The organism is Streptomyces sp. SKN60 (assembly GCF_026236535.1).
GTDB lineage: Bacteria > Actinomycetota > Actinomycetes > Streptomycetales > Streptomycetaceae > Streptomyces.
This window is the reverse complement of sequence record NZ_JAHTMW010000021.1, coordinates 1-54,474: the sequence shown is the minus strand read 5'-3', so window position 1 is coordinate 54,474 and position 54,474 is coordinate 1. Positions and strand designations below refer to the sequence as shown.

Genomic DNA, 54,474 nt, shown 5'->3' with positions numbered 1-54,474 from the left:
TGAAGAATCATGACTTCCGCTGGGCGTTCATCGGGCGGGCACTGCTCATCCTCGGCTACTTCGCGGTGGCCGGATTCCAGCTGTACATCCTGAAGGACCACACCGTGCTGCCGGCCGGTCTCACGCCCGAGGAGGCGGTGGCCGTGCTGATGCCGCTCAACTCGGTGGCGATGGTGGTCTCGACGGTGCTCGGCGGCTGGCTCTCGGACCGTTACGACCGGCGCAAGCTGTTCGTCGGCGCCTCCGCCGCGCTCGCCGCCGTGGCGCTGCTGATACCGGCGGTCTCGTCGAGCTGGACCGCGATGCTGGCCTTCTCCGTCGTCAACGGCCTCGGTTTCGGTTGCTACATGGCGGTGGACACGGCGCTGGTGACGATGGTGCTGCCGAAGGCGGAGGACGCGGCCCGTGACATGGGTGTGCTCAACATCGCCAACGCCGGTCCGCAGATCGTGGCCCCGTTCGTGGCCTCGCTGATCGTCTCGCTCAGCGGCGGCGGCTACACGGCGCTGTTCGTGGTGGCGGCCGTGCTCTCGGTGCTCGGCGCGCTCGCGGTGCGCCCGATCCGTTCGGTGCGCTGACCCGCTCCCGTACCGCCGAGGCCAGGTGCTGACGTACCGTTCGGTCATGGACGACGACGCTTCGATGGTGGGCCTGCTCGGCCGTGTGACCGGCACGGTCGGACCCGGCCTCGTCGGTGAGGTGATCGTCCGCATCCGGGGCGGCGCCGAGCACTTCCTCGCCTACCCCGCCACGGGGAAGGAGCGGATCGAGCCCGGCACGGTCGTGATGGTCATGGAACATCTCCCTCCGCGCACCGTGTATGTCACAGCCGCGTACGACAGTTGACCGATCCATTGAGCGCAGGGCGCACCGGGCGCACACTCCCTTCACCGGAACCGCACGGCTCCGGTGAAGGGGGACCTGTCCAATGAGCCTCGGGATCCTGGCGGGTGGCGTCGTCGGCGCCCTGGCCGTTCTGATCGCTCTGTTCAAAATGATGTGGCGCGTCGCCGAGCCGAACGAGGCGCTCATCATCTCGGGTTCGAACCACAAGAACGAAGGCTTCGGCGAGGGCATGGGCTTCCGGATCGTCACCGGCCGGGGCACGCTCGTCCTGCCCGGTGTCCAGGCGGTGCGGAAGCTGTCGCTCGACCTCAACGAGACGCAGTTGTCGGTGGAGTGCGTCACGCACCAGGGCATTCCGCTGAAGGTGCGCGGCGTGGTCATCTTCAAGGTGGGCGACGACTTCGTGTCGATCGCCAACGCCGCCCGCCGTTTCCTCGACCAGCAGAAGCTGATGTCGGAGCGGGTGCACATCGTCTTCGCCGGTCATCTCCGCGCCATCGTGGGCGGGTTGACGGTGGAGGACATGATCCGTGACCGGGAGAAGCTGACCGGGCAGGCGCGTTCGGCCTGTGGCACGGAGATGGAGAAGCTGGGTCTGATCGTGGACTCGCTGCAGATCCACGAGATCGAGGACCCGACGGGTTACATCAAGAACCTGGCCGCGCCGCACGCGGCCGCCGTGCAGCGCGACGCGCGCATCGCGCAGGCGGAGGCCAACCGGCGGGCGACGGAGGCGGAGCAGCAGGCCGCCGCGCGCATGTCGGAGGCCACCAGGGACAGCGAGATCCTGCAGGCCGGCTACCAGGCCGAGCGGGACCAGGCGGGCGCGAAGGCCCGCCAGGCCGGCCCGCTGGCGGACGCGGCCGCGCGCCAGGAGGTCGTGGTCCAGGAGACCCGGGTCGCCGAGCTGGAGGCCAACAGGAAGGAGCAGCAGCTCCAGGCGGAGGTCCGCAAGCCGGCCGACGCCCTCGCGTACGAGAAGCGGACGCTGGCGGCGGCCGAGCGCGACGCCCGGATCCTGGCCGCCGAGGCGGAGGCCCGCAAGACCGAACTGGCGAGCGCGGCGACGGCGACGGCGACCCGGGTGACCGGTGAGGCGGAGGCCGCCGCGGCCCAGGCCAAGGGTCTCGCGGTGGCCGAGGCGACCCGGGCGAAGGGTCTGGCCGAGGCCGAGGCGATCAAGGCCCGGGCGGCGGCGCTCGCGGAGAACCAGGAGGCCGTGGTCGCCCAGCAACTGGCCGAGAAGTGGCCGGAGATCGTGGAGGCGGGTGCCTCGGCGTTCGGCAACGTCGACCAGATGGTGCTGCTCAACGGCGCGGACGGGATGGCGGAGATGTTCGCCAAGGCGCTCACCATGGGCGGGACGGGTCTGGGCCTGGCCCGTCAGCTGCTCTCCAACATGAGCCCGAACGGTGCGGCGCCGGCCGCACCCGCCGCACCGCCGGCGGAGGCGCTGCCCGCGCCGCGGACGGAGGAGATCACGGTCGGCGACGACTCGTAGCGGGCGCAGCACAGGAAGGGTGCGGGTGTCCGGCCGGCCGGACACCCGCACTCTGTGCCGTCGGCAGTCCCCTGCCGTCAGCAGTCCTCCGCCTTCTTCACCGCGCCGATGACCATCTCCTGTCCGGCGCTGATGGCGGCGCCGGCCGCCGGGGTCTGGGTGCAGACCTTCCACTCCTCGGCGGCGCCGCTGTCGGTGGGAACGATGCGGCCCTGCCCCGAGACGTCCTCGAAGCGCATCGACCCGGACAGCTGCCCGTAGGCGCTCATGACGGAGCCGCCGACCAGGTCAGGCATGAAGCCGTCCTCGACCCGCACCGGCGCGGTGGGGGTGGACTTGGTGGGTGCGGCCGCGCCGCCCGGGCCCGCGTCCGGGCCGGGGTCCGTCGAGCTGCAGGCGGTGAGTCCGCCGAGTGCGAAGGCGGTCAGGACGAGGACGGCTCCGAAGGCGCTGCGGCGCATGTTCCCCCCAGGGACGAGCGTGAATGGAGGTACATCATCCACGCACCGTCCCGACGGCGGTCACCCGCCTGTCAGTTGTGCCCGAACTTGCGTTCCTTGCGGTGCGACGGGACGTCGATGGCCGGCCGGGGTGCCTCGGGCATGGCCGACTGCGTGCTCGACCTGGTCTCGGCCGGCGGCGTCCGGTGTTCGTGGCCGCCCGTTCGGGCGCCCTTGTTGACCCGGGTCTGTTTCTTGCCCACGATCGTGCCTCCCGTGGTCGGGGAACTTCCTCCCAGGCTCGCACGCGGGTACGAAAGCCGCATGTCAGGAGCCTCATGTCAGGCCGGGCGTGTCGGAGCGGCCAGACGCTACGGTGCCCGGATGACGCTGCCGATGAACTCCACCAGCGAGGCCGATCCGCGGGCGATCGGCCCGGTCCGCACCTCCTACGCGCCGGACCCCGACGGGGATCCCGACCCCGGGGAGATCGTGTGGACCTGGGTGCCCTTCGAGGAGAACGACGGGCGGGGCAAGGACCGGCCGGTGCTCGTGGTGGCGCGGGAGCCGGAGGGCACGCTGCTCGCCGTACAGCTGTCGAGCAAGCGGCACGACCACGACCGCGAGTGGGTGGCGATCGGTTCGGGGCCGTGGGACGCGGAGCGGCGGGAGTCCTGGGTGGACCTGGACCGGGTGCTGCGGGTGCGCGAGTCGGGGATGCGGCGGGAGGCGTGCGCGCTCGACCGGGCGCGGTTCGACCGGGTGGTGGCCCGGCTCGTGGAGCGTTACGGCTGGTCCTGAGCCTGACCCCGAGGGTGCCGGGGCGCAACCGGCCTAGCCGTCCTCCCCCGAGTGGCCGAGCACCCGGCGGAAGGCGCCGAGGGTGACCCGGTCGCGGGTGCGGTCGAGGATGCCGAAGACGATCTCGTCGAAGTGGCGGGCGAACCGTCCGTCACCGGTGAGGAGGTCCTTGAACGCGCCCGCGACCTCGGCGGGGTCGTTCTGGAAGACGCCGCAGCCCCAGGCGCCGAGAACCAGCCGGCGGTAGCCGTGCGCGGCGGCGGTCTCCAGGACGCGTTCGGCCCGGGAGGCGAGGGCGGCGGGGACGCGGTGGGCGAGCTCGGGGGTGCGGCGGCGGATCACTCCCGCGTTGGGCGCGGGTGAGGTGAGGAAGCCGACGGCGAAGGGCTCGTCCAGGAGCGCACCGCCGTCGTTGCGGAAGACGGGGACGGCCGGCGAGTGGATGACCCGGTCGGTGTAGAAGGCGTCTCTTTCCGCACGGTGGTGGGCATAGTAGTCGGGCGCGCGCAGCAGCGTGGCGTAGAGGGCGGAGGAGCGGCAGAGGGCCTCTTCCTGGGCCTGGGCGCCGTTGAGGTAGCCGCCGCCGGGGTTGCGGGCGGAGGCGAAGTTGAGGACGGCTACCGGTGCGTCCGGGTTCTCGCGCAGCATCCGGCGGGCGGCGGCGAGGCTGCTCTCGCCGGTGACGGCGAGGGCGGGCGTACGGTCGGTGCCGGGGGTGACGGGGACGGACTCGGGGCCGTACAGACGGGTTCCGGCCAGGGCCGCGGCCAGCGGCTCGGCGAGGGGGACGATCCGCCCGCCGGGCCCGGTGTACCGGCCTTCGGCGAGGATCCGCTCGTTGTCTCGGGCGAGGGCCCGCAGTCGTGCGCTCATGTCCCGGAAGCATGATCGACGCCGGTGACGGGCGGCAACGGAATTTGCGCCGTGAGTACGCCCGGGGTGCCCGCGGGGCGCGTGAGGCGCCCTTGCACGCCCGTGCCGGGTGGCTTTAGGTGGAAGCAGCGCTTTCCCAGGAGGTGGAGCGATGACGACACCGTCGTCGAGCGGCATACCCCGGGGCGGTCCTCCGCTGACCGAGGAGGAAGCCGAGGGCCTGCTGCGATGTATCTGTTTCAAGACGGGGCCGCCGCGCGCGGTCGGGGCGGAGCTGGAATGGCTCGTCCACGAACTGCGTGACCCCCGTCGTCCGGTGCCGCCGCGCCGGCTCGCCGCGGCGATCGACACCGTACGGGCCGTGCCGCTGGTGGCGGCCCTCACCTTCGAACCCGGCGGGCAGCTGGAGCTCAGCTCGCCGCCCGCCGCCTCCCTCATGGAGTGCCTCGACTCGCTCGCCGCGGATCTGCGGGCGGTCCGGGAGGCGCTCGCCCCGCTCGGACTCGGGCTCAGCGGTTACGGGGTGGACCCGTGGCACGCGCCGCGCGAGCGGGTGCTGCACGAGCCGCGCTACGACGCCATGGAGCTCGTCCTCGGCCGGACCGGTCCGTCCGGGCGGGCCATGATGTGCGAGTCGGCGTCCGTGCAGGTCTGTCTGGACGCCGGTCTCGACGACGACGGGCCGCTGGGCTATCGCAGCCGCTGGCGGCTCGCCCATCTGCTCGGCGCCGTCCTGGTGGCCGCGTTCGCCAACTCGCCCGTGCACGGCGGGCGCCGGACCGGCTGGCGGTCGACCCGGCAGGCGCTGTGGACGGATCTGGATCCGACCCGGGCGCTCGCCCCGTCGCCGGACGGCGAGCCGCGCGCCGAGTGGGCGGCGCACGTCCTGGACACGCCGGTGATGTGCGTGCGCACGCCGAGCGGCCCGTGGGCGGTGCCGGAGGGACTGACCTTCCGGGACTGGCTGCGCACGGGCGTGCCGCGCCGGGCGGACGCGGACGATCTGCACTACCACCTGACGACCCTGTTCCCGCCGGTCCGGCCCCGCGGGCATCTGGAGCTGCGGATGATCGACGCACAGCCCGGCCCCGACGGCTGGATGGTGCCGGTGGCGGTCACCACCGCCCTCTTCGAGGATCCCCGGGCCGCCGCGGCCGCCCATCTGGCGGTGGAGCCGCTGGCGGCGCTCGCCGGGGACGGCCCCGCGCCGCGCAACGCGCTGTGGCGGACCGCCGCCCGGGACGGGCTCACCGACCCGGCGCTGCACAAGGCGGCGCTGACCGTGTTCGAGGCGGCCCTGGACGCGCTGCCCCGGCTCGGCGCGAGCCCCGACGTGCTGGGCGCGGTGGCCGCGTTCCACGCACGGTACGTGGTGCCGGGCGGCTGCCCGGCCGACGAGCAGCTGGAGGTGGCCTCATGACCGCGCCCACCGAGCAGGACCTGAAGCAGCGGACTGTGGTGGCGCTGACCCGGGCCCGCGAGCGCACCGCGCTGCTCACCTCCTGCGTCGAGGACTCCGAACTGACCGCGCAGCACTCGCCGTTGATGTCGCCGCTGGTGTGGGACCTGGCACACATCGGCAACCAGGAGGAGCAGTGGCTGTGGCGGGCGGTCGGCGGCCGCGAGGCGCTGCGGCCCGAGATCGACTCGATGTACGACGCCTTCGAGCACCCGCGGGCCACCCGGCCGTCGCTGCCGCTGCTCGCCCCCGCCGAGGCGCGGGCGTACGCGGCGGACGTACGCGACCGGATCCTGCACGTGCTCGACGGCACCCGTCTGGAGGGCCGGCCGCTGGTGGACGCGGCCTTCGCCTTCGGGATGATCGCGCAGCACGAACAGCAGCACGACGAGACCATGCTGATCACCCATCAGCTCCGCAAGGGCCCGGCGGCCCTCACCGCCCCTCCCCCGCCGGCGACCGTGGACGGAGCTCCGGAGCAGCGTGAAGTCCTCGTCCCCGGCGGCCCGTTCACCATGGGCACCTCGGACGAGCCGTGGGCGCTCGACAACGAACGGCCCGCGCACACCCGGATCGTGGCCTCCTTCCACCTCGACACCGTGCCCGTCACCAACGGCGCCTACCAGGCCTTCATGGCCGACGGCGGCTACAAGGACGAACGCTGGTGGCGGGCCGAGGGCTGGGACCAGATCCGCCGGCACGACATCGAGGCCCCGCTGTTCTGGCGCCGGGAGGGCGGGCAGTGGCTGCGCCGCCGCTTCGGGGTGACCGAGCCGGTCGCCGAGGACGAGCCGGTGCTGCACGTCAGCTGGTACGAGGCCGACGCCTACGCGCGCTGGGCCGGGCGCCGGCTGCCCACCGAGGCCGAGTGGGAGAAGGCCGCCCGCCACGACCCGGCGACCGGCCGGTCCCGCCGCTATCCGTGGGGCGACGCCGACCCCACGCCCGTACACGCCAATCTGGCGCAGCGGCACCTGGGGCCCGCGCCCGCCGGGAGCTATCCGGAGGGGGCCTCGCCGCTCGGGGTGCGCCAGCTGATCGGCGACGTGTGGGAGTGGACGGCGAGCGACTTCCTGCCGTACCCGGGCTTCACGGCCTTCCCGTACAAGGAGTACTCGGAGGTCTTCTTCGGCCCGGAGCACAAGGTGCTGCGCGGCGGCTCGTTCGCCGTGGACCCGGTCGCCTGCCGGGGCACCTTCCGCAACTGGGACCTTCCGGTGCGGCGGCAGATCTTCGCCGGCTTCCGCACCGCCCGCGACGCGGAGCCCGCCTGATGTGCCGTCATCTCGCGTTCGTCGGGGCGCCGGTGGCGCTCGGCGAGCTGCTGCTGAGGCAGCCGCACTCCCTGGAGCACCAGTCCTGGGCGCCGCGCACCCAGGCCAGCGGGACGGTGAACGCGGACGGCTTCGGGGTCGGCTGGTACGCGGACGGCGATCCGGTGCCCGCCCGCTACCGGCGGGCGGCGCCGATCTGGGGCGATCCCGGCTTCGCGGACCTCGCCCGGGTGGTGCGCACCCGGGCGCTGCTCGCCGCCGTACGGGGCGCGACCCTGCCCGGGGCGGACGGCGAGGCGGCGGCCGCTCCGTTCGCCGCCGACCGCTGGCTGTTCAGCCACAACGGGGCGGTGCCGGGCTGGCCCGGTTCGCTGGTGCCGGTCGCGGCGACCCTGCCGGCGGCGGCGCTCCTCGACCTCGCGGCCCGTACCGACTCGGCCCTGGTGTGGGCGCTCGTGCTGCACCGGCTGCGCTCCGGGGCGGCGCCGGGCGCCGCACTCGCCGCGACCGTACGGGAGGTGGCCGGGGCGGCGCCCGGCGCCCGGCTCAACCTGCTGCTCACCGACGGCTCGACCGTTGCGGCCACCACCTGGGGGGACTCGCTCTGGTACCTGACCGGGCCCGGCCGGACGGTCGTGGCCTCCGAACCGTACGACGACGATCCGGCCTGGACGGAGGTGCCGGACCGCACGGTCCTCACCACCCGCCCCGGCGGGGTCGTCCTCACTCCGATCGAGGAGCCCTCCCCGTGAGCCCGTTCCACCTGACCCGCACCCTCGCCGAGGACGCCACGGACGCCGCGCTGCGCGCCGACGTGCTGCACGGCCTGACCCGTATGCCCAAGGAGCTGCCGCCGAAGTGGTTCTACGACGCGCGCGGCAGCGAGCTGTTCGAGGAGATCACCCGGCTTCCCGAGTACTACCCGACCCGGGCCGAGCGGGAGGTGCTGATCGCCCGCGCGCCCGAGATCGCGGCGGCGACCGGGGCGCGCACCCTGGTCGAACTGGGCTCCGGATCCTCGGAGAAGACCCGGCACCTGCTGGACGCGCTGCTGCCCGGCCTGGAGTCGTACGTGCCGGTGGACGTCAGCGAGTCGGCGCTCAAGGGCGCGGGCGAGGCGCTGCTCGCCGAGCGGCCGGCGCTCCGGGTGCACGCCCTGGTCGCCGACTTCACCCAGGGCATCGTGCTGCCGCCGACCACCGGTCCGCGTCTGGTCGCCTTCCTCGGCGGCACCATCGGCAACCTGCTTCCGGAGGAGCGGCGGGAGTTCCTGCGAGCGGTGCGCGCGGCACTGGTGCCGGGCGACGCGCTGCTGCTCGGCACGGACCTGGTGAAGGACGAGGCGACGCTGGTCGCCGCGTACGACGACGCGGCCGGGGTGACGGCGGCGTTCAACAAGAACGTGCTCGCGGTGGTGAACCGGGAACTGGGCGCCGACGCCGACCCGGCCGACTTCGACCATGTGGCGCTGTGGGACCCGGAGCACGAGTGGATCGAGATGCGGCTGCGGGCCCGGCACGCGCTCGCCGTGAAGATCCGGGAGCTGGATCTCGTGGTGCCGTTCGAGGCCGGTGAGGAGCTGCGGACGGAGGTCTCGGCGAAGTTCCGTCAGGACGGGGTACGGGCGGAGCTGACGGCCGCCGGGTTCACACCGTCCCGCTGGTGGACGGACGAGCAGGGGCGGTTCGCGCTCTCGCTGGCCACGGTGGTCTGAGCGGGGAGCCGGACGGCGCCGGGCGCCGGGTCCGGAACGGCCGCCGGGGCCGTGGCGGGCGCCGGAGCCGGTACGGACACCGCGGTCGAAACGACCGCCTCGTCCAGGACGGGCACCTGGGCTGTGGCAGGCGACGGGGCCGCAACGGACACCGGGGCCGCGGCAGGCACCGGGGCCGCAGCCGGAGCCGCAGCCGGAGCCGGAAGCGCGACGGCCGCCTCCGCGGCGCGCGCCAGGACGCGTCGGGCGAGGTCGCGCCGGTCCCGGGACTGGGGGTCGGGGGCCTGCCTGTCCGGGGCCTGGCGGCCCGGGGACCGACGGTCCCGGGGCCCAGGGTCCGGAGCTGGCTGCCACTCCGGGGGCCGGCAGCCCGAGGACTGACCGTCCCGCCCGCGCCCCTCCGCCTCCCCCGCCGGCGAGACCGGCTCCATCAGCCGTATCTCGGCGACGAGTCCGCGCGTGGTCGCGATCCGCCAGAGCGAGGCGCCGAGGGAGTCCTCGCCGACGTAGCCGGCGGGGCCGACGGGCGTGTAGTGGAGGCGTACGGGCTGGATCGCGGCCCCGGCGTCGACGGCGGCCTGGAAGGCGGCCGGCCGGAACGGGCCGCGGGCCCGGCCGCACCAGGTGGAGCCCTCCGGGAAGACGATGACCCGGCCGCCGGAGGCGAGCGCGCCGGCCATGGTGGCGACGGTGCCGGGCAGGCTCCGCAGCCGGTCGCGGTCGATGAAGACGGTGCCGCCGAGCGCCGCGAGCGGGCCGAGCACGGGCCAGCCGCGCACCTCCCGCTTGGCGAGCATCCGGCCCGGCAGCACGGCCGCGACCAGCGGGATGTCCAGCCACGAGATGTGGTTGGCGACCACGAGCAGCGGGCCCACGCCCGGCACGGGCCGGCCGGTGACCCGGATCCGTACCCCGAAGGCCCGCAGCACTCCGCGGCACCACAGCCGGACCAGGAGGAGCCGGCCTGCGGCGGGCAGCGGGGCCGCGAGCGGAGAGAGCAGCACGCCCAGGAGCACCGCGGCGAGCCCGGTGGCCAGCCGCAGCGCGCCCGCGGCGGTGCCGCCGCGCGGGGCGGCGGCACCGGGGTGGGCGGCACACCGGCCGGGCGTGCACGGTGCCGTGGGGAGCCACGGCGAGCCGGCCGTGGTGTTCACCGGCCGGGGGCGAGCGGGGCCGGGGCGAGCGAGAGGAAGTGGCGCAGGTAGCGGGGGTTGGTGCGGCGCAGCGAGAGCAGCACGTAGAGGTCGGCGACGCCGAAGTCGGGGTCGTGCGCGGGGGCGCCGCAGACCCAGGCGCCGAGCCGCAGGTAGCCGCGGAGCAGCGGCGGCAGGTCGGCCCGGCTGCCGGCGGCGGGCGGGGCGGCGCTCTCGGGGGTCCACAGACGGTGCGGGGTGACCCAGTACTCCTCGGGGGCGAGGTGCTTGGTCCTGACGGTGTCCCAGGTGGTGGCGGCGAGCGCGCCGCCGTCGGCGAGCGGGACGGAGCAGCAGCCGGACAGCCAGTTGTGGCCGGTGCGGGTCATGTAGCGGGCGAGGCCGGCCCAGACGAGGGCGATGACGGCGCCGTTGCGGTGGGCGGGGTGGACGCAGGAGCGGCCGACCTCGACCAGGTCGTGGCGGATGGGGGCGAGCCGGCCGAGGTCGAACTCGCTCTCCGAGTAGAGCCGGCCGGCGACGGCGGCGCGCTCGGGCGGCAGGATGCGGTACGTGCCGACGACCTCGCCGGTGTCCTCCTGGCGTACGAGCAGGTGGTCGCAGTAGGCGTCGAACGCGTCGCTGTCGAGGCCGGGCTCGGGGCCGTCGAGGCGGGCGCCCATCTCGCCGGCGAACACCAGGTGGCGCAGCCGCTGGGCGGCGCGGACGTCCTCCTGGTCCCTGGCCAGGCCCACGACGTAGCGGGGCTGCGGCTCGCCGCCGGCCCGCGGCTGGGCCGGGACGGCGGCGAGGGGCGCGGCCAGGGGTTCGGCGACGGGCTGGGCGAGGGGTACGGCGGCCATGTCGGGCTCCTCCGGCGGTGCGGACGGGGACGGTGGGAGCCGGGCCGTGCGAGCGGTGGCCCGGCCCCTCGTTTCTTCCGCGACCGACTGGATTCGACGTGACCGGACGGGGGCCGGTTGGTGTGGAGGCGCTGAATGGTGGGCGGAGCGGGGGCCTGAGCCGGGGCCGTGACCGGAGCCGGGTCGACGGCCCCCTGGGGCCGGTGGTCTATTCGCCGAGGGCGTCGGTGATCTTCTCGGAGGCGTCCCTCGCGGCCTGCGCGGGGTCTTCGCCGGAGAGGACGGCGCTCATGTAGGGCTTGATCGGGTTGTCGGCCTCGACGTCGGCCCACTTCGGGGAGTTGGGGGTGGCCCGGCCGCGGGCGGCGCCGACGGCCATGGTGGCGGTGGCCTCCTGGCCGGCGACGAGGGGGGCGAGGGTCTTCTTGTTGGGCACGTAGTTCATGGCGCGGGCGAGTTCGCCCTGCCACTTCTCGCCGGCGAGCGCCTTCACGACGTCGAGGGCGGCGGCGCGGTCGGGCGCGTTCTCCGGGATGATCAGGTCGGAGCCGCCGGTGAAGACGGCGCAGGGCTGGCCGGCCTTCTTGCCCGGGATGGGGAAGAAGCCCAGCTTGTCCTTGAGTTCGGGGTTGGCCTTGGTGATGGCGGCGATGGCGCTGGGGGCGGCGATCATCTGCGCGACGTCGCCCTTGGCGAAGACCTCGGCCTGCGGCGGGGTCTGCTCGTCGGCGTTCTTGGGGCCGTCACCGAGGGCCTGGAGGCGCTTGTAGAAGTCCATGCCGCGCAGCGCGGCCGGGCTGTCGAGGGCGCCGGCCCAGGCACCGCCCTTGTCGACGGCGAGGTCGCCGCCCTCCTCCCATATGAAGCCGGAGAGGGTGTACCAGTCCTGGCCCGCCAGGTAGATGCCCTGGGTGCCGCCGTCGTTGAGCTTGGCGGTGTCGTCGAGCCATTCGTCGCGGCTCTTGGGCGGCTTGACGCCGGCGGCGGCGAACAGGTCCTTGTTGTAGATGACGATGCGGTTGGCGGCGTACCAGGGGATGCCGTACTGCGCGCCGTCGATGCTGCCGGGCTCGGCGAGACCGGGCAGCCAGTCCTCGCTGCCGAGGTCGCGGACCGACTCCAGGGTGAGGTCGTAGAGCTTGTCGGTGTCGGCGTACTGCGCGACCTGGGTGTTGCCGACCTCGATGATGTCGGGCCCGCCCTCGCCGGTGATGGCCTCGGTGACCTTCTTGCCGATGCCGGTCCACTCCTGGACGGTGACTTCCAGTTCGATGTCGTCGTGCTCGGCCTCGTAGGCCTCGGTGAAGCGCTGGAGGAAGTCGTCGCTGACGCTGTCGCGCATCAGCCAGAGGTTCACCGTGCGGGTCTGGCTGCCGCCGGGGAGCAGTCCGCAGCCCGCGAGGGTGAGGGCGGAGACGACTGCCAGCGGACAGACGAGACGTCGGTTCTTCACGTAGGTCACCTTCTGCGGTCCAGTGCGTGACACCTGGTGGGGGCCACGGCATGGGGGCTGACCCGACGTGTGGGGGGACCTGACGGGAGGTTCGCGCGGGTATGTGGCCTGGATTCTGGTCTGGACCAAAGCGGATGGTCAAGTCCTGGACCATCGCCTTCTCGGGCCGCTCCCCGCTCGCCGGACCGGACGCCGACGTGTCGCGGACCTCTCCCGTCTGGGGCACGGTGGAGGGAACCCACCGAGGTCACGAGAGGAGTCCGGCTCCCATGTCGAACCACACCTATCGCGTCACCGAGATCGTCGGCACGTCCACCGAGGGCGTCGACCAGGCCATCCGCAACGGCGTCGAACGCGCTTCCCAGACCCTGAGGGGCCTCGACTGGTTCGAGGTCACCGAGGTCCGCGGCCATCTCGTCGACGGCGCGATCGAGCACTACCAGGTGGGCCTGAAGGTCGGCTTCCGGCTGGAGGAGGAGGGCTAGTCCGCCGCCTCCGTGACGGGGGTGCGTGACGGGGGTGCATGACGTGGGGGTGCGTGACGTGGGGGCGGCCGTCAGGTGCGCCCCTCCGTCTCCTGCGCCTCCCGCAGCGCCTCCGACGGCGCCGCCCAGCGGGCCCGGACCACGGTGAAGCCGGCCGCCTCGGCGGCGTCGCAGACCAGTTCGTCGTCGTCGACGAGCATCCGCACCTCGCGGTCCCTGGACAGCCGGCGCAGCACCTCCAGCTTGGTCTGGCGGGCCGGGCGGAAGTCCCGGTCGCGGCGCATGTGGACGGGGCCCTCCGGCAGCTCCTGCGCTTCGAGCCAGGCGAGGGTGTCCCGGCGGCAGCGCTCGGGGCGCCCGGTCAGATAGACCACGTCGCACTCCTCGGCGCTCTCCCGGCACAGGGCGACGCCCTCCGGGAGCGGCGGGTCCTTGGGCGCGGCGGCGAAGAATCCGGCCCAGTCGCGCGGGCGGCCCTCCAGGAAGTGCTGCCGGTGGGCGGTCGAGGCGAGGGTGTTGTCGAGGTCGAAGACGGCCACGGGCCTGTGCTGTCGGGTCACTCCCCCAGCGTAGACAGACCCGCTGACATCGCCCGTGACCCGCCCGACGGGGGCGCGGTCGGCGCACGGTCGGCCCACGGTCCGCGCACTGTCGGCGCCCTGTCCGCGTGCCCGGCGGGAATCCCTCGCGCCGTCAGACGTTGGAACGGGGGTGAGCAGCTCGACGACGCCCTTCGAGGCACTCCGCGGCATCCGCTTCTCGGTGCTCGACCGCTCCCGTACGCGGGACGGCGAGGAACCCGGCCGGGCGCTGCGCGACACGGTGGACCTGGCCCGGGAGGTCGAGGCGCTGGGCTACCAACGGTTCTGGGTCGCGGAGCACCACAGCGTGCCGGGGGTGGCCGGGTCCGCGCCGACCGTGCTCGCTGCGGCCGTCGCCGGGGCGACCTCGCGGATCCGGGTGGGCACCGGCGGGGTGATGCTGCCGAACCACCAGCCGATGGTGGTGGCGGAGCAGTTCGGCGTCCTGGAGTCGCTGTTCCCGGGGCGGATCGACATGGGGCTCGGCCGTTCGGTCGGTTTCACCGACGGCATCCGGCGGGCGCTCGGCCGCGACAAGGAGGACGCGGACCGGTTCGCGGAGCAACTGGACGAGCTGCTCGGCTGGTTCACCGGCACCCAGAGCGCGTATCCGCAGGTGCACGCCCGGCCCGCGGAGGGCCTGCGGGTGCCGCCGTACGTGCTCGCGACCGGCGAGGGCGCGGCGATCGCGGCGGCGGCCGGGCTTCCGCTGGTGATCGGCGACCTGCGCGGCCGGGCGCGGCTGCGCGAGGCGGTGGAGACCTACCGGTCCGCGTTCGTGCCTTCGGCGTGGTCGGCCGAGCCGTATGTGACGGTCGCGGGCACGGTCGTGGTGGCCGGCAGCGAGGAGCGGGCCCGGCGGCTGCTGATGCCGGAGGCCTGGTCGCTGGCGTACGCGCGGACGGTCGGCGTCTTCCCGCCGCTGCTGCCGCCGGAGCGGATCGAGGAGCTGCCGATGTCGGAGAAGCAGCGCGGCTTCTACGAGGCGGGGCTCGGCGGGCATGTGTACGGCACCGAGGAGCAGGTCGCCGAGCAGCTGGCGCGGGCGGTCGAGGAGACGGGCGCGCAGGAGGTCCTGGTGACGACGAGCACTCACGACCGGGCCGCGTTGATCGACTCGTACCGTGCGCTGGCCCGGCTGGCGGGCCTGACCGCACCGGCCGGGCTGACCAGGGCAAACGAGGCAAGCCGGCCATAGAATCGGCGGATGCGCGACACCGAAACCGACACCGAAACCGGCACCGATCACCGCACCGACCCGTTCCCGCTCGGCCCCGCCGCCCCTCATGATCCGTTCGTACGGGTGCGGGGCGCCCGGGAGCACAATCTGCGCGGGGTCGACGTGGACATCCCGCGCGACGCGCTCACCGTGTTCACGGGGGTGTCGGGTTCGGGCAAGTCGTCGCTGGCGTTCGGCACGATCTACGCGGAGGCGCAGCGCCGCTACTTCGAGTCGGTGGCGCCGTACGCCCGGCGGCTCATCCACCAGGTCGGGGCGCCGAAGGTCGGGGAGATCACGGGGCTGCCGCCCGCGGTGTCCCTGGAGCAGCGGCGGGCGGCGCCCAACGCGCGCTCGTCGGTGGGCACGGTGACCACCCTGTCCAACTCGCTGCGGATGCTGTTCTCCCGCGCGGGCGCCTATCCGCCCGGCGCGGAGCGGCTCGACTCGGACGCCTTCTCCCCCAACACGGCGGCCGGGGCGTGCCCTTCGTGCCACGGGCTCGGCCGGGTACACGAGACGAGTGAGGAACTGCTCGTGCCGGACCCGGGGTTGTCGATCCGCGAGGGCGCGATCGCGGCCTGGCCCGGGGCCTGGCAGGGCAAGAACCTGCGGGACGTGCTCGACACCCTCGGCCACGACGTGGACCGGCCGTGGCGGGAGCTCGACCCGAAGGACCGGGAGTGGATCCTGTTCACGGACGAGCAGCCGGTGGTGACGGTCCACCCGGTGCGGGAGGCGAACCGGATCCAACGCCCCTATCAGGGCACGTACATGAGCGCCCGGCGCTATGTGCTGCACACCTTCTCCGACTCGAAGAGCGCGACGCTGCGGGCGAAGGCCGAACGGTTCCTGACCAGCGCGCCGTGCCCGGTGTGCGGGGGCAGCCGGCTGCGGCCGGAGGCCCTGGCGGTGACCTTCGCCGGCCGCACGATCGCGGAGCTCGCGGCGCTGCCGCTGACGGCCCTCGCCCGGACGCTGGCGGCGCACGAGGGCTCGGAGACGGCGCGGGTGCTCACCGAGGACCTGGTGGCGCGGATCGCGACGGTGACCGAGCTGGGCCTCGGCTATCTGAGCCTGGACCGGGCGACACCGACGCTGTCCAACGGGGAGCTGCAGCGGCTGCGGCTCGCCACCCAGCTGCGGGCCGGTCTGTTCGGGGTGGTGTACGTGCTCGACGAGCCGTCCGCCGGGCTGCACCCGGCCGACACGGAGGCGCTGCTCGTGGTCCTCGACCGGCTGAAGGCGGCGGGGAACACGGTGTTCGTGGTCGAGCACCATCTGGACGTGGTGCGGCACGCCGACTGGCTGGTGGACGTGGGGCCGCGGGCGGGCGAGCACGGCGGGCGGGTGCTGCACAGCGGGCCGCCGGCGGCGCTCGCGGAGGTGACCGGGTCGGCGACCCGCCGTTTCCTCTTCGACCCGGAGCCGGTGCCGGACCGGGCGGTGCGCACGCCGTCCGGGGAGCTGACGGTCGGGCCGGTGACCCGGCACAACCTCGACGGTCTGGAGGCCGTGTTCCCGCTGGGGGTGCTCACGGCGGTGACCGGCGTGTCCGGGTCGGGCAAGTCGACGCTGGTCGGGGCGCTCACCGAGACGGCGGAGGAAAACGGGGACGTGAGCCGGGTGGTGACGGTCGATCAGAAGCCGATCGGCCGGACCCCGCGCTCCAACCTCGCCACGTACACGGGCCTGTTCGACGTGGTGCGCAAGCTGTTCACGGAGACGGAGGAGGCACGGGAGCGCGGCTACAAGGCGGGGCGGTTCTCCTTCAATGTGCCCGGCGGGCGCTGTGAGACCTGCCAGGGCGAGGGCTTCGTCTCGGTGGAGCTGCTGTTCCTGCCGAGCACGTACGCGCCCTGCCCGGACTGCCACGGGGCCCGCTACAACCCGGAGACGCTTCAGGTGCGGCTGCGCGGGCTGACCATCGCGGAGGTGCTCGACCTGACGGTGGAGGCGGCCGGCGACTTCTTCGCCGACGTCCCGGCGGCGGCCCGCCCGCTGCGCACCCTGCTCGACGTCGGCCTCGGCTATCTGCGGCTCGGACAGCCGGCCACCGAGCTGTCCGGCGGCGAGGCCCAGCGCATCAAGCTCGCCGCCGAGCTGCAGCGGCCGCGCCGCGCGCACACCCTGTACGTCCTGGACGAGCCGACGACCGGGCTGCACCCGGCGGACGTGGAGGTGCTGATGCGGCAGCTGCACGGGCTCGCCGACGCCGGGCACACGGTGGTCGTGGTCGAGCACGACATGGACGTGGTGGCGACCGCCGACCGGGTGCTCGACCTGGGGCCGGGCGGCGGCGCGGAGGGCGGCCGGATCGTGGCCGAGGGGACCCCGGCGGAGGTGGCCTGGACGCCGGGGAGCCGGACCGCGCGGTTCCTCGCGGCCCGGCTCGGGCTCTGAAGCCCTTGAGCTCCCCGCTGGTGGTCAGCGGGGGTCGAGGAACTGCACCTCAAGGGTGACCTTGATGACGTCGCCGAGGACGCCGGGCGCGAAGTCCAGGCCGAAGTCACTGCGGCGGAACTCGCCGGTGGCGTCGAAGCCCGCGTGCTGGTGCCCGTCCACCGGGTTGTCGACGACCCCGCCGAACTCGACGTCGAAGACGATCGGCCGCGTCACGTCGCCGATGGTGAGCTCGCCCTCCAGGGTCCACTCCTCGCCGTCCCCGGCGATCCGGGTGGAGCGGAAGGTCATCGTGGGCCGCTTCTCGACGTCGAGCAGATCGGCGGCGCGGACGTGGGCGTCCCGGTCCGGGTTGCCGGTGTCGACGGAGGCGAGCGCCACGGTGGCGGTGATCGAGGAGGTCTCCAGGGTGTCGCCGACGACCAGCTCGGCCTGGAGCTCGTTGAAGCGGCCGCGCACCTTGGAGATCCCGAAGTGGCGGATGGTGAAGCCGACGGCGGAGTGCAGCGGGTCGAAGGCCCAGCTGCCCGGGGCGAGCGGCAGGACGGTGGGCGTGGTGGCGTGGGATTCGGTGGTCATGGGCCCCACGCTGCCGCGCCGCCGGGGCGGGAGGAAGGCCGTGCCGAGACGGGTAGTGCGGAGCCTGGTAGTGCGGAGCCTGGTAGTGACAGGGCCACCCTCGCCCGCGGCCGCGCCCGTACGCTGGACCGATGAGCGACAACGAGCTGGGCGCGTTCCTGCGCGCCCGTCGTGAGGCCGTGACCCCCGCCGAGGCCGGCCTCCCGGCGGGCCCGAGGCGACGCACCCCGGGGCTGCGCCGGGCGGAGCTGGCCATGCTGGCGGGGATCAGCGTGGAGTATCTGGCCCGCCTTGAGCAGGGCCGGGACCGCAATCCCTCGCCGCAGGTGCTCGGCGCCCTGAGCGAGGCCCTGCGGCTGCCGCTGGAAGCCCGGCTGCACCTGCGGAACCTGATGAAGTCCGGCTCCCACCACCACATCTGCACCCGGGCGCCCGCCCCGGCGCAGGAGGTGCGGGCCCCGGTCCGGGCGCTGCTCGACCGGCTCGGCCCGACCCCGGCGGTGGTCCTGAACATGCTGGGCGAGGTCGTGGCGCACACCGACGGCTACGCGCGCCTTGCCGGTCCGGTGGGCCTGCTCGACGGCGACCGGCCGAGCCTGCCGCGTTTCGTCTTCACCGACCCCCGGGCCCGTACGGTCTACCCCGACTGGGACCGGGTGGCGGACCAGCAGGTGGCCGGCCTTCTGCTCTCGCTCACCCGGAACGATCCGCACATGGCCGAGCTGGTCCAGGAGCTGACCGTGACCGCCGGTCCGGCCTTCTCCTCGCGGCTCGACGCGCCCGCGCCCGTACCCTCCCGCTCCGGCGTGGACCGCTTCGTCCATCCGGAGGCGGGTGAGCTGCGCCTCGCGTACGAGGTGCTCGAACCGACCGAGACGGACGCCCAGCACCTCGTGGTGTACCTGCCCGCCGACGAGGCGTCGGAGTCGGCGCTCGACGGCCTGATGGGCCGCCGCCCGGGCACCCTGCGCGCCGTCGGCGCCTGAGCCCGGACCCGTACATCCCTTCCGGGTGTAGGTAGGTACACCCCGATCCGGCACCTGGAGGCAGTGGCCGGGCCCGCTGCCGGCGGCAGAGTCGACGTCGACCGATGAGAAGCCGGACGACGGGGAGGCCGAGGGGCATGCGGGTGTGGAAGGCGGAGACGGGGGTGTTCCTCGCTGTCGCGTTCGTGGCGGCGGGGCTGCTCGGGGCGGTGCAGCCGGCGACGGGGGTGCCCGCCGAGGTGGTGCAGCTGACCCAGTTCGGGCCGGCGGCGGGCGTCCTGGTGGTGGCGCTGCTCTGGCCGGGGCGGATCCGGGAGCGGCTCGCGGGGACGCTGCCGGAGCGCGGGAGCCGCGCGCGGGGCCGGGGGCTGCTGCTCACGGCGCTGTTGATCATCGGGCTCGCGGCGGGAGCGTACGCGCTGTGGACCGGCAGTCCCGGGTTCACCGATCCCCGGACCCTCGCCCACCCCTTCGCGCTGGTCGTGGCGGCCCAACTGGTCGGCGCCTGCGGCGAGGAGATCGGCTGGCGCTGCTTCCTCCAGCCGCTGCTGAGCGCCCGGTTCGGCCCCTGGGCGGCCTCCCTCCTCGTCGGTGCGGTGTGGGGGGTGTGGCACGTGGGGGTGTTCGCCGAGACGCCGGCGTACGCGGCGGGGTTCCTGGTGGCGACGGTGGCGATGTCGGTGGTGCTCGGCCTCGGCCTGGAGCGGATCCGGGCGAACCGGCTGCTGCTCGCGGGCGGCTTCCACACGCTGGTCAACCTGGGGATGCTGCTGTTCATGGACGAGGAGTCGGGGGCGGCGGCGCCGATGGCGCTGTTCGGTCTCGCGTGCCTGGTCGCGGCGGTGCCCTGGGCGGTGGTGGCCGGGCGGCGGGCGCCGCTGGATACGATCGTGGCGGCGCGACGGGGCGCGCTCTGACATGGGGGAACGACGGGTGGGGAGAGTGCGGGGCGCCTGGACGGCGCTGGTCCGCTGCCAGCGGGTGTCGCTGCGTACGCTCGTCCTCCCTCTGTACGGGAGCGGGGTGGTGCTCGCGCTGCTCCTGCTGCCCGTCGGGCTCGGCTTCCCGCTGCTGCCGCCGGCGGCGGCCGCCCTGCGCCGCCGCTCCGACGCGCGGCGGGCCCGGCTCGCCCGCTGGTCGGGCCTGGACGTCGCCGCCCCGGGACCCCTCCCCCGTACGGCCAGGGCCGTCCTCGGCGACGAGGGCTTCTGGCGGGACCTGCGCTGGGCGTGGCTGGAGCCGCTGACCGGCGGGCTGCTGGTCGCGGTGCCGTTGTCGCTGTTCTGGTTCGGGGTGTTCGGCGCGGTGGTCCAGCCGTTCGTGTGGCGGGAGTTGGGGGACGGCAACTGGTACGCCTTCGTGCCGGTGGTCTCCCCCGCCACCGCGGTCGCCGCGGCGCTCCTCGGGCTCGGCTTCGTCGCGGGCGCGGTGGCCCTGGCGCCGTGGACGCTGGCCCGGTACGCCCGTTGGAGCCGGCGCGCGCTCTCCGTGCCGTACGAGACGGTGCTCGCCCGCCGGATCGACCAGCTGACCGGCACCCGGGCCGACGCGCTCGACTTCCAGGCGGCCGAACTGCGGCGCATCGAGCGGGACTTGCACGACGGGGCGCAGGCGCGGCTCGTGGCGCTCGGGATGACCCTGGCGGAGGCGGCCCGGCGGCTCGACGAGGATCCGGCCGCCGCGCGGGCGCTGCTCGCGGACGCGCGGGAGGTGTCCGAGCGGGCGCTCGGGGATCTGCGGGAGCTGGTGCACGGGATCCTGCCGCCGGTCCTGGCCGACCGGGGGCTGGGTGACGCGGTGCGCTCGCTGGCCCTCGACTCCTTCCTCGACGTGGCGGTGGACACCGCCGGTCTGCCGCCGGGCCGGCTGCCGGCGGCCGTGGAGTCCGCGGCCTACTTCGCGGTGGCCGAACTCCTCGCCAACGCCGCCAAGCACGCCGGCGCCCGCGAGGTCCGGATCGTCCTCGGGCACACCGGCGGCGCCGACGGTCTGTTGCGGGTGACCGTCGCCGACGACGGCCACGGCGGCGCGGCCCCCGCCCCGGCACCGGCGGCCCCGCACGGTGGCGGGCCGCACGGTGGTGGTCTGCACGGTGTGCGGCGCCGGCTGCGCGCCTTCGACGGAACCCTCGCCCTGGACAGTCCGCCGGGCGGCCCCACCCTCGCGACCCTGGAGATACCGTGCGCGTCGTCCTCGCCGAAGACCTCTTCCTCCTCCGGGACGGGCTGACCCGGACCCTGGAGGAGCACGGCTGCGAGGTGGTCGCCGCAGTCGACAACCACCCCGCCCTGGTCCGCGCGCTGCGCGAGGAGCGCCCGGACGTGGCCGTGATCGACATCCGGCTGCCGCCGCTCTTCACCGACGAGGGCCTGCGGGCCGCCCTGGACGCCCGCCGGGAGCGGCCCGGGTTCCCGGTGCTGATCCTGTCGCAGTACGTGGAGCAGTTGTACGCGCAGGAGTTGCTGGCCGGCGGGGAGGGCGCGGTCGGCTATCTCCTGAAGGACCGGGTGACGCACACGGCTCAATTCGTCGACGCGGTACGGACGGTGGCCGCGGGCGGCACGGTGCTCGACCCGCAGGTGGTGGCCCGGCTGCTGGCCCGCAGCGACGCCCGGGGGAACACGGCCGCGCTCACCCCGCGCGAGCACGAGGTGCTGCGGCTGATGGCGGAGGGCCGGTCGAACGCGGCGATCGCCACCGCGCTCCACATCAGTGAGAGCGCGGTGGCGAAGCACACGGCGGGCATCTTCGGGAAGCTGCGGATCGAGCCGTCGGCCGACGACAACCGCCGGGTCCTCGCGGTCCTCGCGTACCTGCGCCGGTGAACGCTGAAGGCTAGGAGCGGGCGGCCTTGCGGCGGGCCCGCAGCCACTCCTTGTTCATGGCGGCGATCGAGGGCAGCGGGATGCCCTTGGGGCAGGCGGTGGCACACTCGCCGGTGAGCGTGCAGCCGCCGAAGCCCTCGGCATCCATCTGGGCGACCATGTCGAGGACCCGGGTCTCCCGCTCGGGCGCGCCCTGCGGCAGCACGTTCAGGTGGTTGATCTTGGCCGAGGTGAACAGCATGGCGGAGCCGTTGGGGCAGGCCGCGACACAGGCGCCGCAGCCGATGCACTCGGCGTGCTCGAAGGCGAGGTCGGCGTCGGCCTTGGGGACCGGGGTGGCGTGCGCCTCGGGCGCGGAGCCGGTGGGGACGCTGACGTAACCGCCGGCCTGGATGATCCGGTCGAAGGCGGAGCGGTCGACGACCAGGTCCTTGACGACCGGGAAGGCGGCGGCCCGCCAGGGCTCGACGTCGATGGTGTCGCCGTCGCGGAAGGACCGCATGTGCAGCTGGCAGGCGGTGGTGCGCTCGGGGCCGTGGGCGTCGCCGTTGATGACCAGGCTGCAGGCCCCGCAGATGCCCTCGCGGCAGTCGTGGTCGAAGGCGACGGGGTCCTCGCCGCGCAGGATCAGCTCCTCGTTGAGGGTGTCCAGCATCTCCAGGAAGGACATGTCGGGCGAGATGCCGTCGACCTGGTAGGTGGCCATGGCGCCCTCGGCGTCGCCGTTCTGCTGGCGCCAGACGCGCAGGTTCAGCCTCATGCGTAGCTCCGCTGGGTGGGGTGGACGTACTCGAAGGTGAGCTCCTCCTTGTGGAGGACGGGGGCGGTGTCGCCTGTGGTGAACTCCCAGGCGGCGGCGTACGAGAACTCCTCGTCGCGGCGGGCGGCCTCGCCGTCCGGGGTCTGGGACTCCTCGCGGAAGTGGCCGCCGCAGGACTCGGCGCGGTGGAGGGCGTCGAGGCACATCAGCTCGGCGAGCTCCAGGTAGTCGACGATCCGGTTGGCCTTCTCCAGGGACTGGTTGAACTCCTCACCCGTCCCCGGGACCTTGATGCGGCGCCAGAACTCCTCGCGGATCTCGGGGATGCGGCGCAGCGCCTTGCGCAGGCCCTCCTCGGTGCGGGCCATGCCGCAGAACTCCCACATGACTTCGCCGAGTTCGCGGTGGAAGGAGTCAGGGGTGCGGTCGCCGTCGACGGCGAGGAGGAGGTTCAGCCGGTCCTCGGTCTCGGCGAGCACGTCCCGTACGGCGGGGTGGGCGTCGGTGACGGGTTCGGCGTGCGGGTGGCGGGCCAGGTAGTCGTTGATGGTGGCCGGGAGCACGAAGTAGCCGTCGGCGAGGCCCTGCATGAGGGCGGAGGCGCCGAGCCGGTTGGCGCCGTGGTCGGAGAAGTTGGCCTCGCCGATGGCGAAGAGGCCGGGGATCGTGGTCTGGAGGTCGTAGTCGACCCAGAGTCCGCCCATCGTGTAGTGCACGGCGGGGTAGATCCGCATCGGCGTCTCGTAGGGGTTCTCGGCGGTGATCCGCTCGTACATGTCGAAGAGGTTGCCGTACTTCTCCTCGACCTTGGCGCGGCCCATCCGCCGGATGGCGTCGGCGAAGTCGAGGTAGACGCCCTGGCCTCCGGGGCCGACGCCGCGGCCCTCGTCGCAGACGTTCTTGGCGGCGCGGGAGGCGATGTCGCGCGGGACGAGGTTGCCGAAGGAGGGGTAGATGCGCTCCAGGTAGTAGTCGCGCTCGTCCTCGGGGATCGCGTGCGGCGGGCGGGTGTCGCCCTGGGCCTTGGGGACCCAGATGCGTCCGTCGTTGCGCAGCGACTCGCTCATCAGGGTGAGCTTGGACTGGTGGTCGCCGGTGCGCGGGATGCAGGTGGGGTGGATCTGGGTGAAGCAGGGGTTGGCGAACCAGGCGCCGCGCCGGTGGGCCCGCCACACGGCGGTGGCGTTGGAGTTCATGGCGTTGGTGGAGAGATAGAAGACGTTGCCGTAGCCGCCGGTGGCGAGGACGACGGCGTCGGCGTAGTGGGTGGAGATCGCGCCGGTGATCAGGTCGCGGGCGACGATGCCGCGGGCCCGGCCGTCGACCACGACGAGGTCGAGCATCTCCGTACGCGGGTGCATCTCGACGTTGCCGGCGGCGATCTGCCGGGACAGCGCCTGGTAGGCGCCGAGGAGGAGTTGCTGACCGGTCTGGCCGCGGGCGTAGAAGGTGCGGGAGACCTGGACGCCGCCGAAGGAGCGGGTGTCGAGCAGGCCGCCGTACTCGCGGGCGAAGGGGACGCCCTGGGCCACACACTGGTCGATGATCTCGACGGAGATCTGGGCGAGCCGGTGCACGTTGGACTCGCGGGCGCGGAAGTCTCCGCCCTTGACGGTGTCGTAGAAGAGGCGGTGCACGGAGTCGCCGTCGTTGCGGTAGTTCTTGGCGGCGTTGATGCCGCCCTGGGCGGCGATGGAGTGGGCGCGGCGCGGGGAGTCCTGGTAGCAGAACTGGACGACGTGGTAGCCCTGTTCGGCGAGGGTGGCGCCGGCGGAGCCGCCGGCCAGGCCGGTGCCGACGACGATGATCCGGTGGCCGCGGCGGTTGGCGGGGTTGACGAGCTTCGCCTGGAAGCGGCGGGTGTCCCAGCGGTCGGCGATGGGTCCGGTGGGGGCGGCGGTGTCGGCGATGGGCTCGCCGACGGTGAAGGCGGGGTTGATCGAGGGGTTGCTCATGGTCAGTTCACCACTCCGGTCATGACGCCGACGGGGACGGCGACGAAGCCCGCGGTCAGCACGAGGGCGAGGGCGTTCGCCAGGAACTTCAGAGCTCGTTCGCGGCGGGCGTTGCCGACGCCGAGGGTCTGGGCGGCGCTCCAGAAGCCGTGCCGGACGTGGAGGCCCACGGCGAGCATGGCGACGATGTAGATGATGTTGCCGTACCAGGTGGAGAAGGTGTCGATCACGTTCTGGTAGGGCTTGCCGTCCTCGAAGCCGCCGGTGTGGACGGTGCCGGCGGTGAGGTCGAGGACGTGCCAGACGATGAAGAGGCCGAGGATGACGCCGCCCCAGCGCATGGTGCGGGTGGCGTACGAGGAGCCCTTGCGCCGGTGCGCGTAGCGGGTGGGGCGGGCCCTGAGGTCGCGGCGGCTGAGCTGGTACGCGGAGACGGCGTGCGCGACGACGGCGGTGAGCAGCGTGATCCGGGCGATCCACAGGCCCCACTGGTGGTGCAGGACGGGGGCGCCCATCACGCGCAGCCAGTGGCCGTAGCCGTTGAACTCCTCGGGGCCGAAGAAGATCTTCAGGTTGCCCGCGACGTGCGCGACGAGGTAGGCGAGCATGATCAGGCCGCTCACGGCCATCACGGTCTTCTTGCCGAGGGTCGACGCCCAGAAGCCGCGGGTGGGGGCGGCGGGCGGTCGTGGTGGTGCGGTCTGCCGTGCGGACTTCGTTGCCAGAGCCATGGAAAAGACGCTAGGGCCGAAGGGCCTGAGAGGTCCAAGACATGGTTCGGCTCATCTCGATAGGCGGCCCCTATGAATGCGGGTAGGCTTGAGGCATGCAGTTCCAGCAGCTCCTCTACTTCGTCGCCGTCGCCGAGACCCGCCACTTCACCCGGGCCGCGGAGCGGGTGCATGTCTCGCAGCCCTCGCTGTCGCAGCAGATCAAGGCGCTGGAGCAGGAGCTGGGCGCGGAGCTGTTCAGCCGGGCCCGCGGGAACATCGCGCTCACCGACGCGGGCGAGGCGCTGCTGCCGCTGGCCCGCCGGATCCTCGCCGACACGGACACCGCGCGGCACGAGGTGCAGGAGCTGGTGCAGCTGAAGCGGGGCCGGGTGCGGCTCGGCGCGACGCCCAGCCTGTGCACCGGGCTGCTGCCGGACGTGCTGCGCGACTTCCACGACCTGCACCCGGGGATCCGTCTCCTCATCGAGGAGGGCGGCTCGCACGACCTGGTACGGGAGCTGGCGCGCGGCGCGCTGGACCTGGCGCTCGTGGTGTTGCCGCTGCCGACGCCGTCGCCCGCGCTGACCACGGTGGAGCTGCTGACGGAGGACCTGGTGGTGGTGTCGTCGGCCGCCGCGCCGGCGCCGCGGCGGCCGGTGCGGATCGCGGAGCTGCGGGAGCAGCCGCTGGTGATGTTCCGGCACGGGTACGACCTGCGGGAGCTGACCGTCGCCGCCTGCCGCGCGGAGGGCTTCGAGCCCTCCTTCACGGTCGAGGGCGGCGAGCTGGACGCCGTCCTCGGCTTCGTCCGGGCCGGGCTCGGCCTCGCCGTCGTCCCGGCCATGGTCGCCGCCCGCGCCGGCCGCGACCTCCGCGTCACCGCCCTGGCCCGCCCGGGCCTCCGCCGCACCATCGCCCTGGCCCACCGCAGCGACGTGGCGCCGCCGCGGGCCGCGCGGGAGCTCCAGAAGCTGCTGACGGCCTCGCGCCGGGGCGCGCCGCGGGCCTGAGGCCGTTGGGGGCGGCGCCCGACCGGCGCGCGGGCGCCGCCCGGAAGCGCTCCCCTACACGGCGTCCACCAGCGCCAGCGACCGGATCCGGTCCGGGGCGCCCGGGCGGGCGTAGTACCAGCCCTGGGCCGTGTCGCAGCCGAGGTCGCGGAGTTGCTGGGCCTGGGCGCCGGTTTCGACGCCCTCGACGGTGACCGCGAGTTCGAGGCTGTGGGCGAGCTGGACGATGCCCTCGACGATCTTGATGTCGACCGGGTCCGCCGGGTGCTGCTGCATGCCCTGGGTGAAGGAGCGGTCCAGTTTGAGGACGCTCACCGGGAGGCGGCGCAGGTTGGCCAGGTTGGAGTAGCCGGTGCCGAAGTCGTCGAGCGCGATGTCCACGCCCATCTCGGCGAGCTGCCGCAGCGGCTTCAGGAGGTCGTCGTCGGCGCCGATGAGCGCGGATTCGGTGACCTCCAGGCACAGCGCGCCCGGTTCGAGGCCGGAGCGCTCCAGGACGTCGACGGTCTCGGCGACCAGGCCGGGGTGGTGGAGCTGGGTCGGCGAGAGGTTGACGTTGATCCGCAGCGGCCCGGTCGCGGGGTGCCCGCCGGGCGCCTCGTCCTGCCAGAACCGGGCCTGGCGCACCGCCTCCTGGAGCACCCAGCGGCCCAGCGGCACGATGAGCCCGGTGTTCTCGGCGAGCGGGATGAAGCGGTCCGGGCCGAGCACCCCGTGCTGCGGGTGGCACCACCGTACGAGCGCCTCCGCGCCGTGCACGCTGCCGTCCCCGAGGTGCACCAGCGGCTGGTACTCGATGAAGAACTCGCCGCGCTCCAGGGCGGCGGGCAGCGCGGTGGTCAGCCCGTGCCGGGTGATGGCCCGCGCGTCGGCCTCCTCGTCGGCGTACTCGAAGCGGTTGCCGCCCGCCGACTTGGCCCGGTACATGGTGATGTCGGCGCTGCGCAGCACCTCGGCCGCGGTCCGCTCCCTCGCCGGCCCCTCGACCACGCCGACGCTGCCGCGCACGGTGAGCTCGCGCCCGTCGATGCTGATCGGGGTGGCGAGCGAAGCCAGCATCCGGTCGGCGAGCTCGCCGACCTTGCGCTCGCTGCCGGCCCCGGTGGTGAGCGCGACGAACTCGTCGCCGCCGAGCCGGGCGACCATCTCGCCGGGCGCGGCGACACAGCTCTGCAGCCGGTCGGCGACCTCGACGAGCAGCCGGTCGCCGGTGGAGTGCCCGAGGCTGTCGTTGATCACCTTGAAGCCGTCGAGGTCGAGGTAGGCCAGACCGAAGCCGGCGTCGCCGCCGGGGCCGAGGGTCTTCTCCAGGCGTTCGAAGAACAGCGTGCGGTTGGGCAGCCCGGTGAGCGCGTCATGGGTGGCCTCGTAGCGCAGCCGGAGGTTGAGCAGCCGCCGCTCGGTGGTGTCCTCCATCAGCGCGAGCTGGTACTGCGGCCGGCCGGCCGCGTCGCGCAGCAGCGAGACGGTGAGGTTGGTCCACAGGACGGTGCCGTCGCCGCGGTAGTACGGCTTCTCGACGCGGTACGACTCGCGCTCGCCGCGCACCAGTTCGTCGTAGAGCCGCCAGACGTGCGGGCCGTCCTCGGGGTGCACCCATTCGACGATGTTCTTACTGGTGACGGTGGTCTCCAGACCGCCGAACATGCGGGTGAGGGCCTCGTTCACCTCCAGGATGTTGCCGTTGAGGTCGGCGATGCCGATGCCGACGGCGGCGCCGTCGAAGACCGCGCGGAAGCGGCTCTCGGTGGCGTGCAGGGCGAGTTCGGCGGCGCTGCGCGCGGAGAGCGCGGAGTGCGCGATGGACTCCTGCTCGGCGAGGGTGCGTTCGCGCAGGGCCTGGGCGAAGCCGGCCGCCATGGCGTGCTGGAGCCGGGAGCAGCGGGCGCGCAACTCCTCGGCGCCGACGCCCTGTTCGTCGCCGCAGTACAGCACCAGGTAGGCGTCGACCACACCGAGGCTACGGGCGAGCGCGTCCGGGTCGGTGCAGTGGGCGGCCACCAGGGCCTGCCCGACCCGGTGCGCGGGCGCCGTGTCGAAGGGCCGGGCGTGCAGCGCGTCGCACAGCTCCTGGGCGGGCGGCAGCAGGTGCCGCTCGAACTCCTGGCGGGTCATCGAGGTGGCGGTGACCGGGAACACGGCGCGGCTCCAGATGGTCACGAACCGCCTGAGTCTGTCCTCCGGTCCGTCGGCCACGGAACCGGCAGGCTGGGACGGCACCTTCACGCCTTGCGCCCCACCCCTGCGAACCCGGAGAAGGCGAAGGGATCCTCCTCCTCGTCGGGACTGTCGGACCGCCACAGGGGCATGGGCACGACGCCCGGCTCGACGATCTCGGTGCCGTCGAAGAAGCGGGTGATCTCCTCGCGGGAGCGCATCACCAGCGGGTTGCGGATGTCGCGGTAGACGCCGACGGCGCCGCCGGCCCGCTCCTGCGGCACGGGGATGCCCTCGTACGAGGCGTGGGTGAGGACCAGCAGGCTGCCGGGCGCGAGCCCGTCGAGCAGTTCGGCGACGGCGGCGCCCGGCTCGTCCGAGTCCTCCAGGAAGTGCAGCACGGCGACGAGCAGCAGGGCCACCGGGCGGTCCAGGTCGAGGAGTTCGGTGACCTCGGGGCTGTGCAGGATCTCGCGCGGCTTGCGCAGGTCCGCGGCGACCACGGCGGAGCGGGGGTCGTCGCCGAGCACGGCCCTGCTGTGGGCGACGGCGACCGGGTCGTGGTCCACGTAGACGACCCGGGCGGCCTCGCTGGCGGCCTGGGCGACCTCGTGAACGTTGCCGAAGGTCGGTATCCCCGAGCCGATGTCCAGGAACTGCGTGACGTCGTTGTCAACGGCGTGCCGCACGGCCCGGCGCATGAAGGCACGGTTCGCCTGCATGATCTTGGGGAGTCCCGGCAGGAACTCCATGGCCTTGCGGGCCGCTTCCCGGTCCACTTCGAAATTGTGCGAGCCGCCCAGATAGAAGTCGTACATACGGGACACGCTCGGCACCGAAATATCGATGCCCGGCGGAGCCCAGGCGGGACGCTCCATCAAAGTCTCCAACAAGTCGCCGTGAGATGTGGCCAGGTGTTCGCGGCCTGTGTTCGAGCTGAGGCTACTGATCGCCCGCCGAGAGAGCGAGTGGAAACGGAAATTCTCGATCCGTTCTTGGTCACACGCCAATGGCACGTGCTCCGGGTAAGGAAGAGTTCACGCCTTCAGGTCGTGCAAATTCACGTGCATATGGTCGTGCGGCCCCCTGACCTGCGTTCCGTCGCAGCCCGCGGGCCGGGCGGGCGGTCACCGTGACTCAACGGGCGGCGACTACCGGCCAGTTACCGGATCCGGGCCCGTGGAACGCCGCGCGCCGCCCCCGCACCACCCTCACACGCCGCCCCCGCGGACGGGGCCGATCGGTCGGGAATCCACCGCAACGGAGGACCTGTTGGCGCGTTGGGCAGCCCGTGAGACGACAGAGTCGGCGGAAACGTCAAACCAGTGCACACCAAGATCCGCTCCATCCGGGGAATCCGGGGCGGTTCCGGCCCGTCCGGACCGTCCGCCCGCTCATGCTGCTCGGCGTGTCTCTCTTGCCTCAGTACCGGTTCTCCCGCTACGGGACGCGGCTGACGCGCCCGCTCGCGGCCGGCGCGCTGGTGTGGTTGCTCACCGCACCGGCCACGCCGGCGACCGCCGACGCGTGCGCCTGGGCCGTGACCGGGCCCGGCGGATCGAGCGGGGTGGCGATCGCGGGGGACGGGCCGTGCCATCCGACCCATCCCCCGCACCCCACGCATCCCCCGCATCCCACCCATCCGCCGCACCCGACCCACCCCCCGAAGCCGACCCACAAGCCCGCGCCGAAACCCCCACCGAAGCCCGCCCCGAAGCCGAAGCCGCCGGCCCCGCCACCGCCCCCGGTGCGCACCACGCCGCCGAGGCCCGCTCCTCCCCCGCCGCCGCGCCCCGCGCCCCCGGCGCCCGAGCCGGAGCCGGCGCCCCCGAGCCCGTCCCCGGTTCCCACGGTGCGGCCCCGGCCCACCCCGGTCGCCCTGCCGCACTACCGGCGCACCGCCCGCGTCAAGCCCAAGAGCACGCCCAATGTGATCACCACGACCCTGCTCGTCACCGCCCCCGCGGTGATCGCGACCGCGATCCTGCGGCCGCGCTCCCGCTGACCCCCCGCCCCTCAACCACCCCGCAACGGAGGAAACACCCTTGTCCGAATGGGTTGTGCTCACCATCGCGATGGCCGCCGCATGCGCCGTCGTGCTGGCCATCGTCGTCATCAACCACCGGCGGATCCCCGAGGACGACGACCCCAGCGAGACCCCCGACGTCATCGAGTACATGACGATGATGATCGGCGTGGTGTACGCGATCGTCCTCGGTCTCGCCATCGCCGGCGTCTGGGAGGCCCGCAGCGCCGCCCAGGAGACGGTGCGCCAGGAGGCCCAGGCGATGCACGAGATCTCGGAGCGGGTCGAGGTCTATCCGCTCGCCACCCGGGAGCGGATCCGCGCGGACATCGACGCGTACGTCCGGTATGTGGTGGAGGACGAGTTCCCGTACATGACCGAGCACGGCGAACTGAGCGACACCGGCACCGAACTGCTGCAGAAGGTGCGCCGCAGCGTGACGGACTACCAGCCCGCCAACGACTTCGAGGGCCAGGCCTACCAGCCGCTGGTGGACCAGGTCGCGGTCGCCGACGACGCCCGCAACGCGCGCGGCGAGAACGCGGGCGCGACGATGCCCGGGGTGGTGTGGTTCGGCCTCATCACCGGCGCCCTGGTGACCGTGGGCCTGATCTTCACCCTGCAGATCCGGCGCACCGGCCGAGAGGTGCTGCTCGCCGGTCTGTTCAGCGCCCTGATCGCCTTCCTGCTCTTCCTGATCTGGGACTTCGACGCGCCGTTCAGCCGGGGCCTGGCGGCCACGGCCGCGCCGTTCGTGGACCTCTTCCCGCAGGTCACGGGCTGACGGAAGGCGCGCGAATGGGCCGTGCGGGGGACATCGGTGCCCCATTCGCGCGTCTGGGATCGCGGCTGTGGTAGGGGGCTCCTAGCGTTTCGGGCATCGAGGTGCATGTCCCGCCTTTCTCGCGGATACCCCTTCCGCGGCTGCTCCTCGGGGACCCGGAGGATTGACCATGCGCGCGATACGTGCCGCGTCCACCGCTCTGCTGGGGGCGGCCGCCCTCGCCCTGGCCGCCCCCCTCGCCGTCGCCGCCGACGGCGCCCCGGCGCCCGCCCGTCAGGCGCCCGGAGCGAAGGCCCCGGGCGATTTCGTCGTGTCGCCCGGGGTCGTCGCGCCCGGCGGCCGGATCACGCTCAGCGCGCCCGGCTGCGCCAGTACGGCGACGGCCTCGGCCGGCATCTTCGACACCGTCACCATCGCCCCGAACTCGCTGGTCACCGCCACCGTGGACACCGACGCCAAGCGCGGCGCCGTCTACACGGTGACGTTCAACTGCACCGGCGGCATCCAGGGCACCGTCGATCTGACCATCAGCGGCGGCACGCCGGCGACGCCGACGGCCCGGTCGACCGGGCTCGTCACCCCGCGCGGGGTCGCGGGCGGTCTCGGCGGCTCGTTCGACGCCACCGACTCGTGGACCTTCGCGGCCGGCGGAGCCCTTGTGCTCGCCGCGGCGGGCGGTCTGGTCTACGTGATCCGCCGCAGGTCGTCGGCGACCGACGGCCGGCGCCACTGACGGCGCCCCGGGAGTGCCGGCGCACCCCGCCCCGTACACGCCCGTCGCCCCCGAGCCCTGGAAACAGGGACTCGGGGGCGACGGGCGTTGCGGGCCGACCGGGAGGTTCGGCCGGTCAGACCCCCGCGCCGGTCATACGGCGGCGGCGGGCGATGAACAGCCCGCCGCCCAGCGCGGCGGCGGCGACGAGGCTGCCGCCCACCGCCATCTCGGTGGAGCTCGGGGCGAGCGAGCCGCCCAGACCGCCCTGCGAACCCTGGCCGGCAAGGACGCGGAACTGCGTCGTGAGCTTCCGGCCGTTGACGCACGTGGCGGTCACGGTGTGCAGGCCGGGCGTGGCGTTGTCGAAGATGCGGACGCTGACCGTGGAGAACCCCTGGTTGGAGCCCGAGAGGGTGCCCGACGGGAAGGCCGCGGACGAGACCGTGCCCGCGGCGCAGTCCCTGGTGGTGACCAGGAGAAGCGCACCCTGGTGGACCGCGAAGGGGGAGACGGTGATGTTGGAATTGTTGTTGTCACCGCCCTTGGGGGCCTGGAAGGAGCCGACGGTCACGCTGCTGGGCCCGTTGGTGGCGGTGGCGAGGGGGGCCGCGAGCCCGAGCGCCGCGAACGCGGTCGCCGTCACCGCCAGAGTGCGTGCAGCACGCATGGTTGAACCTCCAGTGGAAGGCGCCCCAAAGCGGTGCTCCGGGCGATTCGACGAGTACGCCTTCCATGACGAACCATCACAAACCGGAAAAGCCTTCGCATGTCGGCTTTGAGCCGGTCCGGTGAGGGACGGCACCGGCCGAATGAGTGGGGAATCTGACGGATCCGCAGGTCACGCGGCGTCAGAACGATGATCTGACGATTACTCGGATGGCGGATCACCCGTTCCCCCGGGCGGGGCCGCCGGTACGGGGCGCCCCATCGGCCGACACCCGTTCGCCCCGCTCGGCAGGCCGGTTCGCGTCCGCACCCTTACCGTTCCCGTGACGCCACCAAGGGAGAACCATGAGCCCCAAGGACTTCAGCCTCTTCGACGCCGCCAGGAGACGCCAACCCTGGGGTGCGCTGGCTCTCGTCATGCTGTCCGGCCTGGCGATAATGCGCAACGGGGTCGGCTTCGAGTCCGGCCCGCCGCAGCCCACCGCGGCCGCGCGCCCGGTCGCCCGACCGGTCGCCCCCGCCCCCACGGCCGGCGCCTTCCCGGAGCTGCCGTTCGCCCCCGCCTCACGTATCAGGATCCCGGCCATCCAGGTGGCGGCCCCGCTCATGGACGTGGGACTGGACGACAACGGCTGGGTCGCCGCCCCGCCGCCCGAGGAGAAGAACCTCGCCGGCTGGTACCAGAACGGCATCGCGCCGGGCATGCGCGGCACCTCCGTCATCGTGGGGCACGTCGACAACCTGGCCGGGCCCGCGGTGTTCTACGGTCTCGGCTCCCTGCAACAGGGCCAGCACATCGAGGTCGACCGTTATGACGGCCGGGTGGCCGTGTTCGAGATCTACGGGGTCGAGGTCTTCGCGAAGAACGACTTCCCCGGAGCCCGGGTGTACGGGGACACCGGCCAGCCGGAGCTGCGGGTGATCACGTGCGGCGGCGGCTACTCGCGCGCCCACGGCTACGACGGCAACGTGGTGGTCTTCGCCCGGATGGTCGGTCTCCGCTAGGCGGTCGCGAGGCGGAGGGCCCCGGCACCCACCCAGGTGCCGGGGCCCTTCGGCGTACGCCCGCCGGCTCCGCTCAGCGGCGCGGCACGGTGATGCTGTAGCCGGCGTCGAGGAGCCGGGGCAGATAGCGCTTGAGGGCGGCGACGCTGTGCGAACGGTTGCCGCCCGCGTCGTGGTTGAGGACGACGACGCCCTCGCCCGCCCCGTCCAGGACCCGCTGGACGATGCGGTCGGTGGGCGGCTCCTGCCAGTCGAGGGTGTCCACGGTCCAGGCGAGCGGTTCCATGCCGAGCTCGGCGCCGATCTCGAACGACAGCCTGTTCCACGCCCCGTAGGGCGCCCGGTACCACAACGGCGGTGTGCCCAGGGCCCGTTCGATGACGTCGCTGGTGGAGCCGAGCTCCTGGCGGATGCGGGAGGGCCGCAGTTTGGGCACGAGGGGATGGGACCAGGAGTGGTTGCCGACCACGTGTCCGTCCTCGGCCATCCGCTTGAGCAGGTCCTGGTTGTCGACCGCCATCTCGCCGCAGACGAAGAACATCGCCCGGCAGCCGTGGCTGCGCAGCGTGTCGAGGATCTCCGGGGTGTAGCGCGGGTCGGGGCCGTCGTCGAAGGTGAGCACCATCGAGCGGCCGACGCCGGTGAGATGGAGGAAGGGCCGGGTCCGGACCGGCGGGAGGGCCCGGCGGAAGGCGGGCGGCGCGTAGCCGGTCATCGGCTGGAGCCGGTACGCGGCGGGGCGCAGCCGCGCGGCCCGCGCCTGCGCCTTGGCCTGTGCCCCGCCCCGGGCCTGGCCCTGCGGTCCGGCGGCGGGTGCCGGGCGCGCGGGGCGGGCCCCGGCCGCCGTGGTCCCCTCGTCCGTGCCTCCCAGGCGGTCGGCGGCGAAGACTCCGACGGTGGCGGTGGCGCCCAGGGCGGCGGCGAGGCGCAGCAGCGCCCGGCGCCCTGTGGTCGTCTCATCCTTTTTCATGACCAATGGTGCGAACGGTGGACGGCACCGGCCGCGCAGCGACACCGGACCCCCGTCGGAAAACACCTGATGAGCCGATAGCCTCGGAGGGTGAGCGGATTCGAACGAGGTACGGACGGCCCGAAGGTGATCGTCGCCGGGGTCGACGGTTCGGCGTCCTCGCTGCGCGCGGCGGCGTACGCGGCCGGGCTCGCCCGGCGGCAGAACGCACTGCTCGCGCTCGTGTACGTACAGCCGGTGCTCGCGGCCGGCGCGGCGATGGGGGCGCCGGTCTCCGGCGCCACCGAGGAGATCGCCGAGGGTCTGGTGGCCGAGATCCGGGAGTCCGCGGAGCGCGTGAAGGAGATCTTCCAGGTGCGCTGGGAGTTCCACACCTTCCGCGGGGACGCGTACGCGGGTCTGGTCTCGGCCGCCGACGAGCTGAAGGCGGACGCGGTGGTGGTCGGGGCCTCGGAGTCGGCCGGGCACCGTTTCGTGGGGTCGGTGGCGGTGCGCCTGGTCAAGGCGGGCCGCTGGCCGGTCACGGTGGTGCCGTAACCCGTACCCCCCGGGCTACTCCCCCATGGTCAGTCCGTCGCGGGCCGCGCCCCGGTCGAGGACGACCGAGCGGATGGCGTCGCGGGGCTCGGTGTACTGCGCCTGGCCCTTCCCGATCGCCTCGTTGAGGTTGACCACCCGGCCGCGCGCGGTGTCGAAGAACTGGGGCACGAACTCCGCCCTTGTCACCTCCCAGCGGCGGCCGGGCGCGGTGGGCGGGGCGAAGGTGAAGCGGCCCAGGGTGCCCATGTTGCCGCGACGGTCGTAGGCGCCCTCGTAGTTGATCATGTCGCCGGCGATCTGGTCGCCCATGCCGTAGACGATCCAGGTGCCGTTGACCTTCTCGTAGGCCTGCGGCACATGGGCGTGGGTGCCGATGATGAGGTCGATGTCGGGACGGTCGCCGGTGCGGGAGGCGGTGAGCGCCCGGCCGAGCGAGAGCTGCTTCTCGTCGGGCGCGGACTGCCACTCGGTGCCCCAGTGGATGGAGACGACCACGACGTCGGCGCCGGCCTTCCGGGCGTCCCGGGCGTCGGCGACGATCTTCTCCGGGTCGATCAGGTTCACCGCCCAGGGCTGCCCCTCGGGGAGCGGATAGCCGTTGGTGTCGTACGTGTAGGCGAGCTGTGCCACGGTCGCCCGGCCGGCCTTGAGCAGGGCGGGACGGGCGGCCTCGTCGGCGCTGCGGGCCGAGCCGGCGTGCCGTACGCCCGCCTTGTCCAGGGCGTCGAGGGTGCGGCGCAGTCCGGCGGCGCCGTCGTCCAGGGTGTGGTTGGAGGCGGTGGAGCAGGAGTCGTAGCCGGTCTCCTTGAGGGCGGCGGCGACCTCCGGCGGGGACTTGAAGGCGGGGTAGCCGGTGTAGGGGCCGCCGGGTTCGCCGTACACCGTCTCCATGTGGCAGATCGCCAGGTCGGCGCGGGAGACCACAGGCTTGACGCCGGAGAGCATGGGGCGGAAGTCGTAGCCGTCGCCGCCCGCGTCGGCGGCGGCCTGCCGGATGATCGAGTCGTGCGGGAGGACGTCGCCTGAGGCCACCAGGGTGAAGGGGGCCGGGGCGGAGCCACTCCCGGGGGCGGCGGGTCGCTGGGGCGCCCGGCTCTGCGCGGGCCCGTCGCCGGGGCGCTCGGGGGCGCGGTCGGCGACGGCGCAGCCGGCGGCCGTGGTGAGCAGGACGGCGGCGAGGACGGCCGTGCCGGGTCGGGTGCGTGGGGTCATCTGCCGGACTCCGCTGGTTCGTAGGATGAACAGCTGTTCCTATGAATTCACCGGGGGCGATAAGCCGCAGTCAAGGTTCAATGCCGCAACAGGCCATAAACCCGCTGAATCGGACGCACGCCTTCCGCCCGTCCGTTCACCGCACCATTCACCGCTCGGTGCGACCGTTCGTCGCAGATCCCGGTTCGTTCCCTGTCGTCCGGCGTCCGGATGCGTTCACATACGGCGCATGACGACGGCACTGACGCCACCGACCGCACCGGCGGCGACCACCGACGAGCGGGCCCTGAAGGAGCTCAAGGACGAGCACGGCCCGGCCCTCCTCTCCTTCCTGCTCGGACTGACCCAGGGCGACCGGCAGCGGGCCGAGGACCTGGTGCAGGAGACCCTGGTCCGCGCGTGGCTGCACCCCGAGGCCTTCGACTCCTCCTACACCTCCATGCGGCCCTGGCTGTTCACGGTCGCCCGGCGGCTCGCCATCGACGCCCGCCGCTCCCGGCTCTCCCGCCCCACCGAGATCGGCGACGAACTGCTCGCGGTCACCGCCGACCCGGCCGACGCCACCGAGTCCGCGGTCGCCGCGCTCGACGTCCGGGCGGCGGTACGCGGACTGCGCCCCGAACACCGGGCGGTCCTGGTCCGGCTCTACTTCCACGGGCTCACCGTCAACGAGGCCGCCGCCGATCTCGGCATCCCGGCCGGCACCGTCAAGTCCCGCTCCCACTACGCCCTGCGCCAGCTCGGGCACCGGCTGCCCGGCTACCGGCCGCGCCGTCGCGGACCCGTTGCCCGGTCCTCGGCCGGGGCCCCACAATGACGCCGTGACAACGACGCCCGTGCCGCTGGCCCCCGCCGCCGCCGAAAAGATCCTCGCCGACAACTTCGCCCCCTGGGTGCTCGACCTCGGACTCTCGGTCGAGTCCGTCGGCGAGCGGGAGGCCGTCCTCCGGCTCCCCTGGTCCGACCGGCTCGCCCGCGAGGGCGGCGGCCTGTCCGGCCAGGCGCTGATGGCCGCCGCCGACACGGCGACCGTGATCGCGGTGGCCGCCGCCCGCGGCGGCTTCGTCCCGATGACCACCGTGCAGCAGTCGATCAGCTTCCAGCGGCCGGTGGTCGGCGCCGACGTCCTCGTACGGGCCCGGCTCACCAAGACCGGCAGGCGGATGGCCTTCGCGGACATCACCATGACCGCCGAGGGCGGCGAGGAGACCGCCGCGCACGCGACCGCGGTCTACGCGCTGCTCGGCTGAGCCGCGTCTCCCCCGCCCCGCTCTTCACCCTCGTCACACGGCGCCCACCAGCACCGATGCGGCGGGGACGGACATCCGAATCCCCCGGTCCACTTCGCCGAACCGGCCCCGCGCGCGGCCTTCTCGGAGGAGGCTCGTCCCCGGGGCGAACAGGACCTGGGGTCCAGGAGAACCGGGAGAAGGTGGAACCGTGCTGCCCGAGAGCACGAACGGCGCCGGCGGAGGCGGCGGAGGCGGACTCGCCGTGCCGATGGACTGGCTGTGCGCCGAGTACGTCGCCGATGACGTGATGCGCGCGAGCGGGCTCGTCGCGCCCGGCTCGCTGGAGTTCCGGGCGGGGGTGCGCACCCTCGCCCTGACGGTCCTGCTCGACGGGCCGGGCGCCGGCGGGCCGGGCCTCGACGGCTGGCTGCGCCGCACCGCGCACGACCACCCGTGGGACGCCTGGGTGACCGCCCGGCTCGGGGCCCCGCCCGCCGCCACCCCGGCGCCCGATCTGGCCCTGGCCCGGGACACCTGGCGGCTGCTCCGGGACACCGAGCTGCGGGCCGCCGATCTGGCCGGGCTCGCCGGTCTCGGCGGGGTCCGCGCCCTGGACGAGGAGCGCCAGGTGTGGCTGCCCGCCTGGCAGTTGGGCGTGGCCCTGAGCCACTTGGCGCTGCACCTCTGCTGACCGGCCGGCGGACCGCCTGATCAGCCCCGGACAGCCCCGGTCAGCCCCGGGCGCGGCGCATCAGCAGGTCGCGCAGCTCCCGGGCGTGCCGGCGGGAGACGGCGAGGACGGCCTCGCCGACCCGGACCGAGGTCGCGCCGCCGTCCAGGCGCAGTTCGTCGATCCGGCCGAGCGCGACCAGATGGCTGCGGTGGATCCGTACGAAGCCGCGCGCGGCCCAGCGCTCCTCCAGGACGGACAGCGGGATGCGCACCAGATGGCTGCCCTGGTCGGTGTGGAGCCGGGCGTAGTCGCCGTGCGCCTCCACGTACGCGATGTCGTCGACGGCCACGAAGCGGGTGACGCCGCCGAGTTCGACCGGGATCTGCTCGGCCGCGGGCGCCGCCGCCGGGGCGGCCGCGGCACCGGCGTGCACCAGGTCGCGGACCCGCCGTACGGCCTCGGCGAGCCGTTCCCGGCGGACCGGCTTGAGCACGTAGTCGACGGCCTCCAGGTCGAAGGCCTGGACCGCGAAGCCCTCGTGGGCGGTGACGAAGACGATCAGCGGGGGCCGGGCGAGGCCGCCGAGCACCCGGGCCAGGTCGAGGCCGCCGAGGCCGGGCATGTGGATGTCGAGGAAGACCACGTCGATGCCCTCGGGCCCGTCGGGCCCGGACTCGACGGCCCGGCCGATCCTGCGCAGCGCCTCGGTGGCGTCGCCCGCGCCCTCGGCGGTGCGCACGCGCGGGTCGGCCCGCAGCAGATAGAGCAGTTCCTCGAGGGCCGGCGCCTCGTCGTCGACGGCCAGTACGCGCAGCATGCCCGCGAGTGTATTTCAGCGCTATTTGAGCAGCTTGGAGAGGCGCCGGTCGGCGAGCGGCCGGCCGCCGGTCTGGCAGGTGGGGCAGTACTGGAGCGAGGAGTCGCTGAAGGAGACGCTGCGAACGGTGTCGCCGCACACCGGGCAGGGCTCGCCCGCGCGGCCGTGCACCCGCAGGCCGCTCTTCTTCTCCGCCTTGAGCCTGCCGGCGGCGAGCCCGTGGGAGCGTTCGACGGCCTCGGCGAGGGTGGCGCGCATGGCCTCGTACAAGGCGGCGGTCTCCGCCGCGGTGAGGTTCTGGACGGGCTTGAACGGGGACATCTTCGCGGCGTGCAGGATCTCGTCGCTGTACGCGTTGCCGATGCCCGCGATCAGGCTCTGGTCGCGCAGCGCGCCCTTGATCTGGCGCCGTTCGCCGGCGAGCAGGGCGGTGAAGGCGGCGAGGTCGAACTCCGCGGCGAGCGGGTCGGGGCCGAGGCGGGCGACTCCGGGCACCTCGCCGGGGTCGCGGACGACGTACACGGCGAGGCGTTTGGTGGTGCCGGCCTCGGTGAGGTCGAAGCCGTCGCCGCCGGTGAGCGCGATCCGCAGCGCGAGCGGTCCCTTGCCCGGTTTCGGCGGGCCGGACGGCAGGACGTCCTTCCAGTGCAGCCAGCCGGCCCGGGCGAGATGGGTGACCAGATGCAGTTCACCCCCGGCGCCCCCAGCGCCCGCGACGCCCTCCGCGCCCTCGGTGGCGAGGTCCAGGAACTTGCCGTGCCGGGCGACGCCGGTGACCCGGGCGCCGTCGAGGGCGGTGACCGGCGGGTCGTAGGTCTTGAGCACGCTGATCGCGACGGGCAGCACGCGGGCGATCTCCTTGCCCACGAGGTGCTCGTCGAGGAACGCGCGGAGGGCTTCGACCTCGGGCAGCTCGGGCATGCCCCCCACCCTGCCGTACGCGCGGGGCGCGCGCCCGTCGGACGCGCGCCCCGCCCCGTACCGCCGGGTCAGGACCCTTCGGCCCACTCCCCCGGCTGCTCGGTGGCGAACTCGCACCACACGCACTTGCCGCCGCCGCGCGGTTCGACGCCCCACGCGTCGGAGAGGCGTTCGACGAGGAGCAGTCCGCGGCCGGAGACCCCGGACTCGCCGGCCTCGCGGCGGCGCGGCAGGGCGCTGGAGCGGTCCTCGACCTCGACCCGGAGGCGGCGTTCGGGGCCGGCCAGCATCCGCAGGGTGACGATGGCGCCGCCGTCGGTGTGCATCAGGGCGTTGGTCGTCAGCTCGTCGGCGACCAGCTCGATCTCGTCGGAGCGGCTGCCGGCGCCCCAGGCGCGCACGGCGGCGCGGATCATGTGGCGGGCGGAGCTGAGGGCTTCGGGGTCGTTCTGGCCGACGTGCTGCTGGAGCCGGCCGCCGGCCTGCGGCGAGCGGTCGCCCTCGCGGCGCAGCAGCAGCACGGCGACGTCGTCCTCGCCGCCGCGCTCGTCGACGACGTCGCAGAGGTGGTCGGCGAGCAGGCCGAGGTCCCGGGGGCCGCGCCGGACCAGCGAGGTGAGCCACTGCAGGCCCTCGTCGAGGTCGGCGCCCGGCTTCTCGACCAGGCCGTCGGTGTAGAGCAGCAGGGTCTGGCCGGGGTCGAGCTCGACGGCGGTGACGGGGTATTCGAGGCGCCCGAACTCGGCGGACAGGCCGAGCGGCAGTCCGCCCTCGACGGGCAGCCGGCGGGCGCTGCCGTCGCGGTCCTGGAGCATCGGGTCGACATGCCCGGCGCGGACGATCTGGACGAGTCCGGTGGCGGGGTCGGTCTCGGCGTAGGTGCAGGTGGCGAAGCGTTCGGTGTCGAGTTCGTGGAGGAAGACGGAGGCGCGGGCCATGACGGTGGCGGGGGTGTGGCCCTCGGCGGCGTAGGCGCGCAGCACGATCCGCAGCTGGCCCATGACGGCGGCGGCGTGGGTGTCGTGGCCCTGGACGTCGCCGATGACGGCGCCGACCCTGCCTCCGGGCAGCGGGATGATGTCGTACCAGTCGCCGCCGATGTCCCGGCCGAGCCGGGCGGAGCGGTAGCGGACGGCGATCTGCGCGCCGGGCACGTCGGGGATGCGGCGCGGCAGCATCGCCTGCTGCAGGCCTTCGGCGAGGTCGTGGTCCTGCTCGTAGAGCATGGCGCGCTGGAGGCTCTGGGCGATGGAGCTGCCGAGCGCGACGAGCAGGTTGCGCTCGTCGGCGCTGAAGCCGGTCCGGTCGCTGTAGAGCAGGCCGAGGGCGCCGATGGGGCGGGCCTGGGCGATCAGCGGGAGGTAGGCGGCGGAGGTGATGCCGAGGCCGCTGATGTGCGGCCACAGGATCGGGTAGGAGGCGGCGAAGTCCTCCGGGGACTCGATGAAGCGGGGGCTGAGGGTGCGGACGACCTCGCTCATCGGGTACGGCTCGTCCACCCGGGTGAACCGGGTGCCCGGCACGAAGGCACCGGCGGGCCCCTCGGCCACCAGGTGGATGCGGCCCGATTCGAGCAGGCCCATGACGAGGCTGGCGGCGCCGAACTGCTCCAGGCCCTGGGAGTCGTTCAGGAGGTCGATGATGTCCTGCACGGTGCGGGCGTGGGCGAGGGCGGCGGTCATGCCCTCGACGACGCTGGTGCGCTGCCGGCGGCCCTCGTCGAGGCCGAGCCGGGCGGCGGACTCGGTGAGCTCCTCGGAGGCGTCGCGGACGAGGCCGATGATGCGCACGGGGCGCCCGTCGGCGTCGCGGCGGACCACGCCCTGGGTGTGGGTCCAGCGCTGGACGCCGTCCCGGGTGCGGATGCGGAAGTAGGCGCCGTAGTGGGAGCTGCCGTCCTTGAGGGCCTGGGTGACCAGCGAGTCGAGCCGGCGCCCCTCGTCGGTCAGGACGCGGGAACCGAGGGTCGCCGGGTCGCCGTCGTACTCGTCGGCGGGCATGTCGAAGATGTCGAGGGCGCCCTCGTCCATGGTCATCCGGCCGGTGAGCAGGTCCCAGTCGAAGGTGCCCATCCGGAATTCCCGGCCGAAGTCGTGCAGGAAGCAGCAGGTCGTCCCCGCCGAGCCCGCCGCGTCCACCGTGCAGCGGCACGGCTCGGCCGCCGTCCCGCCCCCTCTGCCCGCAGTCATGGGGCCACGCTAGGCGTCGCGTCGGCCGCGCGCACGGCGAAGATCGGCACAGGTTCGCAACAACGTTCGCAGCGAGATGGGCACCGAGGTCGGCAACACGGTCCGTCAGCCCTCGAAGGTCTCGGGCTGATGGGGCGCGGTGTCGCCGGGGAGCAACTCCTCGAAGGAGGGCGGCGGCTCGGGCTGCGGCTGCTGCTCGCCGGGCCCGTCCGGCGCGACCGGCACCTCCGGTCCGACCGGACCGTCGGGTGCCGGCGGTACGTCGGGGGTGGGCGCGGGTCCGGTGTCGTCCGGCATCGGCGGGGCCACCGGGTCGCCCGGCCGCTCGTTCTCGCGGGGCGCGGAGGGGGTGTGGTGCGGCACGACCGGGACCGAGGGGGCGGCGGAGGGAACGTTGGTGTCGGGCACCGGCTGGGGCGGGTTGGTGACCAGGTCGCAGGAGGCCGGGTCGCAGGAGGGCAGGACGTCGGGCCTGCGGTCCTGGTCGCCGTCGGTGCCGGTGCGGCGCTCCAGCCAGGTGTTGTCGGCGGCGCTGGCGATCACCAGGCTGCCGACGGTGCCGCTGGTGGGGGTGATGACGACGACCCGTTCGGGACGGTAGCCGGGCCAGGGCTCGCCGGTGTGCACGGCGCCGTCGGCGGCGGCCGGGGAGCGCAGCGGGTTGCCGCAGGCGCAGCGGACCCGGGGGGTGCCGTACTGGTCGACGAGGACGGCGGTGCCGGCCTGGAGCACGGACTGGAAGGAGGTGGCGCGGCCGTTCTGGAAGCCGTGGCCGGTGACCCGGGTGTCGGCGCGCAGCAGGACCGGGGTGAGGCCGCGCAGCCAGTCGGCGAGATTGCTCTCGGGGATGCCCGCGGACTCGGCGAAGGCGCGGGCCTTGCCAGGTTCGGCGGTGAGGTAGGAGACCTGCTGCTCGACGTTGCAGCTGGCGACGGAGCGGGTGCCGCCGTAGAGGCCGGGGGTGGAGCCGGTGAGGGCGTGCCCGGCCGGAGCGGGGTCGGTGACGCCGGTGACGGGCGGCGCCTCCTGCTGCACGGGGGCGCCCTCCTGGGCGGTGGAGGGGGTGAAGGGGGCGGGGCCCTGGCTGCCTGCGGGCTGGAGCAGCACCTCGCGGGCGGGCCCCGTGGCGCTCTGCTCGGCCCCGGGCTCGCCGGGGTCGCCGCCGGAGCAGCCCGCGAGGAGCAGGGCAGAGGCGAGCGCGGCGAGCGTGCGCGCGGGGGTGCGCGAGGGCCCTCGGCCGTGTCCTGGTGGTGTCGAGGGCCGTGGTCTGGCTGCGTCGCGCACTGGGTCTCCCGCCTGTCGCCGCCGGTCGTTCCTTCATGTCTGCCGCAGGCCCCGGGGCCCCGCAATCCGGGCGCGGCCATCCGGCTCCGCACTGCGTCCGTCACGTCACCCGAACCGCCACTTGAACACGTTCAAGGAAGGCTCTAGGCTCACCACCGAAGGGGTTGAACATGTTCAACCGATCTCGCTCGTGGGGGTGACGGTGCCGTGTCCGTGCTCGTCGGACTGATCGTGATGCTGGGGATGCTGGTCGTCGTGCCCGTCGGGCTCCGACTGCTCGACGAACCGCAGCCGGCCACCCTGCGCCTGCTGCGCCGCGTCTGGCCGCTGCTCGCGCTGCCCGGCGCGGTCGCCCTGTGGCTGCCGCGCTCGCCGCTCGCCGTCGCCCTCGCGTCGGTCTACGCCCTGGCCACCCTGGCCCTCGCCCTGCACGCGCCGGTCCGGCTCGCGCTCACGCGGTCCCTGGCCCCCGCCGAGATCGCCGCGCTCACCGCGCTCGTCACGCCGGCCGTCGCGGGGCTCGCCCTGGTCGCCGAGCGCGGCGGGTACGAGCTGTTCGGCTTCGAGCTCGGCATCCTGGCCCTCACCGTGCCGCACTTCCACTTCGCGGGCTTCGCCGCCGCCCTGGTCGCGGGCCTCGTCTGCCGTACGGCGGAGCGCCGGGGCACCCGGTTCGCCGCGCTCAGCGTCCCGCTCGGCACCCTGCTCGTCCTGCTCGGCTACTTCGTCGACGACTGGGCCGAGCTCGCCGGGGCGCTCGTCCTCACCGCCGGGATGTGGGCCGTCGCCCTCGCCACCTGGCGCGAGCTGCGCGCCGGCGCCCCCGACCCGGTCACCAGGTCGCTGCTCGCCACCTCGGCCGCCGTCCTGGTCGCCACCATGCTGCTCGCCCTGAGCTGGGCGCTCGGCGAGGCCACCGGCCTTCCGCACCCGAGCCTGACCTGGATGGCCGCCACGCACGGCCTCGGCAACGCCCTCGGCTTCGCCCTCTGCTCGCTGCTCGCCTGGCGCCGGCTCGCCCCGGCCCGTACCGCCGCCCCTGCTCGTACCCCTGTCGCTGTCCCCGCCCACCGAACGGAGCTCCCGGCATGACCCGCCTCATCCGCAGCCTCTCGGACACCCCTGCCCCCGGCACCAACTACCCCGAGGTCGGCGCCACCCGCACCGGCCCGCTGCCCGCCGGCTACCACCATCTGCACCACACCGTCCGGGTCGGCCACGGCCGGGCCGCGTACGAGGCGGCCGGCGCCGCCGTCACCACCTGGGCGATGCACCGCGCGACCGGCGCCCGGGTCGACAGCACGGCCGACCGCGCCGCGCCCGGCGTCACCCTGGAGGTCTCGCTCGGCCTCGGCCCGGTCCGCTTCACCGCGCCCTGCAAGGTGATCTGGACGACGTACACGGAACGCGAGACCGGCTTCGCCTACGGCACCCGCGCCGGGCACCCCGAGTGCGGCGAGGAGTCCTTCGTGGTCGACCTGCACGAGAACGGCGACGTGTGGTTCACGGTCACCGCCTTCAGCCGCGCCGCCGCCTGGTACACCCGGCTCGGCGGGCCCGTCGTGCGCTTCCTGCAGCACGCCTACGCCAGCCGGCTCGGCCGCGCGCTCACGGCTCTCGCCGCCGGCCGATGAGAGTTACGCTCGTTCCGTACTCACCCCGCGCACCTCTCCGAGGAGGCGGCCATGAGCCAGTACGACGAGTACACCAGCCCCTCGCAGGCCGAGGGCGAGCGTCTCGACGAGGACATGGACGAGCAGCAGAAGGCGCACGTCCACCCGCAGGTCACCCGGACCACGCCCTCCCAGGCCGAGGGCGAGCGGACCGCGGACGAGGACGACCGGAAGGGCTGACCGCCCGCGCCCGGCGCGATGGACTGGTTCACCGCCCCCGACTACTGGCTGAGCCGGATCGTCTTCCAGCGGGGGCTCGCCGGCCTCTATCTCGTCGCCTTCCTCTCGGCGGCGCTGCAGTTCCGGGCGCTGATCGGCGCCCGCGGCATGCTGCCGGTGCCCGACTTCGTCCGGGCCGTGCCGGCCCGCCGCGCGCCCAGCCTCTTCCAGTGGCGCTACTCCGACCGCCTCTTCGCCGCCGTCGCCTGGAGCGGCGCCGCCCTCGCCCTCGCCCTGGTGGCGGGGGCCGGTGACGCGGTGCCGCTGCCGGTGTCGATGCTGCTGTGGCTGCTCGCCTGGGCGCTCTATCTGTCGATCGTGAACGTCGGGCAGACCTGGTACTCCTTCGGCTGGGAGTCGCTGCTCCTGGAGACCGGCTTCCTCGCCGTGCTGCTCGGCAACGACGACACCGGGCCGCCGATCCTGGTCCTCTTCCTGCTGCGCTGGCTGCTCTTCCGGGTCGAGTTCGGCGCCGGGCTCATCAAGATCCGCGGCGACGCGTGCTGGCGGAATCTGACCTGCCTCTACCACCACCACGAGACCCAGCCGATGCCCGGCCCGCTGAGCTGGTTCTTCCACCACATCCCCGGACCGCTGCACAAGGTCGAGTGCGCCGCCAACCATGTCGTCCAGCTCGGCGTCCCCGTGCTGCTCTTCGCCCCGCAGCCGGTCGCCACGATCGCCGCCGGGCTGATGATCGTCACCCAGCTGTGGCTGGTGCTCTCCGGCAACTTCGCCTGGCTGAACTGGATCACCATCGTGCTCGCGCTCTCCGCCGTGGACGGCTCGCTCCTCGCCGGCGACGACCACCCGCAGCCGGAGGCGCCGCTCTGGTACGTGGTCGTGGTGTGCGCCGCCACCGCCCTGATCCTGGTGCAGAGCCGGCACCCGGTGCGCAATCTGCTGTCCAAGCGGCAGGCGATGAACCGGTCCTTCGACGTGCTGCACCTGGTCAACACGTACGGGGCCTTCGGCACGGTCGGCCGGGTGCGCGACGAGATCGTGGTCGAGGGCACCGCCGAGCCCGGGCGGCCGCACGCGGGGACCGAGTGGCGGGAGTACGGGTTCAAGGGCAAGCCGGGCGACCCGCGCCGGATGCCGCGCCAGTTCGCCCCGTACCATCTGCGGCTCGACTGGCTGATGTGGTTCGCGGCGCTCTCCCCCGGCTACGCCCGCGACTGGTTCGGCCCGTTCGTGGAGCGGCTGCTCGCCGGGGACCGGGACACCCTGCGGCTGCTCCGGCACAACCCGTTCCCGGACGAGCCGCCGGTCTATGTGCGGGCCCGGCTCTACCGCTACCGCTTCACCACCTGGAGCGAACTGCGGGAGACCGGGGCCTGGTGGCACCGGACGCTGCTGCGCGAGTACCTGCCGCCGGTCGCCCTGCGGGAGCCCGCCGGGCGCGGCCGGCCCTGAAGCCGGCGGGTCGCCGTGCCCGGCACGCCCGTGCCCCCGCACCGCGTGGGGCGGGCGGGGGCACGGGGGGCACGTCGGTCAGGACGCGTTGGTCGCTCAGTCGATGCCGGGCAGGATGTGCGGCTCGGCGAGGTCGTCCTCGTAGCCGGCCAGACGGATCGGGGCCGAGCGGGCCCACACTTCGAGGCTGCCGAGTTCTCCGGAGCGGCGCGGCCGCTCCTTGGGTTCGGACGGGCTCTGCTCCTGCTGGGTCATTTCGGGTGTCACCGCGCACTCCTCTGTGTCGCGAGTCAATGGGTCTGGGCCGGTCGGTCGCGGTGGCGCCGTATCGGGGCGGGACCGCGGCCTTGATGTCAGGCCTGTCCCCGGGCCGACCGTGGGGGTTCGGTGAAACCCCCGGTGGCCGACCGTGGACATCAGATTAACCATCTGAGCGCGCGGGCGCTCTATGGGGCGCGAAAGTGTGACGCGATCGAGTGAAAGTGGCTCGTTCGGCCCCGTTTACCGAGGTCAGCGGGCGTTTGGATGCCCGATCATCGATCAAATCGACGGCCCGCCGGAGCGGCGGGCGCGGCTCACCACTTGCCGGGCAGGTAGTCCTTCATGAACACGCCGTACAGGTCGTCGCCGTCCTCGCCGCGCACGATCGGATCGTAGACCCGGGCCGCGCCGTCGACCAGGTCGAGCGGGGCGTGGAAGCCCTCCTCGGCCAGCCGCAGCTTGTCGAAGTGCGGGCGCTCGTCGGTGATCCAGCCGGTGTCGACGGAGGTCATGAGGATGCCGTCGGACTGGAACATCTCCTGCGCGCTGGTCCGCGTCACCATGTTGATCGCGGCCTTGGCGGCGTTGGTGTTCGGGTGCCCGGCGCCCTTGTAGCCGCGGCTGAAGACGCCCTCCATGGCGGAGACGTTCACGACGTACGCCCGCCCGCTCTTGGCCCGCGCGGCGGCCTCGGCCATCGCCGGGCGCAGCTTGCTGATGAGGATGAAGGGCGCGGTGTAGTTGCAGAGCTGGGTCTCCAGGAGCTCCACCGGGGAGATCTGGTCGATGGTCTGCACCCAGGTGTTGGTGTCGACGACGTCGGGCACCAGGCCGCCGGCGTCGATCGCGGTGCCGGCGTGGTGCCGCTCGATGCTGGCGTTGCCGGCGACCAGGGCCAGGTCGGCGACGGCCTGCGCGTCGATGGCGCCGGTGCCGAGCGGGAGCGCGGCCAGACCGTCGACGGCGCCGGAGTTGAAGGCGCCGATGACGTGGTGGGCGGGCAGCTCGCCGGCGGGCAGCGGCGCGCTCTCGCCGTCGACCAGGGCGGCGTACGCGGACGGCAGCCGGCGCACGGTCTGCGTCGCGTTGTTCACCAGGACGTCCAGCGGTCCCGCGGCGGCGACCTGGTCGGCGAGGGCCACGGCCTGGGCCGGGTCGCGCAGGTCGATGCCGACGACCTCCAGGCGGTCCATCCACTCCGCGGAGTCCTCCATCGCCTTGAAGCGGCGGATGGCGTCCTTGGGGAACCGGGTGGTGATCGTGGTGTGGGCGCCGTCGCGCAGCAGCCGCAGCGCGATGTACATGCCGATCTTGGCGCGGCCGCCGGTGAGCAGCGCGCGCTTGCCGGTGAGGTCGGCGCGGGCCTCCCGCTTGGACCGGTTCAGGGCGGCGCAGTCCGGACAGAGCTGGTGGTAGAAGTAGTCGACCTCGACGTAGCGGGTCTTGCAGGTGTAGCAGGAGCGCGGGCGCTGGAGTATGCCCGCGATCTTGCCGGCCTCGGTGACGGACGAGGGCAGGATGCCCTCGGTCTCGTCGTCGATGCGCTGCGCGGAGCCGGTCGCGGTCGCCTCGGTGACCGCCTTGTCGTGGGCGGTCTTGGCGGCCCGGCGCTCCTGGCGGCGGCGCTGCTTCACGGTCCGGTAGATGCCGGCGGTGGCGCGGCGGACGGCGATCGCGTCCGGGTGGTCGACGTCGATCGTGTCGAGCTCGTCGAGCACGCTGAGGCAGACGGCCAGTCGCTCCGGGTCGATGCCCGGCCCGTACTCCTGGGCCTCCCCGAGGTCCTGGGTCTCTTCGGTCACCGTCATGGCCTTCGTCGTTCCTCGATCGCTCGCGCCTGCAAGTACTCCCGAAGAGGCAACTTTACGGAGCCGGGGGCCGTCGCTCCAAACCCTTACGGGGCGGGTGGTCGAACACACAGTCGCCGCACAGGCCTCCGGACCGGGAGCGGTAGTAGAGGCAGCAGGTGGTGCGGCGCAGTGCCGGGCCGCGGACGGTGCGCTCCAGGTCGGGGTGGGCGAGCAGCCCGCGGGTGAGGGCGACGGCGCGTGCGGCGGCCTCGGGCCGGTCGTGGGACCGGGTCCAGCGGAGCAGTTCGCGCAGGGCGCCGGCGAGCGCGGAGCCCGCGTTGCCCCAGAGGAGCCGCGGGGAGATCCGTCCGTCGCGGGCGAAGGCGGCGTGCAGCGGGACCAGGTGGGCCTCCTGGACGGCGGCCCGCAGGTCGTCGGCGGTGGCGGGCCGGCTGTTGGTGCCGGACCACCACAGCTCGTCGGGGGCGCCGAGGGTGCCGTCCCAGTGGAGGGTCTCGGGCGTGAGGTCGGGGAAGCGGCCGAAGAGCGCGGCGGGGCCGAGTGCGACGGACCAGAGGCGGGCGGTCAGACCGAGGTGGGCGGCGGAGGCGGCCACCCGGCGCTCGGGGGTGCCCAGGCCGACGGCGACCCGGTCGATGCGGGCGGCGAGGGCGGCGTCGGCCCCGCCCGCGTACAGGAGCGCGAGGGGCACGGCGGCGGGCGCGGGAGGGGCGAGCGGGGTGGGCGGCGGGCTGGTGCGCAGGGCGAAGAAGCCGCCGATCCGGGCGCTCTGGTCGAGGTCCACGGCGCACACGGTACGGGCGGGCGCCCGGTGCGGGCCAATGTGGACCGGGCGGGGGCCGCGGTGGCTCGGAATGCGGGCCGCCGGGGGCGCGGGGCGGGGCGCGCGGGGCGCCGGACGCGCCCCGTAGGGGCTCCCCGTCACCGGCCCTGACCTGCGCGGGCGTACATCCAGAGGTGTACGGGGCGGCCTCGTACTCCGTTCGCGGTACGCGAGATCGCGTTCCCAGGTACGACGACGCGAACGCCCGGAAGAGAGATCGTGGAGGTATGAGCCCCCTCGTGCTGTCCGTGCTCCTCGCCCTGGTCTCCGCGGTCGCCTACGCGGCCGCGGCGATCGTGCAGGAGCGGGTCGCGGCCGCGGCCGACGGCCCGCGCTACGCACCGCTGCGCCGCCCCGCCTGGTGGGGCGCCGTCCTGCTCAACGGCGTCGGCGCCGCGCTGCACGTGGCGGCGCTCGCGTACGGCCCGCTGAGCCTGGTCCAGCCGCTCGGCGCGCTCACCATCGTCTTCGCGCTGCCGATGGCGGCGCTCTTCGTGGGCCGCCGGGTCGGGCGCACCGCCTGGCGGGGCGCGCTGATGGCGACCGCGGGCCTGGCCGGACTGCTCAGCCTCACCGGCGGCCCCGGCACCCACCCGCTGTCCGACGCCGACCGGCACCTGCTCGCGGCGCTGACCTTCGGCGCGGTGGCGCTGCTCTTCGTGCTCGCGCACCTGGTGGGCCGTTCGGCGCTGCGCAGCGTGATCCTGGCGACGGCGGCCGGCGGGGCCTTCGGCATCGCCTCGGTGTTCACCAAGACGGTGGCCGAGGAGTGGACGGCGGACGCGCCGCTCGCCGAGTGGACCAGCCTCCTCGTCCTCTCGGCGCTCGCGATCACCGGTCTGCTGCTCTCCCAGGCCTCCTACCGGGGCGCGGGCCTCGCCGCACCGCTGGCGACGGTCACCGTGGTGAACCCGGTGATCGCCGCGGCCGTCGGCCTCACCCTGTTCGGCGAGTCCTTCCGGTACGGGGCGGCCGGCACCGTCGCCGCCCTGATCTGCGGCGCGGTGGCGGCCGGCGGACTGGTGCAGCTCACCCTGGACCGGCTCGGGCGGCCCGAGGACTCCCCGGCGGTGTCATCCGCGCCGGGCGGCACCTCAGATGCTGACGCCGCGGGCCCTGAGGTAGGCCAGGGGGTCGATGTCGGACCCGTACCCGGGACCCGTGCGCATCTCGAAGTGCAGGTGCGGTCCCGAAGTGTTGCCGGTCGATCCTGACCGCGCGATCCGCTGCCCCGCGGTGACCCGCTGGCCCTCGCGGACCGAGAGCGCCGAGAGGTGCGCGTACTGGCTGTAGCGCCCGTCGTGGTGCCGGATGACGATCTGGTAGCCGTACGCGCCGCCCCAGCCGGCCGACACGATCGTGCCGTCGGACACGGCCCGTACGGAGGTGCCGGTGGGGACGGGGAAGTCGACGCCCGTGTGATAGCCGCTGGACCAGGACGAGCCGGCCTTGCGGTAGCGGGTGCCGATGTCGGCGTCGGCGACGGGCGTGGCGAAGCGGGCGCGCTCGGGAGCGGGCTTGGCGGCGGGTTTGGCAGCGGGCTTGTGCGCCGGCTTCGGGGCGGGTTTGGCGGCGGGCTTCGCGGCGACCGGCTTGGTGACGGGTTTCGGGGCGGGCCTCGGGGCCGGGGCGGGCGGCTTGACCGGGGTCTTCGCGGTGGTTGGCTTCGGGGTGGCCGGTCTGGTCTCCGGCTTGGGCTTGGGCTGGTGCTTCGGCTGGGGCTTCGGCTGGAGCTTCGGCTGGGGCTTGGACTTCTGCGGCGCGGCGGGGGCGCTGATCCGGAGGGTGAGGCGCTGGCCGGGGAGGATCAGGTCGGGGTCGTCACCGACGACGGTGCGGTTCGCCGCGTAGAGCCGGGGCCAGCCGCCCCGTACATGCGCGTCGCGGGCGATCTTCGAGAGCGAGTCGCCGGGCGCGACGGTGTACATCTCGCGGACGGTCGGCACGGTGGTGGGGCTGGCCGGGTTCGCCGGGGCGGCGGTCCGCTGGGCGGGTAACGCGGCCTGCCGGGCCCGCGGGGCGTCCTTGAGCGGACGGGTGCGCTCGGTCTGGGCGGTGACGCCGGGGGCCTCGCCGCCGCGCTCCAGGCCGGCACGCGGCGCGCAGGCCGGCCAGGCGCCGGGGCCCTGGCCCTTGAGCACGCGCTCGGCGATCTCGATCTGCTGGTCCTTGGAGGCCAGGTCGGCGCGCGGCGCGTAGTGCGTCCCGCCGTACCGCTCCCAGGTGGACTGGCTGAACTGGAGTCCGCCGAAGTAGCCGTTGCCGGTGTTGATCTGCCAGTTGGAGGAGGACTCGCAGGACGCGAGCTTGTCCCAGACGTCGAGCGAGGCGGCGTGCGCGGTGCCCGCGCCGATGAGCGGCAGGGCGATTCCGGCGCCGCCCGCGGTGACGGTCAGCGAGGCACGGTTGATCCGGCTCGGCTGGTACCGACGGTGTTTCCCGCAATTCTCGCGATTCCCGCGTACGGCTGGCATGGGCCCCCCTCGAACGCATCGGCAGTCGCCCACGGTAGGGGCTGGCAACCGTGCGTGACAAGGCCTTCGGCCCGATCCCCCGCCCCGTCCGTCACAACCCGGCGGGCCCGGGCTGTGGCTGCGGTTCGGGTTCCGGTACGGGTACGGGGTTGGGCGGCGGCACGGGCGGCGGGACCGGCGGGGGCACGGGTGACGGCGGGCCGGGCGGCACGGGGCCGGGCGAGGGCAGCGGGTCGGGGATCGGGGGCTGGGTCATGACGGACTCCCGGTCTGGGGGTACGGGCGGGGTGCGGGTGCCGGGCCCGAGCGGGCCCGGATCCCAGCCTCCCCCCGTCCGTGTGCCCCGGCGCGCCGGACCCATTCCTTCGGGTGGCGGCGCGGCCGGGGCACGGGCCGCGTCACCAGAGTTCCGGGCTGGCCTTCAGCTGTCGCTTGGCCGCGCGGACGACCTCCGCCGCCGGTGCCGGGGCCTCGTCGGGGTGCCGTTCGGCCCACTTGGCGGCGTACGGGCAGAGCGGCACGACGGGGACGCCCTCGGCGGCGGCGATCCGGTAGAACTCCTTCACCAGCGCGCCGGCGACGCCCTTCCCCTCGTGCGTGGCCTCGACGACCGTGTGCACGGCGACGAGGGCGTGCGGCTCCTCGTCGAGGACGAAGTAGACGACGACGCCGGCGTAGTCGCCGTCGTCGAACGCCTCCAGGCGGCCCTTCTCCCGGTCGTCGCGGATGGTCAGGTCCAGCTCTGCCATGCTGCGGGCCTCCTCGGCCGTGGTCAGATCTGCGCGGGTACGGCGTGCGGCGGGCGCACCGTGTCGGTCCCGGGCACGGGCGCCGACGCGTCGCCCCCGAGCTCCACGATGCGGTTGCCGGCGTCGACGTGCACGACGCGCGGCACGAACGCGCGCGCCTCGGCGTCGCTGACCTGCGCGTAGCTGATGAGGATGACCAGGTCCCCGGGGTGCACCAGATGCGCGGCGGCACCGTTGATCCCGATCACTCCGGAGCCGCGCTCGCCCTCGATGACATAGGTCTCCAGGCGGGCCCCGTTGTCGATGTCGACGATGTGGACGAGCTCGCCGGGCAGCAGGTCGGCCGCCTCCATCAGCTCGGCGTCGACGGTCACGGATCCGACGTAGTGAAGATCGGCCTGCGTCACGGTAGCGCGGTGGATCTTCGACTTGAATATCGTTCGTATCACTGAGGTACTCCTGGACATAGGCTCCCTGCCTGCGTTTTTGCAGGTCAAGGGCTGTTTCCACACCCTACAACGAGTCGCAAGTTCAGGCAGCTGTCCCCAGGTTTTTCAGGACTCATGCTGACCACTTGCTGACTTTTCTGACGCATCGTCAGGCAATGTCGGGGAACTTCGCCCACTCTCCCTGGCTCCACCGCGACGACCCCACAAGCCTACGCAGCACGCGCTCAAGAGCCCTCGTGATCACCGTCACCCTCAGAGCAGCGACGCCCGATCCACGCGTGCACGAGGACTCGTCTCCGCCGGAACCCTCGAAAAATGGCGCGGCAGCATAGCGGCGAATCCCGGCCCAGCGAAACCGGCGCTCCTCATGACCATGGCCTTGGCCCGCCCGGTGACTCTTGGCAGTGACACAGGGCGGCCGCCGAAGACCTCAGAATCCTGCCAGAGCGGAGCAGCTCGGCACTGCGATCACGCTCAGCCCAGCCTCGAAGGAGCCGTCTCACCCGTGGAACCGCAGCCTTCCGACACCACCCGATCGCGACGGCGCCAACCCGTCGAACCCGTCCTCATGGAAACCTCCGAGGTCGCCGCGATGCTCAGCATGTCCACGAGCTGGGTGTACAAGGAAGCGTCGAAACTGGGCTTGAAGGGTTACAAACTCGGCCGAGGTGGGAACGCCAAGGTCCTGTACAAGAGGGCCGAGGTCTTCAAATGGCTGGAGCAACAGAAGATCCACTCATCGCTTGTCTCGTGGATGCTCCAGCCTCGGGCGACAAGCTCCTCCGTGTAGGGCGCAGCGTGTTGCCGCCCTCAGGCCGCCCGCGGCTACCGAACCCGCCTCGACCGACGCGGTGTGCCGCTCGGGCGGCAACAGCGCCGCCCTGGTCGCGCACCTCATCGTCAGCCGCGCAGCTCATTGGGGGCCGTTCGACCCCAGCGAGATGCCTGTGCTGTGGGCCAGACTGGTGGTGTCGGATCCGGGAGGTCTCCATGGATACCCAGCCGAGCGTCACCGTGCCGGCCGAGCCTCTCTTGCTCGACGCGGCTCTGCCCGAGTTCCGGTTCTCCCGCCTGGAGTGCGCCGTGATCGCCGCCGCGCCAGACGTCGTGTACCGCGCAGCGCGTGATCTGGACATGCTGTCCATACACTCGCCGCTGTTCGACGTGGTCATGTGGGCGCGTGGAGTGCCGGACCGAGTGCGCCGTCGGCCCGTGGCCACGCCACCTTCGATGCGGGTGTCCGACCTGTTCGACACCGCCGCAGCCGGTGATCAGGGGGACCTGGAGGTCCAGCCCTGGGTTGCCCTCGGGGAGCGCGCAGGGCGCGAGATCGTCTTCGGCGCGGTGGGGAAGGTGTGGAAGCCCACCATCGAGTGGCACCGTGTCGAACCTGGTGACTACGAGGGCTTCGAGGAGCCCGGCTGGGCGAAGATGGCCGCCGCCTTCGTCGTCCACCCTTATGGGGTACAGCGGTCCCTCCTGTCGTACGAAGCGCGTACCGCTTGCACCGACCCGGTTTCCACCGCGCGGTTCGG

At 73.6% G+C, this 54,474-nt stretch carries 57 protein-coding genes (1 of these 57 only partly in view); 30 read left to right on the top strand and 27 right to left on the bottom strand.

The features are described 5' to 3' along the window. The 3 genes from KV205_RS29155 to KV205_RS29145 form a co-directional block, all read left to right on the top strand. A protein-coding gene (locus tag KV205_RS29155) for an MFS transporter (protein ID WP_265867699.1) crosses the window boundary here: on the top strand, window positions 1-578 show its 3' end. It extends 661 nt beyond the left edge of the window; the window shows 578 of its 1,239 coding nt (coding positions 662-1,239); its start codon lies off the left edge, out of view; it ends in the stop codon at window positions 576-578. Window positions 579-624: 46 nt separating this feature from the next. After that, window positions 625-846, top strand: coding sequence for a hypothetical protein (locus KV205_RS29150; protein ID WP_265867697.1), 222 nt, complete (start codon window positions 625-627; stop codon window positions 844-846). A gap of 82 nt (window positions 847-928) precedes the next feature. After that, window positions 929-2,347, top strand: coding sequence for a flotillin family protein (locus KV205_RS29145; RefSeq protein ID WP_265867696.1), 1,419 nt, complete (start codon window positions 929-931; stop codon window positions 2,345-2,347). A 77-nt stretch (window positions 2,348-2,424) separates the two neighbouring features. On the opposite strand, the gene KV205_RS29140 is transcribed toward KV205_RS29145, so the two are convergent. After that, entirely contained in the window at window positions 2,425-2,808 is a 384-nt protein-coding gene (locus KV205_RS29140) for a hypothetical protein (RefSeq protein ID WP_265867694.1), read from the bottom strand. A gap of 71 nt (window positions 2,809-2,879) precedes the next feature. Next, window positions 2,880-3,050: a hypothetical protein gene (locus tag KV205_RS29135; protein WP_265867693.1), complete on the bottom strand. Its 171-nt coding sequence runs from the start codon at window positions 3,048-3,050 to the stop codon at window positions 2,880-2,882. A 121-nt stretch (window positions 3,051-3,171) separates the two neighbouring features. Here KV205_RS29135 and KV205_RS29130 point away from each other — a divergent pair, with 121 nt between their 5' ends. Further along, window positions 3,172-3,588 (top strand): type II toxin-antitoxin system PemK/MazF family toxin, encoded by a 417-nt coding sequence (locus KV205_RS29130; RefSeq protein WP_265867692.1) that lies wholly within the window; start codon window positions 3,172-3,174, stop codon window positions 3,586-3,588. 33 nt (window positions 3,589-3,621) lie between these two features. On the opposite strand, the gene KV205_RS29125 is transcribed toward KV205_RS29130, so the two are convergent. Continuing rightward, the gene (locus KV205_RS29125) at window positions 3,622-4,461 is read right to left on the bottom strand and encodes a TIGR02452 family protein (protein WP_265867691.1); all 840 of its coding nucleotides are present in this window, start codon (window positions 4,459-4,461) and stop codon (window positions 3,622-3,624) included. A gap of 151 nt (window positions 4,462-4,612) precedes the next feature. On the opposite strand from KV205_RS29125, the gene egtA reads away from it, so the two are divergent. From egtA to egtD, 4 genes are read left to right on the top strand one after another with little or no spacing between them, the layout of a single operon-like run. Next, complete coding sequence (egtA, locus tag KV205_RS29120) at window positions 4,613-5,881, top strand: ergothioneine biosynthesis glutamate--cysteine ligase EgtA (protein ID WP_265867690.1); 1,269 nt, start codon at window positions 4,613-4,615, stop codon at window positions 5,879-5,881. Continuing rightward, window positions 5,878-7,194: an ergothioneine biosynthesis protein EgtB gene (gene egtB / locus KV205_RS29115; protein WP_265867689.1), complete on the top strand. Its 1,317-nt coding sequence runs from the start codon at window positions 5,878-5,880 to the stop codon at window positions 7,192-7,194. The genes egtA and egtB overlap by 4 nt, the downstream gene beginning before the upstream one ends. Next, complete coding sequence (gene egtC, locus KV205_RS29110; protein WP_265867688.1) at window positions 7,194-7,946, top strand: ergothioneine biosynthesis protein EgtC; 753 nt, start codon at window positions 7,194-7,196, stop codon at window positions 7,944-7,946. The genes egtB and egtC overlap by 1 nt, the downstream gene beginning before the upstream one ends. Further along, window positions 7,943-8,908 (top strand): L-histidine N(alpha)-methyltransferase, encoded by a 966-nt coding sequence (egtD, locus tag KV205_RS29105; RefSeq protein WP_265867687.1) that lies wholly within the window; start codon window positions 7,943-7,945, stop codon window positions 8,906-8,908. The genes egtC and egtD overlap by 4 nt, the downstream gene beginning before the upstream one ends. On the opposite strand, the gene KV205_RS36580 is transcribed toward egtD, so the two are convergent. The 3 genes from KV205_RS36580 to KV205_RS29090 form a co-directional block, all read right to left on the bottom strand. Further along, window positions 8,803-10,062 carry a lysophospholipid acyltransferase family protein gene (locus tag KV205_RS36580; protein WP_374214740.1) on the bottom strand — a complete coding sequence of 420 codons (1,260 nt, stop codon included), beginning with the start codon at window positions 10,060-10,062 and terminating at the stop codon, window positions 8,803-8,805. The two genes, egtD and KV205_RS36580, sit on opposite strands and share 106 nt — an antisense overlap. After that, window positions 10,059-10,904 carry a GNAT family N-acetyltransferase gene (locus tag KV205_RS29095; RefSeq protein ID WP_265867686.1) on the bottom strand — a complete coding sequence of 282 codons (846 nt, stop codon included), beginning with the start codon at window positions 10,902-10,904 and terminating at the stop codon, window positions 10,059-10,061. The genes KV205_RS36580 and KV205_RS29095 overlap by 4 nt, the downstream gene beginning before the upstream one ends. Window positions 10,905-11,112: 208 nt before the next feature. Beyond that, on the bottom strand, window positions 11,113-12,357 hold the full coding sequence (locus tag KV205_RS29090) for an extracellular solute-binding protein (RefSeq protein WP_265867685.1): 1,245 nt from the start codon (window positions 12,355-12,357) through the stop codon (window positions 11,113-11,115). Between the two features lie 269 nt (window positions 12,358-12,626). Between KV205_RS29090 and KV205_RS29085 the strand changes: the two genes are divergently transcribed. Further along, window positions 12,627-12,842: a dodecin gene (locus KV205_RS29085; protein WP_265867684.1), complete on the top strand. Its 216-nt coding sequence runs from the start codon at window positions 12,627-12,629 to the stop codon at window positions 12,840-12,842. A gap of 71 nt (window positions 12,843-12,913) precedes the next feature. Here the strand turns inward: KV205_RS29085 and KV205_RS29080 are convergent, their stop codons facing one another. Beyond that, window positions 12,914-13,402 carry a hypothetical protein gene (locus tag KV205_RS29080; RefSeq protein ID WP_265867683.1) on the bottom strand — a complete coding sequence of 163 codons (489 nt, stop codon included), beginning with the start codon at window positions 13,400-13,402 and terminating at the stop codon, window positions 12,914-12,916. A 151-nt stretch (window positions 13,403-13,553) separates the two neighbouring features. Here KV205_RS29080 and KV205_RS29075 point away from each other — a divergent pair, with 151 nt between their 5' ends. Continuing rightward, the gene (locus KV205_RS29075) at window positions 13,554-14,621 is read left to right on the top strand and encodes an LLM class flavin-dependent oxidoreductase (protein WP_265867681.1); all 1,068 of its coding nucleotides are present in this window, start codon (window positions 13,554-13,556) and stop codon (window positions 14,619-14,621) included. A gap of 9 nt (window positions 14,622-14,630) precedes the next feature. Further along, a complete protein-coding gene (locus tag KV205_RS29070) occupies window positions 14,631-17,045 on the top strand; it encodes an excinuclease ABC subunit UvrA (RefSeq protein WP_265867680.1) in 2,415 nt (804 codons plus the stop codon). A 24-nt stretch (window positions 17,046-17,069) separates the two neighbouring features. Here KV205_RS29070 and KV205_RS29065 read toward each other — a convergent pair whose 3' ends face one another. After that, window positions 17,070-17,624, bottom strand: coding sequence for a YceI family protein (locus tag KV205_RS29065; RefSeq protein WP_265867679.1), 555 nt, complete (start codon window positions 17,622-17,624; stop codon window positions 17,070-17,072). A 131-nt stretch (window positions 17,625-17,755) separates the two neighbouring features. On the opposite strand from KV205_RS29065, the gene KV205_RS29060 reads away from it, so the two are divergent. The 4 genes from KV205_RS29060 to KV205_RS29045 all read left to right on the top strand — a co-directional run bounded on the left by KV205_RS29060 (window position 17,756) and on the right by KV205_RS29045 (window position 21,435). Then, a complete protein-coding gene (locus KV205_RS29060) occupies window positions 17,756-18,610 on the top strand; it encodes a helix-turn-helix domain-containing protein (protein WP_265867677.1) in 855 nt (284 codons plus the stop codon). A 137-nt stretch (window positions 18,611-18,747) separates the two neighbouring features. Next, window positions 18,748-19,527 (top strand): CPBP family intramembrane glutamic endopeptidase, encoded by a 780-nt coding sequence (locus tag KV205_RS29055; protein ID WP_265867676.1) that lies wholly within the window; start codon window positions 18,748-18,750, stop codon window positions 19,525-19,527. Between the two features lie 16 nt (window positions 19,528-19,543). Beyond that, window positions 19,544-20,839, top strand: a complete 1,296-nt coding sequence (locus KV205_RS29050; RefSeq protein WP_265867674.1) for a sensor histidine kinase — start codon at window positions 19,544-19,546, stop codon at window positions 20,837-20,839. After that, window positions 20,791-21,435, top strand: coding sequence for a response regulator transcription factor (locus KV205_RS29045; protein ID WP_265867673.1), 645 nt, complete (start codon window positions 20,791-20,793; stop codon window positions 21,433-21,435). Before KV205_RS29050 ends, KV205_RS29045 begins: the two co-directional genes overlap by 49 nt. Window positions 21,436-21,445: 10 nt before the next feature. Here the strand turns inward: KV205_RS29045 and KV205_RS29040 are convergent, their stop codons facing one another. The 3 genes from KV205_RS29040 to KV205_RS29030 are packed head-to-tail and all read right to left on the bottom strand — an operon-like array spanning window position 21,446 to window position 24,881. Then, window positions 21,446-22,195: a succinate dehydrogenase/fumarate reductase iron-sulfur subunit gene (locus KV205_RS29040; protein WP_265867671.1), complete on the bottom strand. Its 750-nt coding sequence runs from the start codon at window positions 22,193-22,195 to the stop codon at window positions 21,446-21,448. Next, window positions 22,192-24,150, bottom strand: coding sequence for a fumarate reductase/succinate dehydrogenase flavoprotein subunit (locus KV205_RS29035; protein ID WP_265867670.1), 1,959 nt, complete (start codon window positions 24,148-24,150; stop codon window positions 22,192-22,194). The genes KV205_RS29040 and KV205_RS29035 overlap by 4 nt, the downstream gene beginning before the upstream one ends. Before the next feature lie 2 nt (window positions 24,151-24,152). Continuing rightward, window positions 24,153-24,881 carry a succinate dehydrogenase gene (locus tag KV205_RS29030; protein WP_265867668.1) on the bottom strand — a complete coding sequence of 243 codons (729 nt, stop codon included), beginning with the start codon at window positions 24,879-24,881 and terminating at the stop codon, window positions 24,153-24,155. Window positions 24,882-24,976: 95 nt separating this feature from the next. Here KV205_RS29030 and KV205_RS29025 point away from each other — a divergent pair, with 95 nt between their 5' ends. Further along, window positions 24,977-25,873 (top strand): LysR family transcriptional regulator, encoded by an 897-nt coding sequence (locus tag KV205_RS29025; protein WP_265867667.1) that lies wholly within the window; start codon window positions 24,977-24,979, stop codon window positions 25,871-25,873. A 54-nt stretch (window positions 25,874-25,927) separates the two neighbouring features. Here the strand turns inward: KV205_RS29025 and KV205_RS29020 are convergent, their stop codons facing one another. Next, window positions 25,928-28,099, bottom strand: a complete 2,172-nt coding sequence (locus tag KV205_RS29020; RefSeq protein WP_265867666.1) for an EAL domain-containing protein — start codon at window positions 28,097-28,099, stop codon at window positions 25,928-25,930. Continuing rightward, the gene (locus KV205_RS29015) at window positions 28,096-28,908 is read right to left on the bottom strand and encodes an SAM-dependent methyltransferase (RefSeq protein WP_265867665.1); all 813 of its coding nucleotides are present in this window, start codon (window positions 28,906-28,908) and stop codon (window positions 28,096-28,098) included. Before KV205_RS29015 ends, KV205_RS29020 begins: the two co-directional genes overlap by 4 nt. A 530-nt stretch (window positions 28,909-29,438) precedes the next feature. Here KV205_RS29015 and KV205_RS29010 point away from each other — a divergent pair. The 3 genes from KV205_RS29010 to KV205_RS29000 all read left to right on the top strand — a co-directional run bounded on the left by KV205_RS29010 (window position 29,439) and on the right by KV205_RS29000 (window position 31,573). Beyond that, window positions 29,439-30,035 (top strand): hypothetical protein, encoded by a 597-nt coding sequence (locus KV205_RS29010; protein WP_265867664.1) that lies wholly within the window; start codon window positions 29,439-29,441, stop codon window positions 30,033-30,035. A gap of 40 nt (window positions 30,036-30,075) precedes the next feature. After that, window positions 30,076-30,840: a DUF4239 domain-containing protein gene (locus KV205_RS29005; protein WP_265867663.1), complete on the top strand. Its 765-nt coding sequence runs from the start codon at window positions 30,076-30,078 to the stop codon at window positions 30,838-30,840. Window positions 30,841-31,009: 169 nt separating this feature from the next. Continuing rightward, window positions 31,010-31,573, top strand: a complete 564-nt coding sequence (locus KV205_RS29000; RefSeq protein ID WP_265867662.1) for a hypothetical protein — start codon at window positions 31,010-31,012, stop codon at window positions 31,571-31,573. Between the two features lie 115 nt (window positions 31,574-31,688). Here KV205_RS29000 and KV205_RS28995 read toward each other — a convergent pair whose 3' ends face one another. After that, window positions 31,689-32,222, bottom strand: a complete 534-nt coding sequence (locus tag KV205_RS28995; protein ID WP_265867661.1) for a hypothetical protein — start codon at window positions 32,220-32,222, stop codon at window positions 31,689-31,691. A gap of 344 nt (window positions 32,223-32,566) precedes the next feature. On the opposite strand from KV205_RS28995, the gene KV205_RS28990 reads away from it, so the two are divergent. Beyond that, window positions 32,567-33,226 carry a class F sortase gene (locus KV205_RS28990; RefSeq protein ID WP_265867660.1) on the top strand — a complete coding sequence of 220 codons (660 nt, stop codon included), beginning with the start codon at window positions 32,567-32,569 and terminating at the stop codon, window positions 33,224-33,226. A gap of 73 nt (window positions 33,227-33,299) precedes the next feature. On the opposite strand, the gene KV205_RS28985 is transcribed toward KV205_RS28990, so the two are convergent. Continuing rightward, window positions 33,300-34,196, bottom strand: coding sequence for a polysaccharide deacetylase family protein (locus tag KV205_RS28985; protein ID WP_265867659.1), 897 nt, complete (start codon window positions 34,194-34,196; stop codon window positions 33,300-33,302). A 90-nt stretch (window positions 34,197-34,286) separates the two neighbouring features. Between KV205_RS28985 and KV205_RS28980 the strand changes: the two genes are divergently transcribed. Next, a complete protein-coding gene (locus KV205_RS28980; RefSeq protein WP_265867658.1) occupies window positions 34,287-34,733 on the top strand; it encodes a universal stress protein in 447 nt (148 codons plus the stop codon). A 15-nt stretch (window positions 34,734-34,748) separates the two neighbouring features. Here the strand turns inward: KV205_RS28980 and KV205_RS28975 are convergent, their stop codons facing one another. After that, entirely contained in the window at window positions 34,749-35,948 is a 1,200-nt protein-coding gene (locus KV205_RS28975) for a CapA family protein (protein ID WP_265867657.1), read from the bottom strand. Between the two features lie 229 nt (window positions 35,949-36,177). Between KV205_RS28975 and KV205_RS28970 the strand changes: the two genes are divergently transcribed. From KV205_RS28970 to KV205_RS28960, 3 genes are all read left to right on the top strand, one after another. Next, window positions 36,178-36,765, top strand: a complete 588-nt coding sequence (locus tag KV205_RS28970; protein ID WP_265867656.1) for a sigma-70 family RNA polymerase sigma factor — start codon at window positions 36,178-36,180, stop codon at window positions 36,763-36,765. A gap of 19 nt (window positions 36,766-36,784) precedes the next feature. After that, window positions 36,785-37,198 (top strand): PaaI family thioesterase, encoded by a 414-nt coding sequence (locus KV205_RS28965; RefSeq protein ID WP_265867773.1) that lies wholly within the window; start codon window positions 36,785-36,787, stop codon window positions 37,196-37,198. 190 nt (window positions 37,199-37,388) lie between these two features. Continuing rightward, entirely contained in the window at window positions 37,389-37,871 is a 483-nt protein-coding gene (locus tag KV205_RS28960; RefSeq protein ID WP_374214739.1) for a hypothetical protein, read from the top strand. Window positions 37,872-37,911: 40 nt separating this feature from the next. On the opposite strand, the gene KV205_RS28955 is transcribed toward KV205_RS28960, so the two are convergent. The 4 genes from KV205_RS28955 to KV205_RS28940 form a co-directional block, all read right to left on the bottom strand. Next, the gene (locus tag KV205_RS28955; protein WP_265867655.1) at window positions 37,912-38,670 is read right to left on the bottom strand and encodes a LytTR family DNA-binding domain-containing protein; all 759 of its coding nucleotides are present in this window, start codon (window positions 38,668-38,670) and stop codon (window positions 37,912-37,914) included. A 21-nt stretch (window positions 38,671-38,691) separates the two neighbouring features. Next, on the bottom strand, window positions 38,692-39,591 hold the full coding sequence (locus KV205_RS28950; RefSeq protein WP_265867654.1) for an Fpg/Nei family DNA glycosylase: 900 nt from the start codon (window positions 39,589-39,591) through the stop codon (window positions 38,692-38,694). A gap of 68 nt (window positions 39,592-39,659) precedes the next feature. Continuing rightward, on the bottom strand, window positions 39,660-41,663 hold the full coding sequence (locus tag KV205_RS28945) for a SpoIIE family protein phosphatase (RefSeq protein WP_265867771.1): 2,004 nt from the start codon (window positions 41,661-41,663) through the stop codon (window positions 39,660-39,662). Between the two features lie 222 nt (window positions 41,664-41,885). Further along, on the bottom strand, window positions 41,886-43,064 hold the full coding sequence (locus KV205_RS28940; RefSeq protein ID WP_265867652.1) for a DUF6777 domain-containing protein: 1,179 nt from the start codon (window positions 43,062-43,064) through the stop codon (window positions 41,886-41,888). A gap of 207 nt (window positions 43,065-43,271) precedes the next feature. Between KV205_RS28940 and KV205_RS28935 the strand changes: the two genes are divergently transcribed. The 4 genes from KV205_RS28935 to KV205_RS28920 are packed head-to-tail and all read left to right on the top strand — an operon-like array spanning window position 43,272 to window position 46,372. Next, window positions 43,272-44,156: a YndJ family protein gene (locus tag KV205_RS28935; protein WP_265867651.1), complete on the top strand. Its 885-nt coding sequence runs from the start codon at window positions 43,272-43,274 to the stop codon at window positions 44,154-44,156. Further along, window positions 44,153-44,698: a DUF1990 family protein gene (locus KV205_RS28930; protein ID WP_265867650.1), complete on the top strand. Its 546-nt coding sequence runs from the start codon at window positions 44,153-44,155 to the stop codon at window positions 44,696-44,698. The genes KV205_RS28935 and KV205_RS28930 overlap by 4 nt, the downstream gene beginning before the upstream one ends. A gap of 51 nt (window positions 44,699-44,749) precedes the next feature. Beyond that, on the top strand, window positions 44,750-44,917 hold the full coding sequence (locus KV205_RS28925; RefSeq protein ID WP_265867649.1) for a hypothetical protein: 168 nt from the start codon (window positions 44,750-44,752) through the stop codon (window positions 44,915-44,917). 18 nt (window positions 44,918-44,935) lie between these two features. Then, window positions 44,936-46,372 (top strand): lipase maturation factor family protein, encoded by a 1,437-nt coding sequence (locus KV205_RS28920; protein WP_265867648.1) that lies wholly within the window; start codon window positions 44,936-44,938, stop codon window positions 46,370-46,372. Window positions 46,373-46,468: 96 nt separating this feature from the next. Here KV205_RS28920 and KV205_RS28915 read toward each other — a convergent pair whose 3' ends face one another. The 3 genes from KV205_RS28915 to KV205_RS28905 all read right to left on the bottom strand — a co-directional run bounded on the left by KV205_RS28915 (window position 46,469) and on the right by KV205_RS28905 (window position 49,228). Continuing rightward, the gene (locus KV205_RS28915) at window positions 46,469-46,639 is read right to left on the bottom strand and encodes a hypothetical protein (protein WP_265867646.1); all 171 of its coding nucleotides are present in this window, start codon (window positions 46,637-46,639) and stop codon (window positions 46,469-46,471) included. 308 nt (window positions 46,640-46,947) lie between these two features. Further along, window positions 46,948-48,441 (bottom strand): SDR family NAD(P)-dependent oxidoreductase, encoded by a 1,494-nt coding sequence (locus KV205_RS28910; protein WP_265867645.1) that lies wholly within the window; start codon window positions 48,439-48,441, stop codon window positions 46,948-46,950. 55 nt (window positions 48,442-48,496) lie between these two features. Continuing rightward, complete coding sequence (locus tag KV205_RS28905) at window positions 48,497-49,228, bottom strand: IucA/IucC family C-terminal-domain containing protein (RefSeq protein WP_265867644.1); 732 nt, start codon at window positions 49,226-49,228, stop codon at window positions 48,497-48,499. 266 nt (window positions 49,229-49,494) lie between these two features. Between KV205_RS28905 and KV205_RS28900 the strand changes: the two genes are divergently transcribed. Continuing rightward, entirely contained in the window at window positions 49,495-50,481 is a 987-nt protein-coding gene (locus KV205_RS28900; RefSeq protein WP_265867643.1) for a DMT family transporter, read from the top strand. Here the strand turns inward: KV205_RS28900 and KV205_RS28895 are convergent. The 4 genes from KV205_RS28895 to panD form a co-directional block, all read right to left on the bottom strand. Further along, window positions 50,362-51,741 (bottom strand): transglycosylase family protein, encoded by a 1,380-nt coding sequence (locus KV205_RS28895; RefSeq protein ID WP_265867641.1) that lies wholly within the window; start codon window positions 51,739-51,741, stop codon window positions 50,362-50,364. The genes KV205_RS28900 and KV205_RS28895 overlap by 120 nt on opposite strands. 91 nt (window positions 51,742-51,832) lie before the next feature. After that, a complete protein-coding gene (locus tag KV205_RS28890; protein ID WP_265867640.1) occupies window positions 51,833-51,997 on the bottom strand; it encodes a hypothetical protein in 165 nt (54 codons plus the stop codon). A gap of 142 nt (window positions 51,998-52,139) precedes the next feature. After that, window positions 52,140-52,490, bottom strand: coding sequence for a GNAT family N-acetyltransferase (locus KV205_RS28885; RefSeq protein WP_265867639.1), 351 nt, complete (start codon window positions 52,488-52,490; stop codon window positions 52,140-52,142). A 23-nt stretch (window positions 52,491-52,513) separates the two neighbouring features. Next, complete coding sequence (gene panD, locus KV205_RS28880) at window positions 52,514-52,939, bottom strand: aspartate 1-decarboxylase (RefSeq protein WP_265867638.1); 426 nt, start codon at window positions 52,937-52,939, stop codon at window positions 52,514-52,516. Between the two features lie 990 nt (window positions 52,940-53,929). Between panD and KV205_RS28875 the strand changes: the two genes are divergently transcribed. Further along, on the top strand, window positions 53,930-54,474 hold a 545-nt coding region (locus KV205_RS28875), incomplete at its 3' end, for a hypothetical protein (RefSeq protein ID WP_265867637.1).

What these genes read in the sequence shown, in the direction of transcription:
- KV205_RS29150 (WP_265867697.1), top strand. Translation starts at nt 625, where the DNA reads ATGGACGACGACGCTTCGATGGTGGGCCTGCTCGGCCGTGTGACCGGC.
- KV205_RS29145 (WP_265867696.1), top strand. Translation starts at nt 929, where the DNA reads ATGAGCCTCGGGATCCTGGCGGGTGGCGTCGTCGGCGCCCTGGCCGTT.
- KV205_RS29140 (WP_265867694.1), bottom strand. Translation starts at nt 2,808, where the DNA reads ATGCGCCGCAGCGCCTTCGGAGCCGTCCTCGTCCTGACCGCCTTCGCA.
- KV205_RS29130 (WP_265867692.1), top strand. Translation starts at nt 3,172, where the DNA reads ATGACGCTGCCGATGAACTCCACCAGCGAGGCCGATCCGCGGGCGATC.
- KV205_RS29125 (WP_265867691.1), bottom strand. Translation starts at nt 4,461, where the DNA reads ATGAGCGCACGACTGCGGGCCCTCGCCCGAGACAACGAGCGGATCCTC.
- egtA (WP_265867690.1), top strand. Translation starts at nt 4,613, where the DNA reads ATGACGACACCGTCGTCGAGCGGCATACCCCGGGGCGGTCCTCCGCTG.
- egtB (WP_265867689.1), top strand. Translation starts at nt 5,878, where the DNA reads ATGACCGCGCCCACCGAGCAGGACCTGAAGCAGCGGACTGTGGTGGCG.
- egtC (WP_265867688.1), top strand. Translation starts at nt 7,194, where the DNA reads ATGTGCCGTCATCTCGCGTTCGTCGGGGCGCCGGTGGCGCTCGGCGAG.
- KV205_RS29095 (WP_265867686.1), bottom strand. Translation starts at nt 10,904, where the DNA reads ATGGCCGCCGTACCCCTCGCCCAGCCCGTCGCCGAACCCCTGGCCGCG.
- KV205_RS29085 (WP_265867684.1), top strand. Translation starts at nt 12,627, where the DNA reads ATGTCGAACCACACCTATCGCGTCACCGAGATCGTCGGCACGTCCACC.
- KV205_RS29070 (WP_265867680.1), top strand. Translation starts at nt 14,631, where the DNA reads ATGCGCGACACCGAAACCGACACCGAAACCGGCACCGATCACCGCACC.
- KV205_RS29065 (WP_265867679.1), bottom strand. Translation starts at nt 17,624, where the DNA reads ATGACCACCGAATCCCACGCCACCACGCCCACCGTCCTGCCGCTCGCC.
- KV205_RS29060 (WP_265867677.1), top strand. Translation starts at nt 17,756, where the DNA reads ATGAGCGACAACGAGCTGGGCGCGTTCCTGCGCGCCCGTCGTGAGGCC.
- KV205_RS29055 (WP_265867676.1), top strand. Translation starts at nt 18,748, where the DNA reads ATGCGGGTGTGGAAGGCGGAGACGGGGGTGTTCCTCGCTGTCGCGTTC.
- KV205_RS29040 (WP_265867671.1), bottom strand. Translation starts at nt 22,195, where the DNA reads ATGAGGCTGAACCTGCGCGTCTGGCGCCAGCAGAACGGCGACGCCGAG.
- KV205_RS29035 (WP_265867670.1), bottom strand. Translation starts at nt 24,150, where the DNA reads ATGAGCAACCCCTCGATCAACCCCGCCTTCACCGTCGGCGAGCCCATC.
- KV205_RS29030 (WP_265867668.1), bottom strand. Translation starts at nt 24,881, where the DNA reads ATGGCTCTGGCAACGAAGTCCGCACGGCAGACCGCACCACCACGACCG.
- KV205_RS29025 (WP_265867667.1), top strand. Translation starts at nt 24,977, where the DNA reads ATGCAGTTCCAGCAGCTCCTCTACTTCGTCGCCGTCGCCGAGACCCGC.
- KV205_RS29015 (WP_265867665.1), bottom strand. Translation starts at nt 28,908, where the DNA reads ATGGAGCGTCCCGCCTGGGCTCCGCCGGGCATCGATATTTCGGTGCCG.
- KV205_RS29000 (WP_265867662.1), top strand. Translation starts at nt 31,010, where the DNA reads ATGCGCGCGATACGTGCCGCGTCCACCGCTCTGCTGGGGGCGGCCGCC.
- KV205_RS28995 (WP_265867661.1), bottom strand. Translation starts at nt 32,222, where the DNA reads ATGCGTGCTGCACGCACTCTGGCGGTGACGGCGACCGCGTTCGCGGCG.
- KV205_RS28990 (WP_265867660.1), top strand. Translation starts at nt 32,567, where the DNA reads ATGAGCCCCAAGGACTTCAGCCTCTTCGACGCCGCCAGGAGACGCCAA.
- KV205_RS28985 (WP_265867659.1), bottom strand. Translation starts at nt 34,196, where the DNA reads ATGAAAAAGGATGAGACGACCACAGGGCGCCGGGCGCTGCTGCGCCTC.
- KV205_RS28975 (WP_265867657.1), bottom strand. Translation starts at nt 35,948, where the DNA reads ATGACCCCACGCACCCGACCCGGCACGGCCGTCCTCGCCGCCGTCCTG.
- KV205_RS28970 (WP_265867656.1), top strand. Translation starts at nt 36,178, where the DNA reads ATGACGACGGCACTGACGCCACCGACCGCACCGGCGGCGACCACCGAC.
- KV205_RS28955 (WP_265867655.1), bottom strand. Translation starts at nt 38,670, where the DNA reads ATGCTGCGCGTACTGGCCGTCGACGACGAGGCGCCGGCCCTCGAGGAA.
- KV205_RS28950 (WP_265867654.1), bottom strand. Translation starts at nt 39,591, where the DNA reads ATGCCCGAGCTGCCCGAGGTCGAAGCCCTCCGCGCGTTCCTCGACGAG.
- KV205_RS28945 (WP_265867771.1), bottom strand. Translation starts at nt 41,663, where the DNA reads ATGGGCACCTTCGACTGGGACCTGCTCACCGGCCGGATGACCATGGAC.
- KV205_RS28930 (WP_265867650.1), top strand. Translation starts at nt 44,153, where the DNA reads ATGACCCGCCTCATCCGCAGCCTCTCGGACACCCCTGCCCCCGGCACC.
- KV205_RS28925 (WP_265867649.1), top strand. Translation starts at nt 44,750, where the DNA reads ATGAGCCAGTACGACGAGTACACCAGCCCCTCGCAGGCCGAGGGCGAG.
- KV205_RS28920 (WP_265867648.1), top strand. Translation starts at nt 44,936, where the DNA reads ATGGACTGGTTCACCGCCCCCGACTACTGGCTGAGCCGGATCGTCTTC.
- KV205_RS28910 (WP_265867645.1), bottom strand. Translation starts at nt 48,441, where the DNA reads ATGACGGTGACCGAAGAGACCCAGGACCTCGGGGAGGCCCAGGAGTAC.
- KV205_RS28900 (WP_265867643.1), top strand. Translation starts at nt 49,495, where the DNA reads ATGAGCCCCCTCGTGCTGTCCGTGCTCCTCGCCCTGGTCTCCGCGGTC.
- KV205_RS28895 (WP_265867641.1), bottom strand. Translation starts at nt 51,741, where the DNA reads ATGCCAGCCGTACGCGGGAATCGCGAGAATTGCGGGAAACACCGTCGG.
- KV205_RS28890 (WP_265867640.1), bottom strand. Translation starts at nt 51,997, where the DNA reads ATGACCCAGCCCCCGATCCCCGACCCGCTGCCCTCGCCCGGCCCCGTG.
- KV205_RS28885 (WP_265867639.1), bottom strand. Translation starts at nt 52,490, where the DNA reads ATGGCAGAGCTGGACCTGACCATCCGCGACGACCGGGAGAAGGGCCGC.